The following is a 55,360-nucleotide window of genomic DNA, read 5'->3' on the forward strand; positions in this document are numbered from 1 at the left end:
CCGTCCACCGGGGGGGGGGGGATCCACCCCCGGTTTTTTTGGGGGGGGGGGGGGGGGCCCCGGGGGGGGGGGGGGCGCGGCCCCCCCCCCCCGGGGGGGGGGGGGCCCCCCCCGCCGCCGTGTGGAGGTCAGTCCGCGAGCGCCGGGTAGTCGAGGTAGCCGGTGTCGTCGCCGCCGTAGAAACTCGCCCGGTCGGGGGTGTTGAAGGGGCCGCCGAGGGCGAGCCGGCGGGGCAGGTCGGGGTTGGCGAGGAACAGCGCGCCGTAGGCGAGCAGATCGGCCCCGCCCTCCTCGATCAGGCCGAGCTCCTCGGGGCCGGTGGGCCGGCCGTCGGTGGCCGGGTTGAGCAGGAACGTGCCGCCGAAGCGCTTGCGCAGCCGGGCCAGCAGGTCCAGGTCGCGGACGTCGCAGGTGTGCAGATAGACCAGGCCCAGCGGGGCGATCGCCTCGATCAGCGTGGTGTAGGTGGTCTCGGGGGCGGGCTCGGCGATGTCGTTGAAGGGGTTGCCGGGCGAGATCCGCAGTCCGGTGCGGTGTGCGCCTATGGCGCCTGCGACGGCCCGGACGACCTCGATGGCGAAGCGGGCCCGGGCCTCGTCGGAGCCGCCCCACCCGTCGGTGCGGAGGTTGGCGTTGGGCGCCAGGAACTGGTGGATCAGATAGCCGTTGGCGCCGTGGATCTCCACGCCGTCGAAGCCGGCCTCGACGGCGTTGCGGGCCGCCGCGGCGAATCCGGCGATCGTCGCATCGATCTCCTCGCCGGTCAGCTCGCGCGGGGTGACGAAGTCCGTCGGGCCCTCCTGGGTGAAGCCCTGGCCGGCCGCGGCGACCGCGGAGGGCCCCACCGGCACCAGGCCGTCGGGCAGCAGCACCGGGTGGCCGACGCGGCCGCCGTGCCACAGCTGGGCGAAGATCCTGCCGCCGGCGGCGTGCACGGAGTCGGTGACCGCGCGCCATCCGGCGACCTGCTCGGGGGTGTGCAGGCCGGGGGTCAACGGGTAGCCGCGGCCGACCGGTTCGGTCTGGGCGGCCTCGGTGATGATGAGGCCGGCCGAGGCCCGCTGGGTGTAGTAGCGGACCATCGACGGGGTGGGGACGCCCTCCTCGGTGGCGCGGTTCCGCGTCATGGGCGCCATCACGATGCGGTTGGCGAGCGGAATGCCGGCGAGCTCGAAGGGCTCGAATGCGGTGGTCACTGAGGGCCTCTCAACTACGGTGCGGAAGCAGGGCCGTTGACCATGACGGTCGACACCTTCCCACTGACGGTTCGACACTTCCAACGTCCCGGGCCCGCCGCGCATTCCCGTCACCGGCCGGCTATTTCAGCAGCTCCAGCAGCCGTTCCACGTCGGCCGTTCCGTTGTAGAGGTGGAAGGCCGCGCGCAGCAGGCCGCCGCGCACCGAGATCCGTACGCCGGCCTCGGCCAGCCGCTCCTGGGCGTCGGCCGGTCCGGGGGCGGAGACGATCGCCGAGCCGGGCGCGCCGCGCGGGGTCAGGCCGCGTTCGGCCAGTCCGGCGCGGTACTGGTCGGCGAGCGCGGTGTTGTGCGCGTGGACGGCGGCCACGCCCAGCTCCTCGATGAGGCCGAGGGACGCCGCGGCGCCGATGTACGCGAAGTGGGCGTGCGGTTCGTCGTAGCGGCGGGCAGTGGCGGCCGGCCGGATCAGGCCGTAGTTGGACTCGCCGATGTCCTCCCCGGCCACCCAGCCGGCGTGCGGCGCCGGCCAGTCGGGTGCGGTGCCGGGTCCGCCGCGGTCGCCGCCGAAGGCCATGAACGTCGTACCGCGCGGACAGAGCAGCCATTTGAACGCGCCGCAGACCAGGAAGTCGTAGTCGGCGGCGCGCAGCGGCAGCCAGCCGGCGGCCTGGGTGGCGTCGAGGTAGGTGAGCGCGCCGTGGGCCGCCGCAGCCTCGCGCACCGCCGCGAGGTCGGCGATCCGGCCGTCGAGCGACTGCACGGCGCTGAAGGCGACCAGGGCCGTGCCGGGGCGCACCTCGTCGGCCAGGGCCTCCAGCGGCACGGTGCGCAGGGTGAGGTTCGGGTGGGTGCCGAGCGGGTTGACCAGGGAGCTGAAGTCGCCCTCGGGGGCGAGGACTTCGCTGCCGGGCGGGAGCGAGGCGGCCACGACCGCGGACTGCACCGCGACCGAGCTGCCGATGGCGACCCGCTCGGCGGGGATGTCCAGCAGCCGGGCGAAGGCGGCCCGGGCGGCGGCGGGCGCGGCGAAGTAGTCGCGGCCCATCGTGCCGTAGGAGGTGGCCTCCTCGACGGCCGCGCGCAGGGCGTCGGCGCTGCGCCGGGGGAGCAGTCCGCTGGAGGCGGAGTTCAGATAGGTCGTCTCGGGCGCGAATTCGGCCCCGCCGAGTGGCTCATGTCGCTGCATGCCCCCACTGTGCTCGGCGGGGCACGCTCCGTCCACGGTGTTCCGGTCCGTGGTCGTGCCCGGTCGGCCGCCGGCCGGCGGTCAGTTTGCGGGCACCGCGCAGCCGTCCGGCCCGCAGACCTCCGCGTCACCGGCCGGCACGATCTCCACCACGCCGTCGGCGTGGGCCCGCTCCAGGGCCTGCCGGAAGACCTCGGCGGGCTGGCCGCCCGAGATGCCGTAGCGGCGGTCGATGACGAAGAACGGGACGCCGGTGGCGCCCAGCTCGGCCGCCGCGCGCTCGTCGGCGCGCACCTCCTGGGCGTACGCGTCGGGGTCGGCGAGCACCCGGGCGACCTCGTCGGCGGGCAGCCCGGCGCCGGTGGCGAGCCCGGCGAGGACGGCGGGGTCGCCGAGCGGCCGGGCCTCGGCGAAGTTGGCGCGGTAGAAGGCGTCGAGCAGCGCCTCCTGGCGGCCGTGCGCGTCGGCCAGGTGCAGCAGGCGGTGCAGGTCGAAGGTGTTGCCGTGGATGCGGTCGGACCGGTAGTCCAGGCCCTCCTGGGCGGCCGCGGCGGCGACCCGGGCCTCCATCTGCTCGGCCTGGGAGCGGCTGACGCCGTACTTGGCGGCGAGCATGTCGAGCACCGGGACGTCGGAGGCCGGCGGCGCCTTCGGGTCCAGCTCGAAGGAGCGGTGCACCACCTCGACCTGGTCGCGGTGCGCGAACGCGGCGAGCCCGGCCTCGAAGCGGGCCTTGCCGATGTAGCACCAGGGGCAGGCGATGTCGGACCAGATTTCGACGCGCATGTGCTGACTTTCCTCGTGGGGACGGGTGGGGACGTGTGGGGACGTGTTCGTGTGGGCAACCGCGCGGGGCGCCGGGCTATTCCGCGGGTACCGTCCGGACATGACCTCGCCACAGGGATTCCTCGGTTTCTGGGAGACGACCGGCTCCGCGAAGACCTTCACCCACCCGCTCGATCCGGGTCTGCTGGCCGCCCACGTGCCGCGGGAGGCGCGGGTGCTGGACTACGGCTGCGGCTACGGGCGGCTGACCGCCGAGCTGGCGGGGCTGGGGTACCGCGGGGTGTGCGGGGTGGACGTCTCGGCGGCGCTGATCGCGCGGGGGCGGCGGGAGCATCCGGAGCTGGACCTGCGGCACCACCCGGGACTTCCGCTGCCGTTCGGGGCGGGGTCCTTCGACGCGGCGCTGCTGTTCGCGGTGCTCACCTGCGTGCCCCGGGACGTGGACCAGGAGGCGATCGCCGGGGAGCTGGGGCGGCTGGTACGGCCGGGCGGGGTGCTGTACGTGAGCGACGTGCCGCTGCAGGACGATGCGTTCAACCAGGAGCGGTACCGGCGGTTCGCGGACCGGTACGGGACGTTCGGGGTGTTCGAGACGCCCGACGGCGGGGTCTTCCGGCACCACACCCCACAGCGGCTGCGGGAGCTGGTGCGGGCGGCGGGCTTCTCGGTGGTGGCGGAGCGGTCCGGGTCGGTGGGGACGCTGGACGGGCGGCGGGCCGAGCGGCTGCAGCTCATCGGCCGGAGGACGGCGGCTCCGGCGGCTCCGGCGGCTCCGGCGGCTCCGGCGGCGGAGCGTCCGGAGCCGGGCCGGTCAGGTCCAGCGCCAGAGTGAGGTGGGTGGCGTCGGGGGCGGGGCGGCGGTCCGGGTCGGGGCGCCAGCCGAGCCGGTCGTAGAAGGCGCGGGCGCGGTGGTTGTGCCAGAGGACGTCGAGGACGGCGCGGGAGAACCCGGCCGTGTGCCAGGCGCGCAGACAGGCGGTGTGCAGGGCGCGGCCGACGCCGGTGCCCCAGTGGGCGGGCGCGACGTGCAGCTGGTCGAGCGCGACGGTGGGGCGGGCGGTGCCGGTGCGATCGGGTTCCCCGCGCGCCGTCGAGGCGTGCGGGAGGTAGGAGGCGGCGCCGACGACCGTGCCGTGCCGTTCGGCGCAGAGCGCGGGGGCGTCGGCGCGGTCCAGGACCCGGGCCCAGGCGTCGTGCCAGCGGGCCTGTTCGCCCGGGATGTCGAAGGGCGCGCCGGGGTGGCGGGCACGGTGGTACGCGGCGCGGGCGCCGGCGTGCAGGGCGGCGATCGCCGGCAGGTCCCCGCGGGTCGCGCCGCGGACCCGGAGGACGGCCGTGGCCGTGTCCGGGGCGGGGCGCACGCCGGGCCTCACCCGCCCTCGGGGCGGCCGTCGATCCGGCGCGGCAGCCCGAGGGGATTGCCGTCGCGGAGTGCGGGCGGCAGCAGGGCGGGCGGGGTGTCCTGGTAGGCGACCGGCCGCAGCCAGCGTTCCACAGCGGTGCCGCCGACGGAGGTGGCGGTCGAGGTGGTGGCCGGGTAGGGGCCGCCGTGGTGCTGGGCGGGCGCGACCGCGACGCCGGTGGGCCAGCCGTTGACGACCACCCGGCCGGCGAGCGGGGTGACCCGGGCGAGCAGCCGGGCACCGAGGCCGTCGCCGTCGGTGCCGTCCCCGTCGGTGCCGGTGGTCTCCGCGTCGCTCAGGTGGAGGGTCGCGGAGAGGTTGCCGGGCAGCCGGGCGAGGACGGCACCGATCTCGGCCTCGTCGGTGTAGCGGGCGACGACGGTGACCGGGCCGAAGCACTCCTCCAGCAGCAGGTCGTGCGGGCCCTCGGCGGTGAGGCGGGCGGCGGGCACGGTGAGGAAGCCGGCGCTGACGGTGTGCTCACCGCCGGCCCCCGGGGTCACCGGGGCCTCGACGTCGGGCAGTTCGGCGCGGCCGCGGATGCCGCCGAGGAACGCCTCGCGCATCCGCCGGTCGAGCATCACCCCGGCCTCGGTGTCGCTGACCGCGTCGGTCAGCGAGGCCAGCAGCCGGTCCCCGGCCGGCCCGGCGGGCGCCAGCACCAGGCCCGGCTTGACGCAGAACTGGCCGGTGCCCAGGGTCATCGAGCCGGCCAGCCCGGCGCCGATCTGCTCGGCGCGTTCGGCGGCCGCGGCCTCGGTGATCACGACCGGGTTGAGGCTGCCCAGCTCGCCGTGGAAGGGGATCGGGTGCGGGCGGGCCGCGGCCGCGTCGTACAGGGCGCGGCCGCCGCGGACCGAGCCGGTGAAGCCGGCCGCGGCCACCAGCGGGTGGCGGACCAGGTCGATCCCGGCCTGGAAGCCGTGGACGAGGTGCAGTACGCCGGCCGGCAGCCCGGTCTCGTCGGCGGCGCGGCGCAGCAGCGCGGCGCACAGTTCGGAGGTGGCGGGGTGGTCCGGGTGCGCCTTGACGACGACCGGGCAGCCGGCCGCGAGGGCGCTGGCGGTGTCGCCGCCGGGAACGGAGAAGGCCAGCGGGAAGTTGCTGGCGGAGTAGACCGCGACCACGCCCAGCGGGATCTTGTAGCGGCGCAGGTCGGGCCGGGGCGGGGTGAGGGCGGGGTCGGCGTGGTCGATCCGTACGTCGAGGAAGGCGCCCTCCTCGACGAGGTCCGCGAAGGACCGCAACTGGTAGGTGGTGCGGGCGAGTTCGCCGGTGAGGCGGCCGGGGCCGAGCGCGGTCTCGGCGTCGGCGGCCTCGATGACCGCCTCGCCCGCCTCGTCGAGCAGGCCGGCGGCGCGGCGCAGCAGCGCGGCCCGCACCGCACGGTCGGCCAGCGCGTCCCGGGCGGCGTGCGCGGCGCGGACCGCGCTGTCCACCTCGGCCTCTGTGGCCTCCACCGCAACCTGCTCCCGCCGCTTCCCGGTTCGGGGGTCGACACTCCAGACTGGTGCTGCCGCTGCCACCGTGCATTCCTCCTGGTGATGCCGTGCCGAGGTCGTACTGCGTCGTGCCGCATCGTGCTGCGTGGTGCGGCCCGTCGCCGTGCCGGTCCGGAACGTCCGTTCCCGGGCGTGCTGCCCGGCTTCCGGAGCCGTCCGGCCCTTGCAGCGGACCGGACACCGTTCGATATGGTGAACGTCGTCCCAGATCTTGAACAAACGGGACTCTATGGCTGTCCGAACAGAGGGGTCAAGGGCGATGTCAGCTGCCGATTCCGGAGGATCGCAGGTCAAGTCCGCGGTGCGGACGGTGGAACTCCTGGAGTACTTCGCGGGCAGCCCCGGTATGCATTCCCTCGCCTCCGTCCAGGAAGCCGTCGGCTACCCGAAGTCCAGCCTCTACATGCTGCTGCGCACCCTGGTCGACCTCGGCTGGGTGGAGACCGACGCGACCGGCACCCGGTACGGCATCGGCGTCCGCGCGCTGCTGGTCGGCACGTCGTACATCGACGGCGACGAGGTGGTGGCGGTGGCCAGGCCGGCGCTGGACCGGCTCTCCGACGACACCACCGAGACCATCCACCTCGCCCGCCTCGACGGCACCAACGTGGTCTACCTCGCCACCCGGCAGTCGCAGCACTACCTGCGCCCGTTCACCCGGGTCGGCCGGCGGCTGCCCGCCCACTCCACCTCGCTGGGCAAGGCGCTGCTCGCCACGTACACCGACGACCAGGTGCGGGCGATGCTGCCGCCGGGCCTCGCGCAGCTGACCGAGCACACGATCACCGACCGCGAGCAGCTCATCGAGGAGCTGCACGCGGTGCGCGAGCAGGGCTACGCGGTCGACCGCGAGGAGAACACCCTGGGCCTGCGCTGCTTCGGTGTGGCGATCCCCTACCGCACCCCGGCCCGGGACGCGATCAGCTGCTCGGTGCCGGTGGCCCGGCTGACCCCGGCCCATGAGCAGATGATCAAGGACACCCTGTTCGACGCCCGCGACCGGCTGGCCCTGGCGACCCGGCGGCTGTGAGGCGCCCCCCGGGCCGGGTGGCCCTCCCCCGTACGGCGGAGGCGGATCGTCGGCGGGACCGAGGCGCGCGGTCCGGCCGGGCGGAAGGCTGGCGGGCATGAAAGGACACGTCCGGCTGCGGCTGAGGGGCGGCCGCTGGGTCCATCTGATCCTGGGCGGCGCGCTCCTGATGCCGTTCTACCTGCTGGCCTCGGTCGTCCTCCCGCTGTTCTGGCCCGGCGCCGACCCGCTGCGTCAAGTGCCCGTGCAGTTCACCGCGTTCGGCTGCGCGCTGCCGCTCGCCGCGGTGGCCGGGCTGCTCTTCCCGCTGCTGCGCCCGCTGGAGGTGGCCGCCGTACGGTCCCTGTGCGGGGTGCCCGGGGAGCGGCTGGCCGACGGGCCGGCGCTCACGTGGGCGGCCCGCCGGCGCAGCGCGCTGTGGTTCGTGGCGCATCTGACGACCGGCGGCATCGTCAGCGGTATGACCCTGTCCGCCCCGCCCGCCGCGATGGTGCTGCTGGTACTGCCGTTCTCCGCGCCGCTACGGGACTCCGTACCCGCCTGGACGCGGGAGCTGCCCGGCGTCCTCGGCCCGCTCGCCGGGCTCGGGTTGCTGGGCCTGGTCCTTTGCACCACCTGGGCGGCCGGGACCCTGCTGGCCCGCTGCGCCCCGCCGCTGCTGGGGCCCACCCCCGCCGACCGGCTGGCCGCCGCCGAACGCCGCGCCGCCGACCTGGCGTCCCGCAACCGGCTGGCCCGCGAACTGCACGACTCCGTCGGCCACGCGCTGAGCGCGGTCACCCTCCAGGCGAGCGCGGCCCGCCGGGTCCTGGACGCGGACCCCGAGTTCGCCCGCCGGGCGCTGGCCGCCATCGAGGACACCACCCGCGCCGCGGTCGCCGAACTGGACACCGTCCTGGGCCTGTTGCGCGAGGAGGACGGCTCCGACCCGGCGCTGCCCGCCCCCACCCTGGACGCCCTGGAAGCACTGCTGGAGCGGACCCGGGCGGCGGGCGTACCGGTCGAGGCGACCGTGCGGGGCCGCTGCACCGGACTGCCGCCGGTGGTCTCCCGGGAGGCGTACCGCATCGTGCAGGAGGGCCTCGGCAACGTCCTGCGGCACGCCGGCCCGGTCCCGGTCCGGCTCCAACTCTGCGCAATAAACGGCGAGTTGACGCTTCGGATGGAGAACCCGCTTTCCGGAGCGGCGCCGGAGGGAGCGCCCCGGGCCGGCGGCGGCCGCGGTCTGCGGGGCATCGCGGAGCGCGCCCGGCTGCTCGGCGGGGAGGCGGCCGCCGGGCCGCAGGACGGCACCTGGCGGCTGACCGCCCGGCTGCCGCTGGCGGGGCAGACGCACGACACGACCGATCACACGGGGAACGGGACGCCGGGCCGACGACGGGCCGGGCCGGAGGGGGACGCACCATGACGCAGGAACCGGCCACGGAGCCGTCGGCCGAGCAGGGCGGGCCGCCGCACTCCCCGCTCCCACTCCGCATCGTGCTCGCCGACGACGAGCGGATGGTGCGCACCGCGCTGCGCGCCATCCTGGGCGCCGAGCCCGATCTGGAGGTCGTCGGCGAAGCGTCCACCGGAGCCGAGGCGGTGCCGCTGATCCGGTCGCTGCGCCCGGACGTGGTGCTGATGGACGTGCGGATGCCGGAGATCGACGGGATCCGGGCGACCGAGCAGGTGCTCGCCACCATGCCCGAGCCGCCGCGGATCATCGTCGTGACCACTTTCGAGAACGACGCCTACGTCTACGACGCGCTGCGGGCCGGCGCCAGCGGCTTCCTGCTCAAGCGGTCCGGTGCGGACGAACTGGTGCAGGCGGTACGGCTGGTGGCACGCAGCGACTCGCTGCTCTTCCCGGCCGCGGTGCGCCGGCTGGCCGCCCGGCACGCCGGGCAGCGGGCCGCGGAGGACACCGCGCGGCTGCTCCGGGCCCGGCTGTCCGACCGGGAGCGGGCGGTGCTGCGGCTGATGACCGCGGGCCTCACCAACGCCGAGATCGCCGACCGGCTGGGCGTGGGCCCCGCCACGGTGAAGACCCATGTGGCGGGCGTGCTGGCCAAACTCGGCGTGCGGGACCGCACCCAGGCCGTCATCACGGCGTACGAGTGCGGGTTCGTCCGCCCTACGGCCGCTCCCCCGCTCCGTCCCTGAGCCGGGCCAGCGCCTCCCGGACGGCGGCCAGGTCGTCGTTGCCGGCCAGGCCCGCGTGGTACAGGTGCAGTTCGCCGGCGCCCAGGCGGGCCGCGTGGGCGGCGTCGGCGGCGAGGGTGCGGGGGCTGCCGCCCAGGCCGGAGACGATGGTGAGGTTGGCGGCGACCGTCGCGGCGGCGGGGCGGGGCCCGGCGAACGGGCCGAGTGCCGCGGCGCGGGCCGCCGCGCCGCCGGTGCAGGGCAGGACCACACCGTCCGCGTCGGCCAGCGCCTCGGCCGGGTCCACACCGGGGTGCGCGCCGCAGCGGTGGGTGGCGGGATCGGCGTGCAGCAGCACCCGGAAGCCGCCCGGCGCGGCCGCCCGTACGGCGCCCACCACCGCGCGCCGCAGCCTCCGGGCGGCGCGGTCCCGCCAGGTGCGCAGCACAGCCGCCGGCTCCGCGCCGAGCAGCGCCTCGACGGCGGCCCACTCGCCCTCCCGGTCCACCGGAGGGGCGGACGGGCCGGACGGCCCGGACGGCGCCTCCGCCGACCAGAGCGGTTCCAGGGCGCTCACCACCGCCGCCCTCAACTCGCGGGCTGATATGCCGAGTTCGCGGTAACCCTCGGCGCACACCGTGCAGAAGCAGACCGACATCAGGTACTGCGCGGCGGCGGACAGCGGCACTCCGGCGATCTTGTCGTGGGCGTGCAGATGGGCCAGCCCGTACCAACCGCAGGACTCCAGTTCCGTACCGCGGGCGCCCGGGCGGACCGCGGCCTCGGCGGCGAGGTCGACGAGGTAGCCGCGCACCTCGGGCCGGGCGATGCACGGCGCCCACGGGTAGGCGTCCCCGTAGGCGTTGCGGACGACGAGGGACGGATGCTCGGCGCCCAGGCGGGAGTTGTGCGCCAGAACGACCCAGGTGTGCACCTCCAGGCCCGCGTCGGCCAGCGCCCGGGCGGCCGCGCCGAAGGGGTCGGGGCCGGCCACCCAGTCCTGGGCGTAGGGGCGGAGCTCCCGGCCGGACCAGCGGGCGGGGTCCGGCGGGTAGAGGACGGCGGAGTGCCGGGCGGTGACGATGCGGTGGCGCGGGTGGCGCGGGGTGAGGGCGCGGGTGGAGTGGTAGGCGGCGGCCAGGGACACCTGGTCGATGCCCAGGCCGGCGAGGCGGGCCGGGGCGTCCGGGTCGCCGATGACGTCCCAGGGGTAGAGGAAGGCGGCGGCGCGCATCAGGCGCCGGTCCCGGGTACCGCCGCGGCCAGCTCCAGGCCGTGGTGGAGCAGTGCGGCCAGCTGCTTCCGGTGCGCCGGGGCCGGTTCGGACAGCGGGGGCCGGACCTCGCCGACGTCCAGGCCGCGCAGCCGGACACCCGCCTTGACCAGCGAGACGGCGTAACCGCGGCCCTGGTTGCGGAGTTCGGCCAGCGGCCGGTAGAAGCCGTCCAGCAGCCGCTGCACGGTGTCGTGGTCGCCGGTGGCGAGCGCCCGGTGGAAGGCGAGGGCGATCTCGGGGGCGAAGGCGAAGACGGCGGAGGAGTAGAGGTGCACACCCAGGCCCCGGTAGGCGGGGCCGGTGAGTTCGGCGGTGGGCAGGCCGTTGAAGTAGAGGAAGTCCTCGCCCGGGGCTTCGGTGCGGACCGCGCTGATGATGCGCTGCAGCAGATCGAGGTCGCCCAGCCCGTCCTTGAGGCCGATGATGCCGGGGGTGCGGGCCAGGGCGACGACGGTGGACGGGGCGAAGACGGCGTTGTCGCGCTGGTAGACGATGACCGGCAGCTCGGTGGCGGCGGCGAGGGCGGTGTAGTGCCGCAGCAGGCCGTCCTGCCCGGCCACGACGAGGTAGGGCGGCAGGGCGAGCAGTCCGTCGGCGCCCGCCCGGTGGGCGAGGCGGGCGAAGTGGACGGCGAGCGCGGTGCCGTAGCCGGTGCCGGCGATCACCGGCACCCGGCCGGCGGTCTCCTCGACCGCGGCCGCGACGCAGTCGGCGAACTCCTCGGGGTCGAGCGCGGGGAACTCGCCGGTGCCGCAGCAGGCGAAGACCGCGGCCGCGCCCGCGTCGATGCCGCTCCGTACGTGGGCGCGGAAGGCCGTCAGGTCCAGGCTGCCGTCGGGGCCGTACGCGGTCACGGGGAAGAACAGCGGTCCGTCGAGGCGGTCGGCGAGCCGGGGGCCGGCTGCGGCGGGAGGAGGGGGTGCGGTCACTGGGCTCTCCCTGACATGCCCGCACATCGCAGTACGTGCATGTTTCTGATCGACGTCCATAACCCTGAACCGCGTTCACGCTAGAGCAGCCGACCTCCACGGTCAAGGATGCCCAACTCCCCTGACATCAGCGGGATTACAAGCCGATTTACCCGATCCGTCACATGTCTTGACCGGCCATGGCGCCCTCCTTAGCGTGTGGCGTCCACGGACATGAATCCGCATGGACATGAATCCGCCATCGAACGCCGCCCTCGAATGCGCCCTTCCGTGCCGCACGGGAGCCGTCCGCCCCACCGCCCGAGGAGTCCACCGCCCCATGACCGCACCCCGCACCGTCCTGCTCACCGGCGCCGCCGGCGGGCTCGGCACCCTGATGCGCGAGCTGCTGCCGCCCTACGGGTACCGGCTGCGCCTGTTCGACCAGCGAACCATCGAGAACATCGAGAACCTCGAGGACATCCGGCACATCGAGGACGCGGCGGGCGGACCGGAGGTCATCACCGCCGAGTTGGCCGACAAGGAGGCGCTGCGCGAGGCGGTGCGCGGGGTCGACGCGATCGTCCACTTCGCCGGGATCTCACTGGAGGCGCCGTTCGAGAAGATCCTGCGCGCCAACATCGAGGGCACCTACCACCTCTACGAGGCGGCGCGCGAGGCGGGCGTCCGCCGGATCGTCTTCGCCTCCTCCAACCACGCGGTGGGCTTCACCCCTCGCCCGGCGGACGGTTCCGGCGCGATCGGGGTGGACACCCCCCGCCGCCCGGACACCTACTACGGCCTCTCCAAGGGGTTCGGCGAGGACCTCGCCTCGCTCTACTGGGACCTGCACGGCATCGAGACCGTGTCCGTCCGGATCGGCTCCTGCTGCCCGGAACCGACCACGGTGCGGATGCTGTCGACCTGGCTGAGCCCGGCCGACGCGGCCCGTCTGCTGCACGCCGCGCTCACCGCGCCGGACGTCGGCCACACCGTCGTCCACGGCTCCTCCGCCAACACCCGCCTGTGGTGGGACCTGTCGTCCGCCCGCGCCCTCGGGTACGAGCCGAGGGACGACGCCGAGCTGTACGCCGCCGAACTCCTCGCCGCCCAGGGCGAACTGGACGCCGACAATCCGGAACACGCCCATCTCGGCGGCTCCTTCTGCACCGATCCGCCCCAGTGGCCCCACTGAGCGCCGGCCGCCGGCCCGGGCGGTGCGCACGTGGTACGGACCACGGCACGGAACCCGCGCCGCCCGGCCGGCGTCCTCGTCTGTGCACCGGCACCCCGCCGGGCACGCACACACGCGCAGGAACGAGGAACGCATCATGGGCATCGTCAGCTGGCTCGTACTGGGGCTGATCGCGGGCATCATCGCCAAGGTCCTGCTGCCGGGGCGCGACCCGGGCGGGATCGTCGGCACGACCCTGATCGGCATCGTGGGGTCCTTCATCGGCGGCTGGCTGTCCACCAAGTTCCTGCACCGCCCGATACCGAAGGACTTCGGCGAACCGTCCATGTGGATCGCCTCGGTCGCCGGTGCGCTGGTCCTGCTGATCGCCTACCGGCTGCTGTTCGGCAACTCCCGCGAACGACGGTGAGGACGACGGTGCGGCGGCCCGGCGGCCGGCCGGCCGCGGGTAATGGAACCGCAAAGGCGAACCGATCGTTGGTCCCGGCATGACCGCTATGACTCCTGGCTCGAACCTCCCGCTCACCGCCGTACGGGTCGCGGTGGACGTCACCGCCCCCGTACGGCTGGACGTCTCGGGCCTGCTGCTCGGCCCCGACGGCAAGGTGCGCTCCGACGACGACTTCGTGTTCTACAACCAGCCCACGGGCCCCGGTGTGACGTACTCCGCGGCGGCCGGCGGCGACACCATCACGGTGGACACCGCCGCGGTGCCCGACGCCATCGAGAAGATCGTGGTCACCGCGAGCCCGGACGCCCCCGGCGCGACGTTCGCGGGCACCGAGCCGACCGGCACCGTCCGCAACGCCGACGACGGCAGCCTGATCGCCACCTTCACCCCGCCGCGGCTGGGCGCGGAGACCGCACTGGTGGTCGTCGAGATCTACCGCCGGGCCGGGGCCTGGAAGGTCCGCGCGGTCGGCCAGGGCTACGCCGACGGCCTGGCCGGGATCGCCACCGACTTCGGCGTGAGCGTCGAGGAGCCGGCCGCCCCGGCCGCCGCCCCCGCCACCCCGGCGGCCCCGTTCACGCCTGCCGCCCCGCCGGCACCGGCCACTCCCCCGGCCCCGGCCGGCCAGTGGGGCCCGCCCGCCGGCGCCCCGGCCCCGGTGGCACCCCCGCCGGCCGCCGCGCCCGCGCCCGCCCCGGCGCCCGGCTCCGGGAAGGTCAACCTCGACAAGGGCCGGGTCAGCCTGCAGAAGAACCAGACCGTCTCGCTGGTCAAGGGCGGCCGCCCGCTCCTCGGCTCGGTGCGGATGGGCCTCGGCTGGGAGCCCGCCTTCCGCGGCAAGAACATCGACCTGGACGCCTCGGTCATCGCCTACGGCCCGGACCGCAAGAAGATCGACAACTGCTTCTTCGGCAAGCTGATGATCCTCGGTGGTGCGGTCCAGCACTCCGGCGACAACCTCACCGGCGAGGGCGCCGGCGACGACGAGGCGATCACCGTCCACCTCGGCGGGGTGCCCCCGGAGGTGACCGGCCTGGTCTTCGTCGTGAACTCCTTCTCCGGCCAGAAGTTCTCCGACGTCGCCAAGGCGTACTGCCGCCTGCTGGACGCCCAGACCGGCGAGGAACTGGTCCGCTTCGACCTCACCCACGGCGAACCGCGCACCGGCGTGATGATGGCCAAGCTGATCCGCCAGTTCTCCGGCGAGTGGGAGATGACCGCCATGGGCGAGTTCGTCGACGCCCGCACGGTCCGCGGGATGGTCAAACCCGCCGGTCAGGCACTGTGAGCCCGGCGACCCGCGCCAGCCGCTCGTACGACTCGGTCAGCGCCGCGCGGTCGTAGGTGCTGGTGGTGACCAGCACCTCGTCCGCGCCGCTGCGGTCGATCAGCGTGCCGAGGGCGTCGGCAACCTGCTCCTCCGTGCCGTGCACGTGCCCGCGCAGGGCGTCCTCGTAGAAGCCGCGCTCACGGTCGGACATGCCGGCCGTGGCCGCCGGGCCGTCCTCGGCGGGCCGCAGCGGCGGGAAGACGCCGTGGGTGCGGGAGTGGGCGAGCGCGCGGGCCTCCGGCAGCAGCAGCCGGCGCGCCGCCGCCTCGGTGTCCGCGACCGCCACCGTCCCGGAGACGACCACGTACGGGCGCTCCCACAGCGGCGAGGGCCGGAAGTCCTGGCGGTAGCCGTCGATGGCGTCCAGCATCTGCTGCCGGCCGCGGACGTCGCCGATGACCAGCGCCAGCCCGGCCGCCGCGGCGATCCGCGCGCCGGCCCCGGTCGCCAGGACGAACGCCGGGACCTGCAGCCCCTCCGCGGGCCGCGCGTGGACCTCGGGATGGGCGGTCTGCTCGCCCGTGAAGTAGCCGATCAGCTCGGCGAGTTGGGCCCCGAAGTCGTCGGTGGCGTCCTTGTCCGTGCCCAGGGCGCGGCGGATCCCGCCGGTGAAGCCGACCGACCGGCCGAGCCCCATGTCGATCCGGCCGGGGAAGAGCGACTCCAGCACCCCGAACTGCTCGGCGACCACCAGCGGCCGGTGGTTGGGCAGCATCACCCCGCCGGTGCCGACCCGGATCCGGGACGTCGCGGCGGCCACCGCGGCGGCGAGCACGGTCGGCGCGGAGCCGGCCACGCCGGGCACGCTGTGGTGCTCGGAGACCCAGAAGCGGTGGTAGCCGAGCTCCTCGACGCGGCGGGCCAGCGCCACCGTGTCCCGCAGGGCGGCCGCCGCCGGGTGCCCTTCCCTGGTGCGGGAGCGGTCCAGGACCGAAAATTGTGTCGTCCGTGTCGTCGAGTTCACCACCCCTGCTTCAACGTCCCGCCGCCCCCAGGATTCCCGTCCCGCCCGCCGGCCGCGGAAGGAGCCTCCCCCATGGCGCAGCAGCAGCCGGAGACCGGCCCGGCCGGGGCCGCCGGCCACCCGGACGGCCCAGCGGCCACGCCGGACCTCCCGCCGCGGGTCGCGAGGGTCTACGGCGAATGGGACCTGGCCACCGTGCCCGCCTTCGCCGGCGGGTTCATCAACTTCGGCTACTGGGCGGGACTGGGCGATCTGACCGGCCGGGTGCTGACCGAGGCGGACCGGGTGCGCAGCGAGCAGGACCTCTACCGCCTGGTGCTCGGCACGTTCGGCGAGGCGCGCGGCCGCAGTGCCCTGGAGGCCGGCTGCGGGCGCGGGCTGGGCTGTGTGCTGGCGTTGCGGGAGTTCGGGCTGGATCCGGTCATCGGTCTGGACGCGCACCCCGACCAGATCGCCCGGGCCCGGGCGGCGCACGCCGAGCTGCTCGCCGGTGGCGCGGGCGGCGCCGGGCGGCTGACGTTCGTGCTGGGGGCCGCCCAGCGGATGCCGCTGCCCGCGGATGCCGTCGACTGCCTGTACTCCGTCGAGGCCGTGCAGCACTTCCGTTTCCCGGCCGCCTTCGCCCGGGAGGCGGCGCGGGTGCTGCGGCCCGGTGGCCGGCTGGCGCTGACCACGTTCTTCGCCCGTACCCCGGGGGCCGCCCGGGAGCTGCCGGGGCTGCTGCCGCCGTACGCCGACGGGCTGGACGTACCGCATGTGATCGACGAGTTCGCCGGGACGCTGGCCGGGGCGGGGCTGCGGGACGTCGTGGTACGGCCGATCGGCGACGCGGTGTGGGAGGGGTACGACCGGTACATGGCCCAGCAGCCCGAGCTCTCCGGCGGGTGGCCACGCCGCTATCTGACGGCGTACGAGACCCGGCTGCTGGACTACTACCTGCTGACGGCGGCGGGCTAGGCCCGGCGGCCGTGCCGCTTCCAGGGGCCGGTGATGGCCAGCATGATGCCGGGCTCCTGGATGTTGGCGAAGAGGGTGCGGCCGTCCGGGGAGAAGACCGGGCCGGTGAACTCGCTGTACTCGGGCTCCTCGGCGGTGCCGATGTTGAGTTCGTTGCGGGCCAGCGGGTAGGTGCGGCCGTCCTCGGTGGCGCCGAAGAGGTGCTGGACGCCCTCGCCGTCCTCGGCGATGATCAGGCCGCCGTAGGGCGAGACGGTGATGTTGTCCGGGCCGTCGAACGCGCCGTCCTTGCCGGGGTCGGGGTTGACGCCGAGCAGCACCTTCAGGGTCAGGGTCCGCCGCCGCGGGTCGTAGAACCAGACCTGCCCGTCGTGCTGGACCGGGCTCTCCTCGCGGGCGTAGGAGGACACCACGTAGGCGCCGCCGTCCCCCCACCACAGGCCCTCCAGCTTGCGGGCGCGGGTGATCTCGGTGTCCTTGAACTGCTTGCGGACGGAGGTGGTCCGGGCGTCGCGGTCGGGGACGTCTATCCAGTCGACGCCGTAGACCGTGCCGGGCCGGGTGGCGCGGGAGAGGTCGTCGACGAACCGGCCGCCGGAGTCGAAGCACTTGAAGGCCTGGAGCACACCGGCGTCGTCGGCGAGGGTGCGCAGTCGGCCGCGGCCGTGGTGGAAGCCCTGCGGCGGGGTCCAGCGGTAGAAGAGGCCGTTGGGGCCGGCGGCGTCCTCGGTGAGGTAGGCGTGGCCGCGCCGGGGGTCGATGACGACGGCCTCGTGGGCGTAACGGCCCAGCGCCTTGACGGGCTTCGGGTCCTGGCCAGCCCGCCGGTCGTGCGGGTCGACCTCGAAGACGTAGCCGTGGTCCTTGGTCATGCCGTGCTGGCCGGCCTTGTCCTCGGTCTCCTCGCAGGTGAGCCAGGTGCCCCAAGGCGTGGTGCCGCCCGCGCAGTTGGTGGACGTGCCGGCGATGCCGACCCACTCGCCGACCGGGGTGCCGTCCTTGGCGACCTCGACGACGGTGCAGCCGCCGGCCGCGGCCGGGTCGTAGACCAGTCCGGCGGCGAGCGGGACCGGGTGCGGCCAGTCGCCGCGCGGGCCCTTCAGCTCGTGGTTGTTGACCAGGAGGGTGGTGCCGCGGTGGCCGGCGAAGGTGCCGGTGCCGTCGTGGTTGGACGGTGTGGACTCGCCGCTGTCCAGCTTGGTGACGCCGGAGTGGGTGACGATCTTGTACGAGAACCCGGCGGGGAGGGCGAGGATGCCGTCCGGGTCGGGCAGGAGCGGGCCGTAGCCGGCCGGGTGGCCGGGGCCGTCCGCCGTGCCGTCCGCGGCCGGTGCCGCGTCCGCGGCGAGCGCGCCGGGCGCGGTGGCCAGTACGCCGGCGCTGCCGGCCAGCGCGACCCCCGCGCCGGCGAGGGCGGAACGCTTGGCGAAGTCTCTCCGGGTGAGCGGCATTGTCATCTCCAAGATGGCCGGTTCTACTCCCCTGTGCCTGCGCCGCACACGCTCCCGTGCGTCGTCGAACTCCAGTTGAACGCGGCGCGACATCCAGGAAGCAGTTGGGGCCGGCCCGGGCGGTGTTTCCCGCCTGTGGACCGGCCCCGACGGAAGACCGCTCAGTTCGACTGCCGGGAGCGCGCCTTGAACGCGGCCTTGCGGGCCTCCTTGGCGGCCTTCTTGTCCGGGTGCAGCCGGCCCATGGCCTCCAGGACGTCGGCGGTGGCCGGGTGGTCCACCCGCCAGGCGGCGTCGAAGAAGCCGCTGTGCTGCTCGGTCAGGCCCTGGACCAGGTCGCGCAGCTCGGCCTCGGTGCCCTCGTCCGCGCCGGCCAGCTGGGCGGCGATGGTGTCGACCGTCAGCCAGAAGATCATGTCCTGGGACGGCTCGGGGATGCCGGGCAGCCCGCGCTCGGCCAGCCAGACCCTGGCCAGACCGCCCAGCTGCCGGTCGTCGAGCACCTCGCGCAGCGCGGCCTCGGCGTCCGGGGCGACCAGCGAGAGGGTCTGCTGGGCGGCGAGCCGGCGGCGCGGGGCGCCCTCGTCGTCGCCGCGGGCGGCGCCGAGCAGCTCGCGGGCGGCGTCGAGCGGGGCGCGGGCGGCGAGCCACTGCTCGGACTCGGCCTGGGCGTGCGCCTCGGGGTAGTCGGGCAGCGCGTCGAGGAGGACGTCGGCGCCCTTGCCGGTGAGGTCGCCGACCGCCGGGGCGTCGGCGCCCGCGTCCAGCAGCCGGGCGCGGACCGCGTAGACGCCGAGCGGGGTGAGGCGGACCAGGCCGTAGCGGGAGACGTCCTCGTCGGTGAGGGGCTCGGCCGCCCTGACCGTCTCGCCCTCCTCGTCCAGTTCCTCGATGAGCGCCTCGTCGACCGGCCGGTACGCGACCAGGCCGATCGGCTCCAGCACCCGGAACTGGTCGTCGAGCCGCATCATCGCCTCGGAGACCTCTTCGAGGACGTCGTCGGTGGGCTCGTCCATGTCGTCCGGGACGATCATGGAGGCGGCCAGCGCGGGCAGCGGGACGCTCTGGTCGGGGCCCTCGGCCAGGGCCGTGAGGAGGTAGAGGTTGCCGAGGATGCCGTCGAGCAGCTCGGCCTCCTCCTCCGGGTTCCAGTCGAGGGCGTCCAGGTCCAGCTCACCGCCCTCGGCGAGCTGGTCGGCGAGATCGGCGAGGTCGGGCGCGGCCGCGTCGGCGAGCACCGTCTCCATACCGGACAGCCAGATGTCGAGGACGTCCTGCGGGCCTCCGGAGGTGAGCAGGGCGAGCTCCTCGCCGGGGGTGGCGGTGCCGACCGCGGCGTCGTCGTCGGGCCCGGCCCCGTCCCCGGCCGTCGTCCCGTCGGCCTCCGGGGTCTCCTCGATCTCGACCAGGCCGGTGTCCACCGCCAGCTGCCACGCCTCGGCGGTGCAGGCCGGGCCGTCCTCGTCGGCGGTCAGACCGAGGTGCTCGGTGGCGGCGGCCAGCGCGTCATGGAGGATCTCGCCACCGGCACCGACCGGGACGCCCCGCTCGGCCCAGCGGGCGAGCCGGACGGCCCGGGACATCAGGGGGGCGCTGAGCGCGTCCCGGGCCAGTTCCGCCTCGGAGAGCAGCCGCACCGGCGGCAGGGTGGGACGGTCTGCGGACATCGGGTGCTCAGCTCCTCGGAACGGACTACGGCTGGGGGTACCTCCCAGCGGTAGCTCCGGGGAGGGCGCCGCCCCAGCGTAGACGGAATTCTCCGTATCTCGGGCGGTTCACCCCCGCGCCGCCCGCCGGTCACCGGCGAAACCTTGACAACTCCCTTGCCCGCACAAGAGATTGACGCGCGTAGCGTGACGCCGTTCCGGCTCCGCACGCACTCTTTCCACCCCCCTCTTCCCTCGGAGGCATGCATGCCGTCCCGTCGTCCGCTCCGCAGACCGGCCGCCATCGGCGCGGTCGTGGCGGCCGCCCTCGCCGGTGGACTGCTGACCGCCACCCAGTCCGCTTCGGCGGCCGGCGCCCGGATCCACGACATCCAGGGCAGCACCCGAATATCCCCGCTGGCCGGTAAGCAGGTCAGCGACGTGCCCGGTACGGTCACCGCCGTCCGGGCGTTCGGCTCCTCGCGCGGCTTCTGGGTGCAGGACCCGCACCCGGACGACGACCCGGCCACCAGCGAGGCGGTCTTCGTCTTCACCGGCAAGGAGACCCCGAAGGTCTCGGTCGGTGACGCGATCACGTTCTCCGGCACGGTCAGCGAGTACTACCCGGGCGGCAAGGACGCCGGCCTGCAGTCCGTCACCGAGATCACCAAGGCGACCTGGAAGACCGACTCGTCGGGCAACCCGCTGCCGGCCGCGTTCACGCTCAACTCCGCCTCGGTGCCGAACCGTTACGCCCCCGACGCGGGCGGCAAGAGCATCGAGTCGCTGAAGCTGCGCCCCGGCTCCTACGCGCTGGACCGCTACGAGTCGCTGGAGGGCATGCGGGTCGCGGTCGGCGGCGCCCGGGTCGTCGGCCCGACGAACCAGTACCACGAGCTGTGGGTGACCGCCGAGCCCGGCCACAACCGCACCCCGCGCGGCGGCACCCTCTACCGTTCGTACGCGGACCCCAACGGCGGCCGGGTGAAGGTGGCGTCGCTGATCCCCTTCTCCGAGCGGCCGTTCCCGGTGGCCGACGTCGGCGACACGCTGGCCGGCACCACGGCCGGGCCGCTGGACTACGACAACTTCGGCGGCTACACCCTCCAGGCCACCGAGCTGGGCAAGCTCACCGGCAACGGCCCGAAGCCGGAGACCACCCGCAAGCAGAAGTCCGGCGAGCTGGCGGTGGCCACGTACAACGTCGAGAACCTCGCGCCGGACAACCCGCAGGCGAAGTTCGACCGGCTGGCCAAGGCGCTGGTGCACAACCTGGCGGCCCCGGACGTCGTCGCCCTGGAGGAGGTCCAGGACGACAGCGGCGCCAAGGACGACGGCACGGTCACCGCCGGCTCCACCCTGAAGAAGCTCACCGACGCGATCAAGGCGGCCGGCGGCCCGGCGTACGACTGGCGGGCGATCGACCCGGTCAACGACCAGGACGGCGGTCAGCCGGGCGGCAACATCCGGGTGGCGTTCCTGTTCAACCCGGCGCGGGTGTCGTTCACGGACGTCAAGGGCGGCGACGCCACCACCCCGGTCACGGTGGTCGGTGACCACGGCCGGGCCGCGCTGTCCGCCTCCCCGGGCCGGATCGCGCCGGCCGACCCGGCGTGGAAGACCAGCCGCAAGCCGCTGGCCGGGCAGTTCTCGCTCAAGAGCCGCCCGGGCAGCCGGATCTTCGTGATCGCCAACCACTTCAACTCCAAGGGCGGCGACCAGGGCCTGGACAGCCGTTTCCAGCCGCCGGTCCGCTCCTCGGAGACCCAGCGCACCGCGCAGGCGAAGCTGGTGAACGCCTTCGTGAAGGACCTGCTGGCCAAGGACCCCAAGGCGGACGTGGTGGTGGCCGGTGACCTCAACGACTACCAGTTCTCGCCGGCCCTGAAGGACCTCACCGCCGGTGGCGTCCTGACGGACCTGGTGAAGGGGCTGCCGGCGGCGGAACGCTACGGCTACGTCTACAGCGGCAACTCGCAGGTGCTCGACCACATGCTCACCAGCCGCCACCTGACCAGGCCGGACTACGACATCGTGCACATCAACGCCGAGTACGCCGACCAGGCCAGCGACCACGATCCGCAGGTGCTGCGGATCAAGCCGTGAGGCCCGCACTCCCCCTCTTCCGTCACCCCGAGTGACCTGTCCGTCACTCCACCGGCCCACGTCCGGGAGCCGATCCCGGCCGGGGGTGCGGTACTGGGCAGGTAAGCAACATTCGGCGAGACATAGGGAGTCATCATGCCGAAGGCGCAGAACCGTAAGTCGGGCAACAAGGACCGTGCCGCGGAGCGGCGCGCCGACCAGCGGAAGCCGAAGTCGTCGGAGGAGTCCGCGTCCGAGCGGACCCAGGACCTGAAGCGTTCGCGGAATGGCCTGACTGACGCGTGATGGGCCTCAGCAGCCCGGCGGCCGTCGCACCGACAGGTGCGGCGGCCGCCCCGCGTTTGCGGGGCGCGGAGCCACCGGCAGCGCGGCACGGACCATCAAGCCATCAACTACATGGCATCACTTAAGAATCGCGCAAGAACAACTAAGTGGACGTGAAAGATGATGGGCCTTCACACTTCCGGCATGGAGAACCCCACCCCCTTCGGCCGTACCGCGGTCGCCATGATCACCCCGTTCACCGCGGACGGGGAGCTGGACCCGGACGGCGCCCAGCGGCTCGCCACCCGGCTCGTCGACGAGGGCGGCTGTGACGCGCTCGTCCTCAGCGGCACCACCGGCGAGTCCCCCACCACCTCGGACGCCGAGAAGGAGACCCTGCTGCGGGCCGTCGCCGAGGCGGTCGGCGACCGGGCCTGGATCACCGCCGGGGTCGGCACCAGCGACACCCGGCACACCGTCGAACTGGCCCGCAGCGCCGAACGGGCGGGCGCGCACGGCCTGTTGGCGGTCACGCCGTACTACTCGCGGCCCCCGCAGGAGGCTGTCGCGCACCATCTGCGCACGGTCGCGGACGCCACCGGGCTGCCGGTGATGCTCTACGACATCCCCGGCCGCACCGGCACCGCGCTGACCGCGGACACCCTGCTGCGACTGGCCGGCCACCCGCGGATCGCGGCGGTCAAGGACTGCGGCTACGACCTGCTGAAGTCGGCGAAGGTCCTGGCCGCGACGGATCTCGCGTACTACGCGGGCTGCGACGAGCAGATCCTGCCGCTGCGCGCGCTGGGCGGCGCCGGCTGCGTCAGCACGGCCGGCAATGTGGCGCCGCGGGCGGTGCGGGCGGTCCTCGATGCCTACGACGCGGGCGACACCGCCGGCGCGGCCCGCCGCCAGCTCGCCCTGATCCCGCTCATCGAGGCGGTGACCGGGTCCGGGACGCCCGGCACGGTCGCCGTGAAGGCCCTGCTGACGCACCTCGGGCTGCCGGCCGGGCCGGTCCGCGGGCCCCTGCTGGACGCGGACGCCGCGCTCACCAGCCGGCTGGTGGACGCCCTGCGGACGGCCCTGGACCGGACTGCGGACGCGGAGGCGGTGGAAAGTGCGGTGCCGGCGGGGGTACCGGGCTAGCCGGGAGGGGGCCGACGCCGGCCGGGGCCGCACCCTCGACGCGGCCCGCGGCCCCGTCCGCGCCCCGGTCGCCGCCCTCGTCCCCGTTCCCGTTCTCCTCCGGCAGCAGGTCCCGCACCAGCAGCGTCGCGCCGGCCACCGCACCCGGCATCAGGACGACCGCGACGAACGGGATCAGGAAGAGCAGCACGAGCGGGGTGCCGAAGCCGACCGCGAGCGCCTTGCGACCGCGCAGGTGCCGCAGCCGGGCGCGCACCGGGACGTCCCGGCGCTGCATCGCCACCGCGGTCAGCTCGACGGTGAGGAAGAACCCGGAGACACAGAAGCCGATCGCGGGCACCACGGTCTGGCCGAGGAAGGGCACGAAGCCGAGGACGAACAGCAGCACGCCGAAGCCGGCCGCGCGCAGCAGCACATGGACGCTGTCCCGCAGCGCGAGCGCGATCTCCCGCCACAGCGGCCGGTCGGGGCCGGGCGGGCAGGACCCCTCGCTCTGCTCGACCTGCTCCGAGAGCGACTCGTAGAACGGGTCGCCGATCAGCAGGGTGACCGCCGTGAAGGTCAGCACCGACAACGTCAGTCCGCCGGCCAGCAGCAGCGCCACGAACACCCCGCGCAGCAGCTGCTGCCAGGGCGAGCCCCAGTCGTCGGCGAACGGCGTCGCCCAGGCGGCGAGATCACCGGACCAGATGGCCAGCGCGGTGAGCACCCCGGCGTAGAGCACCAGCGCGATCAGCGCCGGGATCAGCCCGAACCCCCACCACCGGCCGTGCCGGGCGACCCAGCGCTGCCCCTCGCCCAGATACCGCATCCCCGCTACAAGATCACGCATGACGCCCAGCCTAGAGGGTGCCTGCGACGGTGTGGACGGGGCGGTCACCACGCAAAGGGCGGTCCGGCGGAAAGGTTTCCGCCGGACCGCCCTCCGCTTCACCGAAGGTGCGCCACCGCCCCGTCGAGGGCCGGCCCGTCAGGGGGGATCGGACCGTCAGTTGTGGCTGTGCAGGATCTCGTTCAGGCCGCCCCAGACCGCCTTGTTCGGGCGGGCCTCGACGGCGCCGGTGGTGGAGTTGCGGCGGAAGAGGATGTTGTCCGCGCCGGACAGCTCCAGGGCCTTGACGATCTGGCCGTCGGGCAGGGTGACCCGGGTGCCCGCGGTGACGTACAGACCGGCCTCGACGACGCACTCGTCGCCCAGGGCGATGCCGATGCCGGACTCGGCGCCGAGCAGGCAGCGTTCGCCGACCGAGATGATCTGCTTGCCGCCGCCCGAGAGGGTGCCCATGGTGGAGGCGCCGCCACCGACGTCGGAGCCGTCACCGATGACCACGCCGGCGCTGATCCGGCCCTCGATCATGGAGGTGCCGAGCGTCCCGGCGTTGAAGTTGACGAAGCCCTCGTGCATGACGGTGGTGCCGGCGGCGAGGTGGGCGCCGAGGCGGACCCGGTCGGCGTCGGCGATCCGCACGCCGGCGGGCGCGACGTAGTCGGTCATCCGCGGGAACTTGTCGACGCTGGTGACCTGGAGGTGGAGGCCCTCGGCGCGGGCGTTCAGCCGCACCGTCTCCAGCCGGTCGACCGGCACCGGGCCCAGCGAGGTCCAGGCGACGTTCGCCAGCGCGCCGAAGATGCCTTCGAGGTTCTGCCCGTGCGGCTTGACCAGGCGGTGGCTGAGGAGGTGCAGACGCAGGTAGGCGTCGTGCGCGTCCAGCGGCTTGTCGTCGAGCGAGGCGATGACTGTACGGACGGCCACGACCTCGACCTCGCGGACCGGGTCGGGACCGATCGCCTTGAGGACGTTGGCGCCCAGCAGGTCGGTGGCGCGCTCGTCGTCCAGGCGCTCGGTGCCGGCCGGGCCGGGGCCCTCGGCGGTCACGGTCACCAGCTCGGGGGCCGGGAACCAGGTGTCGAGAACGGTGCCGTCGGAGGTGACGGTGGCGAGCCCGGCGGCGACGGCGCCGGTCGTGCGTGAAGCGGAGGTAGCAGCATCGGTCATGCGGGAAACCTAACCGGAGGGCGCCCGTCGAGGCGAACCGGTCTCAGTGCTCGGGCCCGGCCCGTACGGTCGCACAACCCGCTTCGTAGGGCCGCACGAGTCCGCCGCCGGCCGTGCCGCCGAGGTCGTCAGTGCGCCCCGTCCAGGTTCAGCACCACGACCCCGGCGATCACCAGCAGCACCCCGAGGACCTTCGGTGCGCTGGCGCTCTCCCCCAGGAACACCATGCCGATGGCCGCGATCAGCGCGGTCCCGACGCCGGCCCAGATGGCGTACGCGGTGCCCATGCTCATCGACTTGAGGGCCTGGGCGAGCAGCGCGAAGGCGATCACGTACCCCACCGCGGTGCCCAGCGACGGCCACAGCCGGCTGAAGCCGTCGCTGTACTTCATCGAGGTGGTCGCGAGGATCTCGGACAGGATCGCGCCGGCGAGCATCACATAAGCCATGCGGACGACCGTACCGAGCGCGGGAAACGCGGTCAGCGGCCCGGTCAGTGGGCCTTCGGGGCCCAGCGGGCCAGGGCGGCACTCAGTGCCTCCGTGCGGGGCCGGTGGCGGGTGTTGTGGAAGGCCCGGATCCGCCAGTCGCCGTCCGGCTCGCGGACCAGGACGTACGTCTGGACGGAGAGCGCGCGGCGGCCCGGCCGGGCGCGGCGGCCCTTGAGGACGGCGCCGCGGGCGTGGACCAGCGCCACGTCCGGGGCGAGGAACGCGAGGCCGGTGATCTCGGCCCAGAGGCGGGAGCCCGCAAGGACGCCGGCGAACAGCCCCCGGTGGCCCTCGACGACCCCCTCGCGGCCGGTGAGCCGGCCGCCGTAGAAGGTGATGTAGTCGGCGTCCTCGGTGAACGAGCGGCCGTAGGCGTCGGCGTCGCCCCAGGCGAGCCGGTGCGCCGCGAAACGCTCGCGTACGGCGGCCGCGGCGTCCTGGGTGGTCCCTGCCGGTGATGCGTTCATGACTCCCCCTGCGGAAACTGGTGACTGCAGCATATTTGCATGCACGCATGCAATATATGCAGGCATGCAAGGATGTGGCAAGGGGCCGGCCGTAAGGGCGCGGGCCCCGCGAGCGAGTCACGGTTCCGTCCGGAAGGTGAGCGAGATGTCCGACCAGCAGCGCGACGCCCTGCTGCAGCAGCACGCCGACAGCTATCGCGGCTATGTCACGGCCACCGTGCTGCACGGCCAGGCCGCCGCGGAGGTGCTCGGCCAGCACCCCACCGACCTCTACGCGCTGCACACCCTGGAGCTCACCGGGCCGCTCACCACCGGCGCCCTCGCCGAGCGCATCGGGCTCTCCCAGAGCGCCACCACCCGGCTCGTCGACCGGCTGGTACGGGCCGGCCGGGCCCGCCGGGCCGCCGACCCCGAGGACCGGCGGCGGGTGGTCGTCGAGCCGCTGCCGCTGCCGCACGAGGAGGACGAGGCGGCCTTCGGGCCGGCGCGGCGGCGGATGGCCGAGGTCTTCCGGACCTTCAGCGCGGACGAACTGCGCGTGCTCTTCCGCTACTTCGCCGCGGCGGCGCCGGCACTGCGGGCCGCCACCACGGAGACCAAGGGCCTGCCCGGCGACTGACCGCACGGGCCCGGAAACGCGAAACGGCCGTGCCCGCCAGCGGTGACTGGCGGGCACGGCCGTGACGTTTGCCGCGGACCCGCGGGGTCCGGCGGACGTCGATCAGACGTTGAAGCCCAGCGCGCGGAGCTGCTCGCGGCCGTCGTCGGTGATCTTGTCCGGGCCCCACGGGGGCATCCAGACCCAGTTGATCTTCAGCTCGTTGACGATCCCGTCCGTGGCGGACTTCGCCTGGTCCTCGATGACGTCGGTCAGCGGGCAGGCCGCGGAGGTCAGCGTCATGTCGATGGTGGCGATGTTGGCGTCGTCGATGTGGATGCCGTAGATCAGCCCGAGGTTGACGACGTCGATGCCCAGCTCGGGGTCGACGACGTCGTACAGCGCCTCGCGGACCTCTTCCTCCGAGGCCGGCTTGGTGGTGGTCGGGGTGTCGGTCATGCGGTCTTCGCCTCCTCGGAGAGGGCCTTGGCCGTGGCGTCCTTCCAGGCCATCCAGCTCAGCAGGGCGCACTTCACGCGCGCCGGGTACTTGGAGACGCCGGCGAACGCCACCGCGTCCTCCAGCACCTCCTCCATCGCGTCGTCCGGCTCCACCTGGCCCTTGGACTGCATCAGCTCCAGGAACGTCTCCTGGATCTTCTGCGCCTCACCGAGCTCCTTGCCTACCAGGAGGTCGTTGAGCACCGACGCACTGGCCTGGCTGATCGAGCAGCCCTGCCCCTCGTAGGACACATCTTCGATCGTCGCGCCGTCGAGGCGGACCCGCAGCGTGATCTCGTCGCCGCAGGTCGGGTTGACGTGGTGCACCTCGGCGTCGCCGTCCCGAAGACCGCGCCCATGAGGGTGCTTGTAGTGGTCCAGGATGACGTCCTGGTACATGGAATCCAGCTTCACGGCTCAGTCAGTCCTCGTCCTCGTCCGCTGTGCGTGGTCATCCGAAAAAGTTCCGCACGTGCTCCAGGCCCTCGACCAGGGCGTCGACCTCGGCCGGGGTGGAGTACAGATAGAACGACGCTCGCGTGGTCGCAGGAATTCCGTAGCGCAGGCACACCGGCCGTGCGCAGTGGTGGCCCACGCGGACCGCGATCCCCTGCTCGTCGAGGACCTGGCCGACGTCGTGCGGGTGGATGTCGCCGAGCGTGAAGGAGATCGTCGCCCCGCGGTCCTCGGCCGAGCTCGGGCCGATGATCCGCAGGTCGGGGACCTCCAGCAGCCGCTTGACGGCGTACTCGGTGATCACGTGCTCATGGGCGGCGATCTTGTCCATGCCGATCGAGGAGAGGTAGTCCACGGCCGCGCCGAGGCCGACGGCCTGAGCGATCGGGGGCGTACCGGCCTCGAACTTGTGCGGCGCCGGCGCGTAGGTCGAGGAGTGCATGGACACCGTCTCGATCATTTCGCCGCCGCCCAGGAACGGGGGCAGGTCCTCCAGCAGCTCCTGGCGGCCCCACAGGACGCCGATGCCGGTCGGGCCGCACATCTTGTGGCCGGTGAAGGCCACGAAGTCGGCCTGCAGCGCCTGCACGTCCAGCACCATGTGCGGGGCGGCCTGCGAGGCGTCGATGCAGACCAGCGCGCCGACCTCCTGGGCCCGCCGGATGATCGTCTCGACCGGGTTGAAGGTGCCCAGCAGGTTGGAGACCAGCGTGAACGAGACGATCTTCGTCCGCTCGGTGATGACCTCTTCGATGTTCGAAAGGTCCAGGCGGCCGTCGTCGGTCAGGCCGAACCACTTCAGCTGCGCACCCGTGCGCTGCGAGAGCAGCTGCCACGGAACGATGTTGGAGTGGTGCTCCATCTCCGTGATGACGATCTCGGTCTCACGGTCCACGCGGTAGGGCTCGTCGGCCCAGCCGAGCATGTTCGCGACGAGGTTGAGCGACTCCGAGGCGTTCTTGGTGAAGATCACCTCGTCGCGGCTCGGCGCGTTGATGAAGGCGGCGACCTTGTCACGGGCGCCTTCGTACAGCGCCGTGGCCTCCTCGGCGAGCACATGCACGCCGCGGTGGACGTTGGCGTTGTGACGTTCGTAGTAGGCGTTCAGGGCGTCGAGGACCTGGCGCGGCTTCTGCGAGGTCGCCGCATTGTCCAGGTACACGATCTTCCGGCCGTCGTGGACCTGGCGGTCCAGGAGGGGGAAGTCCTTACGGATCGCCTCTGTGTCGAGGAGGCCCGGCAGCTGTGTCACGCGGTCGTACCACCCTTCACGTATGCCTCGTAGCCCTCGGCCTCCAGCTTGTCCGCCAGCTCCGGGCCGCCGGACTCGGCGATCCGCCCGTTGGCGAAGACGTGGACGTGGTCGGGCTTGATGTAGCGCAGGATGCGCGTGTAGTGAGTGATCAGCAGGGTGCCGACCTGGCCGGTCTCGCGGACGCGGTTGACGCCCTCGGAGACGATGCGCAGCGCGTCGACGTCCAGACCGGAGTCGGTCTCGTCGAGGATCGCGATGGCCGGCTTGAGCAGCTCCAGCTGGAGGATCTCGTGGCGCTTCTTCTCACCGCCGGAGAAGCCCTCGTTGACGTTGCGCTCGGCGAAGGCGGGGTCCATGTTCAGGCGCTCCATGGCCTCCTTGACCTCCTTGACCCACAGCCGCAGCTTGGGGGCCTCGCCGCGGATCGCGGTGGCGGAGGTGCGCAGGAAGTTGGAGACGGAGACGCCGGGGACCTCGACCGGGTACTGCATGGCGAGGAAGACACCGGCGCGGGCGCGCTCGTCGACGGACATCGCGAGGACGTCCTCGCCGTCGAGGGTGACGGTGCCGCCGGTGATCGTGTACTTCGGGTGACCGGCGAGGGAGTAGGCGAGGGTCGACTTGCCGGAGCCGTTGGGGCCCATGATGGCGTGCGTCTCGCCCTGCTTCACGGTCAGGTCGACGCCCTTCAGGATCTCGCGCTGGCCGTTCTCGGCCTCGACGGAGACGTGCAGGTCGTGGATCTCAAGCGTTGCCATGGGTGACTCAGGACTCCTGGGTGACGGAGACGAGCACGTCGTCCCCTTCGATCTTTACGGGGTAAACGGGGACGGGGCGCGTCGCGGGGAGGCCGGACGGCTTGCCGGTGCGCAGGTCGAAGCTCGAACCGTGCAGCCAGCACTCGATCGAGCAGTCCTCGACCTCGCCCTCGGAGAGGGAGACGTTCGCGTGCGAGCAGATGTCGTTGATCGCGAACACCTCGCCCTCGGTGCGGACCAGGGAGATGGGCGTGCCGTCGATCTCCACCCTCTTGGGGGTGTCCTCCTCCAGCTCGCTCAGCGCCGCTGCGCGTACGTAGCTCATACCGCGGACGCTTCCAGCTCGGCCTCGATCTTGCTCATCAGGCGCTCCTCGACGTCCGGGAGGCCGATCTGCTGGACCAGCTCGGCGAAGAAGCCACGGACGACGAGCCGGCGGGCCTCCTCGGCGGGGATGCCGCGGGCCATCAGGTAGAAGAGCTGCTCGTCGTCGAAGCGGCCGGTCGCCGAGGCGTGGCCGGCGCCGACGATCTCGCCGGTCTCGATCTCCAGGTTGGGCACCGAGTCGACCCGCGCGCCGTCGGTGAGGACGAGGTTGCGGTTGAGCTCGTAGGTGTCCGTGCCGGTGGCCGAGGCGCGGATGAGGACGTCGCCGATCCAGACGGCGTGTGCGTCCTCGCCCTGCAGCGCGCCCTTGTAGGTCACGTGCGAGCGGCAGTTGGACGCCTCGTGGTCGACGAAGAGGCGGTGCTCGTGGTGCTGGCCCTGCTCGGTGAAGTACAGGCCGTAGAACTCGGCCTCGCCGCCGGGGCCGGCGTACGTGACGCGCGGGTGCAGGCGGACGAGGTCGCCGCCGAAGGTGACGACCACGGACTTGAAGGTGGCGTCCCGGCCGACCAGGGCGTTGTGCTGGCCGGTGTGGACGGCCGACTCGTCCCAGTCCTGGACGGAGACGACGGTCAGCTTGGCGCCGTCACCGAGGAGGTAGTCGACGTTGGCGGCGAGCACCGCGTCACCGGTGTGGTCGATGACCACGACCGCCTCGGCGAACGCGCCGAGCTCGATGACCTGGTGGCCGAAGGCGGTGCCGCCCTCGCCGTGCACCGAGATCCGGATGGGCTCGCTGAGCACGGTCTCCTTGGGGACCGTGACCACCGAGGCCTTCTCGAACGAGCTGTACGCCTGGGCGGCGACCCGGTCGACGGGCTTGCCGGCCTTGCCGACCCGCGGGTCGGCGCGGTCGACCAGCTCGTGGGTGACGCCCTCGGGCGCGGTGATGTCGATCTTCAGGTCGGGACCGCCGGCCGCGGCGGAGCCGTCGTGCAGGCCCTTCAGGCGCGCGAGGGGGGTGAACCGCCACTCCTCCTCGCGGCCGTGCGGCACCGGGAAGTCCGCCACGTCGTAGGACGGCGGGGCGCTCATCCGGGTGGCGACGGTGGACTCCGCGGCCACCGCGATGGAGCCGGTGGTCGTGGAACCCGCCGGGATGTTCTGAGCCTCAGCCATGGCTGTCGTAGTGCTCGCTTTCTGCGTCAAGAAGGGTGCTGCGGGCGGGGACGGGCGGCCGGGTCAGCCGACCGCGCCCTCCATCTGCAGCTCGATCAGCCGGTTCAGCTCCAGGGCGTACTCCATCGGCAGCTCACGGGCGATCGGCTCGACGAAGCCGCGCACGATCATCGCCATGGCCTCGTCCTCCGACAGACCGCGGGCCATCAGGTAGAACAGCTGGTCCTCGCTGACCTTGGAGACGGTCGCCTCGTGGCCCATGGAGACGTCGTCCTCGCGGACGTCGACGTAGGGGTAGGTGTCCGAGCGGGAGATGGTGTCCACCAGCAGGGCGTCACACAGCACGTTGGACTTGGAGCCCGCGGCACCCTCGCCGATCTCGACCAGACCGCGGTAGGAGGTCCGGCCGCCACCGCGCGCCACCGACTTGGAGACGATGTTGGACGAGGTGTTCGGCGCCATGTGGACCATCTTGGAGCCGGCGTCCTGGTGCTGGCCCTCGCCGGCGAAGGCGATGGACAGGGTCTCGCCCTTGGCGTGCTCGCCCATGAGGTAGACCGCCGGGTACTTCATCGTCACCTTGGAGCCGAGGTTGCCGTCGACCCACTCCATGGTCGCGCCCTCGTAGGCGACGGCGCGCTTGGTGACCAGGTTGTAGACGTTGTTCGACCAGTTCTGGATGGTCGTGTAGCGGCAGCGGCCGCCCTTCTTGACGATGATCTCGACCACCGCGGAGTGCAGCGAGTCCGACTTGTAGATCGGCGCGGTGCAGCCCTCGACGTAGTGGACGTAGGCGTCCTCGTCGACGATGATCAGCGTCCGCTCGAACTGGCCCATGTTCTCGGTGTTGATCCGGAAGTAGGCCTGCAACGGGATGTCGACGTGGACACCCTTGGGGACGTAGATGAACGAGCCGCCGGACCAGACCGCGGTGTTCAGCGAGGCGAACTTGTTGTCACCGACCGGGATGACCGTGCCGAAGTACTCCTGGAAGAGCTCCGGGTGCTCCTTCAGCGCGGTGTCGGTGTCCAGGAAGATGACGCCCTGCGCCTCCAGGTCCTCACGGATCTGGTGGTAGACGACCTCGGACTCGTACTGCGCGGCGACACCGGCGACCAGGCGCTGCTTCTCCGCCTCGGGGATGCCGAGCTTGTCGTAGGTGTTCTTGATGTCCTCGGGCAGGTCCTCCCAGGAGGCGGCCTGCTGCTCGGTGGAGCGGACGAAGTACTTGATGTTGTCGAAGTCGATGCCCGACAGGTCCGAGCCCCAGTTGGGCATGGGCTTCTTGTCGAACAGCCGCAGGCCCTTGAGGCGCAGCTTGAGCATCCACTCCGGCTCGTTCTTCTTCGCCGAGATGTCGCGGACGACGTCCTCGGAGAGACCGCGCTTCGCCGAAGCGCCGGCCACGTCGGAGTCGGCCCAGCCGTATTCGTAGTTGCCCAGACCCTCGAGTTCGGGGTGAGCAGTCTCCGTGGGGAGCGTCATGCGGGGTTCCTCCCGGCCGTGCTTGCAGATGATGTCGTGGTCTGGTGGGGGCGCTCACCGGCTCGGTGAGCTGCCTTGCCGACGCCGGCCTTCGGGACGAAGGTCGTGCACACCCCGTCGCCGTGGGCGATGGTGGCAAGGCGCTGTACGTGGGTCCCGAGCAATCGGGAGAAGACCTCGGTCTCCGCCTCGCACAGCTGCGGGTACTGCTCGGCGACGTGTGCGACCGGGCAGTGGTGCTGGCAGAGCTGTTCACCGAGCTGGGGGTTGGGGGCGCTGCGCGCCGTAGCAGCGTACCCGTCCGCGGTCAACGCCCTCGCCAGGGCCTGGGTGCGGGCCTCCGGGTCGGCGCTGTCGACCGCCTCGCGGTAGACCTCGGCCTGGGCGGCCAGCCGGGCCCGGGCGAAAGCGGCGACTGCCGCCTCGCCCTGCTCGCCGCCACCCGCGCTCTGCGCGATCCAGCGCAGCGCGTCGGAGGCGAGCTGGTCGTAGGCCTGGTCGAAGGCGTCCCGCCCACAGTCGGTGAGGGCGAAGGCCTTGGCCGGGCGGCCGCGGCCGCGGCTGCCGTAGACCCGCTGCTCGCGGGGCTCGACGACGCCCTCGGCGACCAGCGCGTCCAGGTGCCGGCGGACGGCGGCCTGGGTCAGCTCCAGACGGAGGGCGAGCTCGGCGGCGGTGGACGGACCGTGGTCGAGGATGGAACGGGCGACCCTGTTGCGGGTGCCCTGCTGTTCGTCGTGTGACACGGGGGCGGCCTGCGGGGCCGGCGTCGCCCGGGCATCCGGTCCGGGCGCGGAGGCGGCCGGCCCGGCGGTCGTGCCGACCCCGGGCTCTCGCTGATCCTCGCTCGCGTATTTCACAACGCCATTGTTGCGTAATTCGTCAAAGCGATTCAAGCGCGGTCCGGATGGCGGGATGGTGGCCTCTATCACTTAGGTTCACCTCATTTCAACCCCGCCCCTTGGCCCGCGATCCGGTCGCGGACCTGCGAGGACGCGCACTGATACGGGGCGAGCCCCCACTGACGGCGGTGCGGCCGTTCTTCGTAGACTGCGCGGCATGCGCAGCACCTCCCCGGGGAGCACTCCCCGGCCCCCCGGACGGGCGCCGGCCGTCGAGGTCACCGGCCTGGTCAAGCGGTACGGGACGAAGACCGCGGTGGACGGGCTCGACCTGAGTGTCGCCCACGGCACGGTGACCGCCGTGCTCGGGCCCAACGGCGCCGGCAAGACCACCACCGTCGAGACCTGCGAGGGCTACCGCCGCCCGGACGCCGGCACGGTCCGCGTCCTGGGCCTGGACCCGGTCGCCGACGCGGCCGCGCTGCGCCCCCGGATCGGCGTGATGCTCCAGTCGGGTGGCGTCTACGCGGGCGCCCGCGCCGAGGAGATGCTGCGGCACACCGCCACCCTGCACGCCCACCCGCTCGACGTCGGCATGCTCATCGACCGGCTGGGCCTGGGCTCCTGCGGCCGGACGCCCTACCGGCGGCTCTCCGGCGGCCAGCAGCAGCGGCTGGCGCTGGCCATGGCCGTGGTCGGCCGCCCGGAGCTGGTCTTCCTCGACGAGCCGACGGCCGGCCTGGACCCGCAGGCCCGCCGCGCCACCTGGGACCTCGTACGGGAACTCCGCGCCGACGGCGTGAGCTGCGTGCTCACCACCCACTTCATGGACGAGGCCGAACAGCTCGCCGACGACGTCGCGATCATCGACGGCGGCCGGGTGATCGCCCAGGGCAGCCCCGACGAGCTGTGCCGCGGCGGCGCCGAGAACAGCCTGCGCTTCACCGGCCGGCCCGGCCTCGACCTCGCCTCCCTCCTCAAGGCACTGCCCGCGGACAGCGCCGCCTCGGAGCCCGCCTCCGGCATCTACCGCGTCCACGGCAAGATCGACCCGCAGCTGCTGGCCACGGTCGCCTCGTGGTGCGCGCAGAACGGCGTGATGCCGGACGCGATAGCCGTCGAGCGGCACACCCTGGAGGACGTCTTCCTGGAGCTGACCGGCAAGGAGCTGCGCGCATGAGAGGGACCCACGCGTCTTTCGGCCGGGGGTCCGGGGGTTGTCCCCCGGGAAGGCACAGCCTGGAGCTGACCGGTAAGGAGCTGCGCGCATGACCGCCACCGAGGCCGGGACCGCCACCGGAACGGGCGCGTTCGCCCCGCGGCCCGGCGCCGCGCCGCTGCCCCGGATGATCCGGGCCCAGGCGGCCCTGGAGACCCGGATGCTGCTGCGCAACGGCGAGCAGCTGCTGCTCACCGTGATCATTCCGACGCTGCTGCTGGTGCTCTTCTCCGCCGTCGACATCGTCGACACCGGAGCGGGCCGGGCGGTGGACTTCCTGGCGCCGGGCATCCTCGCGCTGGCCGTGATGTCCACCGCGTTCACCGGCCAGGCCATCGCCACCGGCTTCGAGCGCCGCTACGGCGTCCTCAAGCGGCTCGCCGTCTCGCCGCTGCCGCGCTGGGGGCTGATGACCGCGAAGACCTGTGCGGTGCTGGTCACCGAGGTCCTGCAGATCGTGCTGCTGACGGCGGTGGCCCTCGCGCTGGGCTGGTCCCCGCACGGCAGCCCGCTCACCGTGCTGCTGCTCCTGATGCTGGGCACGGCCGCTTTCTCGGGGCTGGGACTGCTGATGGCCGGGACCCTGAAGGCCGAAGCGACCCTGGCCGCGGCCAACCTCGTCTTCCTGCTGCTCCTGGTCGGCGGCGGGGTGATCGTCCCGCTCACCAAGTTCCCGGCGGCCGCCCAGGCGGTGCTGCACCTGCTGCCGATCTCGGCCCTCTCGGACGGGCTGCGCGAGGTGCTCCGGCACGGCGCGGCGGTGCCGTGGTCCGACCTGGGCATCCTCGCCGTGTGGGCCGTCCTGGGGCTGGGCGCGGCGGCGAAGTTCTTCCGCTGGGAGTAGTCCCGGGGTGGGCCGATCGGGTTTCGGACCCCGGGCTGCCGACCCCCGGGACCCCCTCGTGAAAACTTGCACAAGCCGCCGCATACCATGGCTCCCGTGCCGAATTCGCTGAATCCCCTTGAGCTGATCGCCCGCCGCTGGCAGCCGTCCGCGGCCTTCGTGCGGCGGGCCGCGCTGGCGACCGTCGTGATGGCCGTGATCATCGTCGTGACCGGCGGCGCGGTCCGGCTCACCCAGTCCGGACTGGGCTGCTCGACCTGGCCGAAGTGCACGCCGGAGAGCCTCACGCCGACCCACGCGATGGGCATCAACGGCCTCATCGAGTTCGGCAACCGCATGCTGACGTACGTGCTGTGCGCGTTCGTCGGGCTGTTCATCATCGCCGCCCGCGCCCGGCACCCCCGGCGCCGCTCGCTCACCCGCCTCGGCTGGGCGCAGTTCTGGATCGTGATGGGCAATGCGGTCTGGGGCGGCATCGTCGTGCTGACCGGCCTGAACCCGTACCTCGTCGCCGCGCACTTCCTGCTGTCCACGGCCCTGCTCACGGTCGCCGTGCTGAGCTGGAAGCGGGCCGGCGAGGGCGACGACGAGCCGCGGGACGTGACCGCCCGCCCGGTCCGGCAGCTGGCCTGGCTGCTGGTGGCGGTGACCGGCGCGCTGACCGTCATCGGCACGGTCGTCACCGGCGCCGGCCCGCACGCCGGCGATGCGCACAAGGTCCACCGCATCCCGCTGAACTGGCAGGAGATCACCCAGCTCCACGTCGACTTCGTCTACGTCGTGGTCGGCCTGAGCGTGGCCCTGTGGTTCGCGCTGCGCGCCGTCAAGGCACCGGCCGCCGCCCGCCGGACCGTGCTGGAACTGTTCGCCTGCCTCGCGCTGCAGGGCGTCATCGGCTACGTCCAGTACTTCCTGGGGCTGCCCGAGATCGTCATCGGGCTGCACATGCTGGGGTCGACGCTGGTGTGGATCGCCGTGCTGCGGGTGGCGCTGTCGCTGCGCGACCGCGGGCCGCTCCAGGAGGACGAGCCCGAGGCCGGCGACGCGCCGGCCGCCGCGGACGAGGCGCCCGCGGAGCCTCAGGTGGCCTCCGCGCCGAGCCGGTAGATCCGGCGGGCCGTCCCGGACGCGATCATCCCGGTGATCCGCCGCCCGTCCTCCGCCCCGCACAGCCCCTCGGTGGTCCACTCCCCGACGAGGCGGTCCATGGCGCGCAGGAAGGACCGGGCGGCGGTCACGTAGAGCTCGGGCAGCCCGCGGGCGCCGGAGGAGAACAGCAGCTTGCCGAACGGCGCGTGCGGCAGGGTCTCGGCGGGGCAGGGCCCGGTGTCGGCGTACACATGGGCGTGCGCGGCGGCGAGCTGGGCGGCCCGGCGGTGGTGCGGGGCCGCGGGCAGCAGGACCAGGTCCGCGCCGATCCCGGTGGTGGCCCGCAGGAAGCCGGCCAGCGGCCGCGGATCGGGGCAGTGCAGCTGTACGGGTAGGCCGGTGGCGACCGCGCTCCACAGCAGGTGCCGTACGAGGGCCGGCTCGGTGAGCCGGTCGCCGGGGCGGCGGGCGCGCAGCCAGCGGTCCGCGGCGCGCCGCACCTCGCCGGCCTCGGGAGCGTGTCCGTCGCAGTAGGTGGCGCCGGAGGCGAAGGCGGTGGCGTGCTGGGCCGCCGCGTAGAGGGCCTCGGCGGTGTAGCCGAGGAAGGATTCGACGCTGCCGGAGGTGTCGGCGACCTGCTCGGCGAGCGGTTCGAGCCGTACGACCTCGTGGGCGCGGGCCTCGGCGGCGGTGGCGATCTCGGCGGCCGAGGTCAGTTCGCTGGGGGCGCCGGCCTCCAGCAGGAAGGTGCCGATGCCGGAGCCGCGGAGCAGCATCCGGCCGGCCGCGTAGGCGCCCACCTCGCGTCTGCGGGCCAGATAGCGGGCCGGCGGACAGTGCGGCTCCAGGCCGAGCAACGGCGGGCACCAGCGGCGTATCGCGAGCCCGGTGAGGCTGTCGAAATAGCTGGTGCCGGCGGGGGCCGGGCCGTGGGCGCCGACCGCGGCGGCCAGATGCGTCTCGAAGGAGCCGAGGCCGAGTTCGCCGTGCACGGCGCCGTGGCTGTACTGATCGATGAGCGGTGGCTGATCCGCCGGGAAGGGAAGGCCGTCCATCCGCTCCTCCTCCCCAGAGCCCGCCGGGCGTGGCCGGAACGCCGCGCCCGGTGGGCTTAACGGAGGAGGGGGTGGTGAGGTAGCGGGCTCCGCTTCCGGCGCGCGCCCCGGCGCGCCGCCGCACCGTCCTCAGGCGTTGGCCGGGCCGCCCAGCTGGAGGCCCGCCATCCGCGACCACTCGTAGCGGCCGGTGCGGACCTTGGCGGCGAGTTCGCCGTCGAAGTCGTCGTGGAGGGTGAGACCGGCCCGGGTCGCGGCGTCCTTGGCCTCGTCGTACGTACGGGCGACGAGGTTGCCCCACTCGCCGTTGGCCCCGACGAGGGCGATCCGGACGCTGCCGCGGGCGATGTGCGCGAGCTGGCCCTCGGCGCTGCCGCCGTGGGAGTCGGCGAAGGCGCGGATCTGCCGGGCGAGCCGCGCCGCGCGCTTGCCGGCCCGCTTCTCGTCCTTGGTGGCGGCCGCCGCGCCGACCGCCGTCTGCTCGTCCGCCTGCTGGGTGTCTGCCATGGACAGCATGCTACCCACGAGTAATCACCGAAGGAAGGGATCCACGGCGACGGCGACGAACAGCAGGGACACATAGGTGATGGACCAGTGGAACAGCCGCATCTCCTTGAGCTTGGCGCCGGTGACCTCGGCCTTGGCGCGGTTCTGCAGCCCGTGCGCCTCCCACAGCCAGAAGCCGCCGGCGAGCAGCGCCACCGCGGTGTAGAACCAGCCGGTGTAGCCGAGCGGCGTCAGCAGCAGGGACACCCCGACCATCACCCAGCTGTAGACGACGATCTGCCGCGCGACCACCTTGTTGGAGGCGATGACCGGAAGCATCGGCACGCCCACCCGCGCGTAGTCGTCCTTCACCTTCATGGACAGCGGCCAGTAGTGCGGCGGCGTCCAGAAGAACATGACCAGGAAGAGGATGACCGGCGCCCACGACATGGAGTCGGTGACCGACGACCAGCCGATGAGGACGGGCAGGCAGCCCGCGATACCACCCCACACGATGTTCTGCGACGTCCGCCGCTTGAGGATCATCGTGTAGACGACGACGTAGAAGAGCAGCGCGCCCAGGGACAGCCAGGCCGACAGCCAGTTGACCGCGAAGCCGAACAGGAGCGTGGAGACCACCGCGAGGGAGATGCCGAAGACCAGGCACTCGTTCGGGCTCACCATGCCGGTGACCAGCGGACGCTGCGAGGTGCGCTCCATCAGGGCGTCGATGTCGCGGTCGTACCACATGTTCAGGGCGTTGGCGCCGCCCGCGGAGAGGTAGCCGCCGACGCAGGTGACGAGCACCAGCCACAGGTCGGGCACACCCTGCTGAGCGAGGAACATCACCGGAACCGTGGTGATCAGCAGCAGCTCGATGATCCGCGGCTTGGTCAGCGCCACGAACGCCTTGACGCGGGCCCCGAACGGACGGCGACCTGGACCACCCGGGCTCTCGGAGAGCACCCCCGCAGGACGGGATTCGACGGCCGTCACGCACACCCCTGGAAGTAACATCAGCGGCTCCCGCCGCGGATGGAAATAAGGCTCGCAAGCCCTTACGACTCCGTGAACCGGGTAAAAGCTTGCGCGTACCACGCCACTTTAGACGTTGGCCATACGGCGGTCTTCGCGGGGGTGGGGTCGTGTTGGGGCCCGTGCGGCGGGGTGGCGGCGGCAGCTTTCCCCGGGCGTTCGCCCGCTGTTCAGGAGGCGGGCGGGACCGCCGCCCGGCAGTCTGGTCGTATGGCCGTGGCCGCCGGGCCGGGAATGTCCGGCCCGGTGATCCGGTTGCCCGGAGCGACGAACCCCGTGACGGCCACGCAGCGACTGAGCACCGAAAACACCGAATGAGCGTCGAAAAGACGCCCGCACTTACGGGGGTAGGCTCGACACCGCCTGGCGGACATACGTCCGTGGCATTCGACATGTGGAGAGGAGCCCTGACTCAGGGTGAGCACCAAGCCGACCACCACAGAATTCGAGTGGACCGAACTGGACCAGCGGGCGGTGGACACCGTCCGGGTCCTGGCCATGGACTCCGTGCAGAAGGTCGGTAACGGCCATCCGGGTACGGCCATGAGTCTGGCGCCCGCCGCCTATGTGCTGTTCCAGAAGCTCATGCGGCACGACCCCGCGGACGCCGACTGGACCGGCCGTGACCGGTTCGTCCTCTCCGCGGGCCACTCCAGCCTGACGCTCTACATCCAGCTCTTCCTGGCCGGCTACGGCCTGGAGCTGGACGACCTCAAGGCCTTCCGCACCTGGGGCTCGAAGACCCCCGGCCACCCGGAGTACGGCCACACCACCGGCGTGGAGACCACCACCGGCCCGCTGGGCCAGGGCGTCGCCAACGCGGTCGGTATGGCCATGGCGGCCCGCTACGAGCGCGGCCTGTTCGACCCGGACGCGGCCCAGGGCTCCTCGCCGTTCGACCACTACATCTACGCGATCGCCGGCGACGGCTGCCTCCAGGAGGGCATCTCCGCCGAGGCGTCCTCGCTGGCCGGCCACCAGAAGCTCGGCAACCTCATCATGCTGTGGGACGACAACCACATCTCGATCGAGGGCGACACCGAGACCGCCATCTCCGAAGACACCGTGAAGCGGTACGAGGCCTACGGCTGGCACGTACAGCGCGTGGCGCCCAAGGAGAACGGCGACCTCGACGCCGAGGCGCTGTTCCGCGCCATCGAGGCCGCGAAGGCGGTGACCGACAAGCCGTCGTTCATCGCGATGCGCTCGATCATCGCCTGGCCGGCCCCCCACGCCCAGAACACCGAGGCCGCGCACGGCTCGGCGCTGGGCGAGGAGGAGGTCGCGGCCACCAAGCGCGTCCTGGGCTTCGACCCGGAGAAGCACTTCGAGGTCACCGACGAGGTGCTCGCGCACACCCGCGGCGCCCTCGACCGCGGCCGGGACGCCAAGAAGGAGTGGGAGAAGTCCTTCGCCGCCTGGCGCACCGCCAGCCCGGAGCGCGCCGCGGAGTTCGACCGGATCGCCGCCACCGAGCTGCCCGAGGGCTGGGAGGACCACCTCCCCGTCTTCGAGACCGGCAAGCCGGTCGCCACCCGCGCCGCGTCCGGCAAGGTGCTGCACGCGCTGGGCGCGGTCATCCCCGAGCTGTGGGGCGGCTCCGCGGACCTCGCGGGCTCGAACAACACCACCATCGACAAGACGTCGTCGTTCCTGCCCGAGGGCAACCCGCTGCCGGAGGCCGACCCGTACGGCCGCACCATCCACTTCGGCATCCGCGAGCACTCCATGGCCGCGGAGATGAACGGCATCGCGCTGCACGGCAACACCCGCATCTACGGCGGCACCTTCCTGGTGTTCTCCGACTACATGCGCAACGCCGTCCGGCTGTCGGCCCTGATGCACCTGCCGGTGACGTACGTGTGGACGCACGACTCCATCGGTCTGGGCGAGGACGGCCCGACCCACCAGCCGGTCGAGCACCTGGCCTCGCTGCGCGCCATCCCGGGCCTGAACATCGTGCGCCCGGCCGACGCCAACGAGACCGCCCTCGCCTGGCGCGAGATCCTCAAGCGCTACACGAAGAAGTTCGGCGTGGGTGCCCCGCACGGCCTCGCGCTGACCCGCCAGGGCGTCCCGACGTACCCGGCCAACGAGGACACCGCCAAGGGTGGTTACGTCCTCTTCGACGCCGAGGGCGGCGAGCCCCAGGTCGTGCTGATCGGCACCGGCTCCGAGGTGCAGCTGGCCGTCGAGGCGCGCGAGCAGCTGCAGGCCGCGGGCGTTCCGACCCGCGTGGTGTCGATGCCGTGCGTCGAGTGGTTCGAGCAGCAGGACCAGGAGTACCGCGACAGCGTGCTGCCGCCGTCGGTCAAGGCGCGGGTCGCCGTCGAGGCGGGCATCGGCCTGACCTGGCACCGCTTCGTGGGCGACGCCGGACGCATCGTGTCGCTGGAGCACTTCGGCGCCTCGGCCGACGGCAAGGTCCTCTTCCGCGAGTTCGGCTTCACCGCCGACGCGGTCGCCGCCGCCGCCCGGGAATCGCTCGAAGCCGCCGCGCGCTGACGCACGTACACGACGAGTAGGAGATGCAGAACCCATGACAGACGCACTCAAGCGCCTCTCCGACGAAGGCGTCGCGATCTGGCTGGACGACCTGTCGCGCAAGCGCATCACGTCCGGCAACCTCGCCGAGCTGATCGACCAGCAGCACGTCGTCGGCGTCACGACCAACCCGTCGATCTTCCAGAAGGCGATCTCCTCGGGCGACGGCTACCAGCAGCAGGTCGCCGACCTCGCCGCCCGTAAGGTCACCGTCGAGGAAGCCATCCGCATGATCACGACGGCGGACGTCCGGGACGCCGCCGACGTCCTGCGGCCGGTCTTCGACGCCACCGGCGGGCAGGACGGCCGGGTCTCCATCGAGGTGGACCCGCGCCTGGCCCACCACACCGCGGCGACCATCGCCGAGGCCAAGCAGCTGGCGTGGCTGGTGGACCGCCCGAACACGCTGATCAAGATCCCGGCCACGAAGGCGGGCCTGCCGGCGATCACCGAGGTCATCGGCCTGGGCATCAGCGTCAACGTCACGCTGATCTTCTCGCTGGAGCGCTACCGCGAGGTGATGGACGCCTACCTCGCGGGCCTGGAGAAGGCCAAGGCCGCGGGCCTGGACCTGTCCCTGATCCGTTCGGTGGCCTCGTTCTTCGTGTCCCGCGTGGACACCGAGATCGACAAGCGCCTGGACAAGAACGGCACCGACGAGGCCAAGGCCCTCAAGGGCAAGGCCGCGCTGGCCAACGCCCGGCTGGCCTACCAGGCGTACGAGGAGGTCTTCTCCTCCGACCGCTGGGCCGCCCTGGACAAGGCCGGCGCCAACAAGCAGCGTCCGCTGTGGGCCTCGACCGGCGTCAAGGACCCGGCCTACAAGGACACGCTGTACGTGGACGAGCTGGTCGCCCCGGGCACGGTCAACACCATGCCGGAGGCCACCCTGGAGGCCACCGCGGCGCGCGGCGAGATCACCGGCAACACCATCGCCGGCACCTACGAGGCGGCGCAGGCCGATCTCGACGCGATCGGCGCGCTCGGCATCTCGTACGACGATGTCGTCCAGCTCCTGGAGGACGAGGGCGTGGAGAAGTTCGAGGCCGCCTGGAACGACCTGCTCAAGTCGACCGAGGCGGAGCTCAAGCGCCTCGCTCCCTCGGAGGGCTGATCCCCTTGACCGCTGTTCATGGAGCGAACCCGCTTCGTGACGCCGCGGACCGACGGCTCCCGCGCATCGCGGGGCCGTCGGGCCTGGTCATCTTCGGCGTCACGGGCGATTTGTCCCGGAAAAAGCTGATGCCCGCCGTCTATGACCTGGCGAACCGCGGCCTGCTTCCGCCCGGCTTCTCCCTCGTCGGATTCGCCCGCAGGGAGTGGGAGAACGAGGACTTCGCGCAGGAGGTGTACCAGGCGGTCAAGGAACACGCCCGTACGCCGTTCCGCGAGGAGGTCTGGCAGCAGCTGGTGCAGGGCTGCCGCTTCGTCCAGGGCAACTTCGACGACGACGAGGCGTTCGAGACCCTCAAGGACACCATCAACGAGCTCGACAAGGCCCAGGGCACCGGCGGCAACTTCGCCTTCTACCTGTCCGTGCCGCCGAAGTTCTTCCCCAAGGTCGTCCAGCAGCTCAAGAAGCACGGACTGGCCGACCAGAAGGAGGACTCCTGGCGCCGCGCGGTCATCGAGAAGCCGTTCGGGCACAACCTCGAAAGCGCCCAGGAGCTCAACCGGATCGTCCACGAGGTCTTCCCGCCCAACGAGGTCTTCCGGATCGACCACTACCTGGGCAAGGAGACCGTCCAGAACATCCTGGCGCTGCGCTTCGCCAACACGATGTTCGAGCCGCTGTGGAACCGCAGCTACGTCGACCACGTCCAGATCACGATGGCCGAGGACATCGGCATCGGCGGCCGGGCCGGCTACTACGACGGCATCGGCGCGGCCCGTGACGTCATCCAGAACCACCTCCTCCAGCTGCTCGCACTGACCGCCATGGAGGAGCCCGCCTCCTTCGAGGCCGACGCCCTGGTCGCGGAGAAGACCAAGGTGCTCGGCGCGGTCCGGCTGCCCAAGGACCTGGGCAAGGAGACGGTGCGCGCGCAGTACGCGGCCGGCTGGCAGGGCGGCGAGAAGGCCGTCGGCTACCTGCAGGAAGACGGCATCGACCCGAAGTCGAAGACCGACACCTACGCCGCGATAAAGCTGTCGATCGACAACCGCCGCTGGGCGGGCGTCCCCTTCTACCTGCGCACCGGCAAGCGGCTGGGCCGCCGGGTCACCGAGATCGCGGTGGTCTTCCAGCGCGCCCCGCACTCCCCCTTCGACCACACCGCCACCGAGGAACTCGGCCAGAACGCCCTGGTCATCCGCGTCCAGCCGGACGAGGGCGTGACCGTGCGGTTCGGCTCCAAGGTGCCCGGCACGTCGATGGAGGTCCGCGACGTCTCGATGGACTTCGCCTACGGCGAGTCCTTCACCGAGTCCAGCCCCGAGGCGTACGAGCGCCTGATCCTCGACGTCCTCCTGGGCGACGCCAACCTCTTCCCGCGACTGGAGGAGGTCGAGCAGTCCTGGCGCATCCTCGACCCGATCGAGGAGTACTGGGACCGGCACGGCAAGCCCGCGCAGTACCCGGCGGGCACCTGGGGCCCGGCCGAGGCGGACGAAATGCTCGCACGAGACGGACGGAGCTGGCGTCGGCCATGAAGATCGATCTGACGGAAACCACGGCCAGCAAGATCAACAAGGCGCTGGTGGAGGGCCGTCGCGCCGTCGGCACCCCCGCCATCGGCATGGTGCTCACGCTCGTCATCGTCACCGACGAGGAGAACGCCTACGACGCCCTCAAGGCCGCCAACGAGGCGTCCCGGGAGCACCCCTCGCGCACCCTCGTAGTCATCAAGCGGGTCAGCCGGTCGCCCCGCGACCGCGCCAAGGCCCGCCTGGACGCGGAAGTGCGGGTCGGCACCGAGGCCGGCACCGGCGAGACGGTCGTCCTGCGGCTCTACGGCGAGGCCATCGACCATGCCCAGTCCGTGGTGCTGCCGCTGCTGCTGCCGGACGCCCCGGTAGTGGTGTGGTGGGCGGTCAACGCCCCGCTGGACCCGGCCAAGGATCCGCTGGGCGCGCTCGCCCAGCGCCGGGTGACCGACGCCTACGCCTGTGAGCGCCCGGTGCAGGAGCTCTCCGCGCGCGCGGAAACGTACACGCCGGGCGACACCGACCTGGCCTGGACCCGGATCACGCCCTGGCGCTCCATGCTGGCGGCGGCGCTCGACCAGGGCCCGTGCACGGTCACCTCCGCCGAGGTCGAGGGCGAGGAGTTCAACCCCAGCTGCGAGCTGCTCGCCATGTGGCTCGCCAGCCGGCTGAACGTCCCGGTCTCCCGCAAGGTCTCCGGCGGCCCGGGCCTCACGGCGGTACGCATGCAGTCCAGCGGCGGCCCCATCGTGCTCGACCGCCCCGAGGCCTCGCTGGCCACGCTCTCCATGCCCGGCCAGCCCGACCGCTCGGTGGCGCTCAAGCGCCGGGAGACCGCGGAACTGCTCGCCGAGGAGCTCCGCCGGCTCGACCCGGACGACATCTACGCCGCCGCCCTGAAGTTCGGCGTGGAACGCCTCGGCGACGGCAGCGGCGACGGGGCCCCGGCGAACGCCAAGGGCACCACGGCCGAGGGCGAGTCGTCGGCGTCCGCCGACGGCAACCCGGCCAAGGCCGCGTCCGCGGGGAAGAAGGCGCCCGCCAAGAAGGCGGCCACCAAGTGAGTGCTCCCGAAGTCGTCGTCCACCGCGACAAGGAGCTGATGGCGAAGGCGGCGGCGGCCCGGCTGATCACGAAGATCGTGGACGCCCAGGCCGCCCGCGGCTCCGCCGCCATCGTGCTGACCGGCGGGCGCAACGGCAACGGGCTGCTCGCGGCCCTCGCCGAGGCGCCCGCCCGGGACGCCGTGGACTGGTCCCGGCTCGACCTGTGGTGGGGCGACGAGCGCTTCCTGCCCGCGGGCGACCCGGAGCGCAACGACACCCAGGCCCGCGCGGCGCTGCTCGACAGCGTCCCGCTCGACCCGGCCCGGGTGCACCCGATGCCCGCCTCGGACGGCCCGTACGGCAACGACCCCGACGCCGCCGCCGAGGCGTACGCCGCCGAACTCGCCGCCGCAGCAGGCCCGGAGGACCACGGCCCGGTCCCGTCCTTCGACGTCCTGCTGCTCGGCGTCGGCCCGGACACCCACGTCGCGTCGCTCTTCCCCGAGCTCCCCGGCGTACGGGAGACCGAGCGCACGGTGGTCGGGGTGCACGGCGCGCCCAAGCCGCCGCCCACCCGGATCTCACTGACCCTGCCCGCGATCCGCGCGGCACGGCAGGTCTGGCTGCTGGCGGCCGGCGAGGACAAGGCCAACGCGGCGGCCATCGCGCTCTCCGGCGCGGGCGAGGTCCAGGCCCCGGCGGCCGGCGCACGCGGCCGCAGCCGCACGCTCTGGCTCCTCGACGAGCCCGCCGCGGCCCAACTGCCGCGCGGCCTCTACCCCCCGGCGTCGGCCTGAGCCGGCGGCCTTCGCGGCCGGCCGTTCCATGGCGCCCTGCGGGCCCCGTCCTCCTTGAGGGCGGGGCCCGTGGCGTGTCTGCGGAAGGCACCGGCGTGCGCAGCCGCGAGGGGCCGCGACGAGTGTGTCGTCGCGGCCCCTCGGTTCCGGCTTCGGCCGGGGTGGTGGGGTGCCGGGGGGTCAGCGGCCGCGGAGGGCGCGGTACTTGGCGACCAGGGCGGTGGTCGAGGGGTCGAGGCCGGGTACGTCGGCGCCTTCGGTGAGGGCCGGCTCGACGCGCTTGGCGAGGACCTTGCCGAGTTCGACGCCCCACTGGTCGAAGGAGTCGATGTTCCAGACCGCGCCCTGGACGAAGACCTTGTGCTCGTACAGCGCGATCAACTGGCCGAGTACGGACGGGCTGAGTTCCTTGGCGAGGATCGTGGTGGTGGGGCGGTTGCCCTGGAAGGTCTTGTGCGTGACCAGTTCCTCGGCCACGCCCTCGGCGCGCACCTCGTCGGGCGTCTTGCCGAAGGCCAGCGCCTGGCCCTGGGCGAAGAGATTGGCCATCAGCAGGTCGTGCTGGGCCACCAGGCCGGGCTGCAGGTCGGCGACAGGTTCGGCGAAGCCGATGAGGTCGGCCGGGATCATCTTCGTGCCCTGGTGGAGCAGCTGGTAGTAGGCGTGCTGGCCGTTCGTGCCGGGCGTGCCCCAGACGACCGGTCCGGTCTGCCAGTTGACCCGGTGGCCCTCGCGGTCCACGGACTTGCCGTTGGACTCCATGTCCAGCTGCTGGAGGTAGGCGGTGAACTTGGAGAGGTAGTGGCTGTACGGCAGTACCGCGTGCGACTGGGCGTCCCAGAAGTTGCCGTACCAGATGCCGAGGAGACCCAGCAGGAACGCGGCGTTCTCCTGCGGCGGGGCACAGCGGAAGTGCTCGTCGACGAGGTGGAAGCCGGCCAGCATCTCGCGGAAGTGTTCCTTGCCGATGGCGATCATCAGCGAGAGGCCGATCGCGGAATCGTAGGAGTAGCGGCCGCCGACCCAGTCCCAGAACTCGAACATGTTGTCCGGGTTGATCCCGAACTCGGTCACCTTCTCGGTATTCGTGGAGAGGGCGACGAAGTGCTTGGCGACGGCTGACTCGTCGGCCCGGAGGCCGGTCAGCAGCCAGTTGCGGGCCGAGGTGGCGTTGGTGATCGTCTCGATGGTGGTGAAGGTCTTCGAGGCGATGATGAAAAGCGTCTCGGCCGGGTCGAGGTCGCGGACGGCCTCGTGCAGGTCCGCGCCGTCCACGTTGGAGACGAAGCGGAACTGCATGTCCCGGTGGGTGTAGGCGCGCAGCGCCTCGTAGGCCATGGCGGGGCCGAGATCCGAGCCGCCGATGCCGATGTTGACGACGGTCTTGATGCGCTTGCCGGTGTGGCCCTTCCAGTCGCCGGAGCGGACCCGGTCGGAGAAGGTGCCCATCTTCGTCAGGACGTGCTGGACGGCGGGGACGACGTCGGTGCCGTCGCTCTTGATGACCGCGGAGCCGGGTGCGCGCAGCGCGGTGTGGAGCACGGACCGCTGCTCGGTGACGTTGATCTTGTCGCCGCGGAGCATCGCGTCGCGCAGTTCGGCCACGCCGGTCGCCGCGGCCAGGTCGCCGAGCAGCCGCAGCGTTTCGTCGGTGACCAGGTGCTTGGAGTAGTCCAGGTACAGGTCGCCGACCTGGAGGGTGTAGCGGTCGGCGCGCGCGGGGTCGCGCTCGAACAGTTCGCGGAGGTGCACCTCCCCCAGCTGTTCGCGGTGCTTGCTCAGCGCGGTCCACTCAGGCATCTGGTCGAGCCTGCTGCGGCCTTGTGGGTTCATCTCGGACATCAGCCTTCTTCATCTCGTACCGGCCCCGCCGTCTCCCAACCTAATTGATCAGCGCGCGGTGGGGGCACCTCCCACTCGAGCGAAGCCGAGAGTGGGGGAAGGTATCTGTCCGCTGTCGGTCGGTGCGCTGTCCGGCATCTGACGAACCGGTGGACGGGCGGGGAGGAGAGCCAGGGCGGCGAGGCCCAGCAGGCCGGCGGCGAGGAGGGCGGGACTGCGGGAGCCGTACGCCGTGGCGGCTGCGCCGCCGAGCAGTCCGCCGAGGGGTGCGGTGCCGATGGACATCGTCCGGAACGCGGCACTGATGCGGCCGAGGAGGGCGGCCGGGGCGCGCTGTTGGACGACAGTGGCCTCAAGGACGGTGGCCACCGTGCCGGCGAAGCCGAACAGGCCCAGGAGCACCGCCGCGGCGCCGGTCGCGGACACCGTGCCGAACCCCACCAGGAGCAGGGTCTGCAGCACTCCGGTGAGGAGCGCGGCACGGAACGGACTGCCGGCCACGGCGATGATGCGGGCCGCGCAGAGGCCACCCAGCACCGTTCCGATGCCGTATCCGGTCGTGATGACGGCGTAGCCGGTGTTCCCGGCGCCCAGACCGTCCTTGACGACCACCACCAGGGTGGCGATGAGCGCCCCCATGCCGGTGTTGGCCAGCGCCACCGACAGGCAGAACGCCCGCAGGACCCGGTCGCGCCACAACTCCCGTATGCCCTCGGTGAGGTCGCAGCGCAGGGTGTGTCCGGTGGCGGCCGGCGGGCGGGCCGGTGGCGGGGTGCGCAGGGAGGCGACGAGGCCGGCCGCGAGGAGGTACGTCAGGGCGTCGGTCAGGAAGGGGAGCGCGGCGCCGAGCGCGATGAGCGCCGGGGCGAGCGGGCCGCCGAGGAACCGGTGGGCGACCTCCTGGCCGGTCAGCAGGCGGGCGTTGGCGGTGGTCAGTGACTCCTGGGGCACGAGCGCGGGCAGCAGGGCCGTGGCGGCGTTGTCGAACAGCGTCTGGAGGGTGGTGAGCGCGAAGGCCAGCGCGAGCAGCAGTCCGATACCCGCCCGGCCGGATGCCACGGCCAGCGCGAAGCCGGCCATCAGCAGTCCGCGGGCCACGTCGACCGTCCACATGGCCCGGCGCTGGTCCATGCGGTCCGCGACCGCGCCGCCGGGCAGCCCGAAGAGCAGCCAGGGCAGGAAGCCGCAGACGGTGACCAGGGAGATCAGCAGCGGGGAGTCGGTGAGGGAGTACGCCAGCAGCGGCAGGGCCGTGCCGCGCAGGGCGTCGCCGAAGCGGGAGACGGCGGCCGCGGTCCACAGCCGGCCGAAGCCCCCGCGCCAGGTGAGCGGGCCGGCCGCGCCCGTCGCCCGGTCCGCCGTCCGCGGCGCCCTGTCCGTATGCGTCATGTCGCCCCCCGTGCTGTTGCCCGTTGTCCCCCGTGGCCGCGCGTACGCGGACACGGACCATCCCCGCGGCACGCTCCGCAGTTGCACGACTACGGAACGTCCGCACAAGGAAACAGTACGGCCGACCACTGACAACGGGCCTCGGGCAACTTCCCCATCCGCTGCCTCAGACGGCGGCGGGCCCCGCACACGCGGCCGGCCCGGCCGGAGGGCATTCCCTCCGGCCGGGCCGGCCGTATGTCTGTTCCGTCAGATCTCGCCGCGGAGCTTGGCGAGCGCCTCCGCGAGGATCGCCTCGCCGTCGGCGTCACTGCGGCGCTCACGGACGTAGGCGAGGTGGGTCTTGTAGGGCTCGGTGCGCGGCGGGTCCGGCGGGCTGTCCCGGTCCTTGCCGGCCGGGAAACCACAGCGCGGGCAGTCCCAAGTGTCCGGAACCTGCGCATCGCCGGCGAAGCTGGGCTGCGTCTCGTGCCCGTTGGAGCACCAGAAGGAGATGCGGATGCGCGGCGCGGACTCGCCGCGCTCGGCCTCCCCCATCGGCCCCGCCCCGACCCGACTTCCTCGGATCGCGTTGCCACTTGCCACGGTCGTTACTCCCTGCGTAATGGTGCTGCAAAGCCTTCACATCAGCTGCGCTGCGGAACGCCACAGTCTACGTAAGGCCCAACGCGCGTCCAGTGAGCGGAGTTACCGTCCCGGGACGCCGCCCTCATGATAGGCCGCGCCCCCGACGGTATGTCAGCTGCCGAGCTTCATGAGGACGCCGAGGACGACAATGCAGGCGAACCACAGCAGACCGATCACGATGGTGATGCGGTCCAGGTTGCGCTCGGCGACCGAGGAGCCACCGACCGAGGACTGCATGCCGCCGCCGAACATGTCGGACAGACCGCCGCCCTTCCCCTTGTGCATGAGCACCAGCATCATCAGCAGCAGGCTGAAGACGATGAGGGCGATCGAGAATCCGATGACCACGGCTGGACCAACTCTCTAGGACTGACGGACGGACGTAGGGATCACGATACGTGGAACATATGGTGCGGGGCCGGGGCGGCGCTGGTGCACCGGTCCCGGCCCCGACAGGGTACGACGAGGGCTCGCCCTCGTCATAGCTGCTGGTGTTGCGCGGCTGCTACTGGTCGCGGAAGCGGACGATCTTGACGAATTCGTCGGCGTCCAGTGCCGCGCCGCCGACCAGGGCACCGTCGACGTCCGGCTGCGCCATGATCGCGGCGACGTTGCCGGACTTGACCGAGCCGCCGTACTGGATGCGGACCTTGTCGGCCAGCTCCTGGCTGTAGAGCTCGGCCAGGCGGCCGCGGATCGCCGCGCAGACCTCCTGGGCGTCCTCGGGGGTCGCGACCTCGCCGGTGCCGATGGCCCACACCGGCTCGTAGGCGATCACGATCGTCTCGGCCTGTTCGGCCGGGATGTCCGCGAGGCCGCCGTCGACCTGGGCGAGGGTGTGGGCGACGTGATTGCCGGCCTTGCGGACGTCCAGGCCCTCGCCGACGCAGAGGATCGGCGTGATCCCGTGCTTGAAGGCGGCCTTGACCTTGGCGTTGCAGATCTCTTCGTTCTCGCCGTGGTACTGGCGGCGCTCGCTGTGGCCGACGGCCACGTACGCGCACTTGAGCTTGGCGAGCATCGCGCCGGAGATCTCACCGGTGTACGCGCCGGAGTCGTGCGCGGAGAGGTCCTGCGCGCCGTACTTGATCTTGAGCTTGTCGCCGTCGACCAGCGTCTGCACCGAGCGGAGGTCGGTGAAGGGCGGCAGGACGGCGACCTCTACGGCGTCGAAGTCCTTGTCGGTGAGGGCGAAGGCGAGCTTCTGGACGTGGGCGATGGCCTCGAGGTGGTTGAGGTTCATCTTCCAGTTGCCCGCCATCAGCGGGGTGCGGTCACTCACGGTTTTTCAGTCCTCCAGAGCGGCGAGGCCGGGGAGCGTCTTGCCTTCGAGGTATTCGAGGCTGGCGCCGCCACCGGTCGAGATGTGGCCGAATGCCTTCTCGTCGAAGCCCAGCAGGCGGACCGCGGCGGCGCTGTCGCCACCGCCGACCACGGTGAAGGCATCGCTGTCGACGAGCGACTGGGCGATGGCACGGGTGCCACCGGCGTAGTCCGGGTGCTCGAAGACACCGAGCGGACCGTTCCAGAAGACGGTCGCGGCGTCGGCCAGCTTGGAAGCGTACAGCTCGCGGGTCTTCGGGCCGATGTCCAGGCCCTCCTTGTCGGAGGGGATCTTGTCGGCGTCGAGGGTGTCGAAGTCGGCGGGGGCCTTCGTCTTCAGGTCCGGGAAGTCGGTGGAGGCGAGCACGTCGACCGGCAGGACCAGCTCGACGCCGTTCTTCTCGGCGCGCTCCATGTATTCCGTGACGGCCGGGATCTGGTCCTCCTGGAGGAGGGAGATGCCGACCTCGTAGCCCTTGGCCTTGAGGAAGGTGTACGCCATGCCGCCGCCGATCAGGAGGCGGTCGGCCTTGCCGAGGAGCTCGTCGATGACGGCGAGCTTGTCGGAGACCTTGGCGCCGCCGAGCACGACGACGTAGGGGCGCTTGACGTCCTGGGTGAGCTTCTTCAGGACGCCGACCTCGGTGGCGATGAGGTCGCCGGCGGCGTGCGGCAGGCGCTGCGGCAGGTCGTAGACGGAGGCGTGCTTGCGGTGCACGGCGCCGAAGCCGTCGCCGACGTAGAGGTCGGCGAGGGCGGCGAGCTGGTCGGCGAAGGCGCCGCGCTCGGCGTCGTCCTTGCTGGTCTCGCCGGGGTTGAAGCGGAGGTTCTCCAGCACGGCCACCTGGCCGTCGGCGAGGCCCGCGGTGACGGCGGCGGCGGATTCGCCGACGGTGTCGGTCGCGAACGCCACGCTCCGGCCGAGGAGTTCACCGAGCCGCTGGGCGGCGGGGCCCAGGGAGAAGGCCGGGTCCGGGGCGCCCTTGGGGCGGCCCAGGTGGGAGGCGACGATCACCTTGGCGCCGCGCTCGGCGAGCTTGGCGATCGTCGGGGCGACGGCGCGGATCCGGCCGTCGTCGGTGATGGTGGTGCCGTCCAGCGGGACATTCAGGTCGGCGCGGACAAAGACCCGCTGTCCCGCTACCTGGAGGTCGTCGATCGTCTTCATGGGAAGTGCTCCGTCGCTTGATTCGGTCGCAGCACGGGGCTCGTACGACGCTTCGTCGCGCCGTACGAGCCCCGTCCTTCACACCTCGGTGCCTGGGGTATCAGGCAGAGATATCAGAGCTGGCCGCCGACGAAGGTGGTCAGGTCCACCAGGCGGTTGGAGTAGCCCCACTCGTTGTCGTACCAGCCGACGACCTTGACCTGCTTGCCCTGCGCCATCGTCAGGGAGGAGTCGAAGGTGCAGGAGGCCGGGAAGTTGACGATGTCCGAGGAGACGATCGGGTCCTCGGTGTACTCCAGGATGCCCTTGAGCTGGCCCTCGGCGGCCTTCTGGAACGCGGAGTTGATCTCGTCCTTGCTGACCTCGCGGTCGAGCTCCAGGACGAGGTCGGTGACCGAGCCGGTGGGGACCGGGACGCGCATGGCGATGCCGTCCAGCTTGCCCTTGAGCTGCGGGAGGACCAGCGCGGTGGCCTTGGCGGCACCCGTGGAGGTCGGGATGATGTTCTCCGCGGCGGCACGGGCGCGGCGCAGGTCCTTGTGCGGGAAGTCCAGGATGCGCTGGTCGTTGGTGTACGCGTGGACCGTGGTCATCAGGCCTTTGACGATGCCGAAGTTCTCGTCGAGGACCTTCGCCATCGGCGCCACACAGTTGGTGGTGCACGAGGCGTTGGAGATGACGTGGTGGTTGGCCGCGTCGTACTTGTCGTTGTTGACGCCCATCACGATCGTGATGTCCTCGTCCTTGGCGGGCGCGGAGATCAGGACCTTCTTGGCGCCGGCGGCGAGGTGCTTCGCGGCGTCCTCGCGCTTGGTGAAGATGCCGGTCGACTCGACGACGATGTCGGCGCCGAGCTCGGCCCAGGGGAGGTTCGCCGGGTCGCGCTCCGCCATCGTCTTGAAGGTCTGGTTGCCGACCGTGATGGTGTCGTCGGTGTGGCTGACGTCCTGCTTGAGGCGACCCAGGATGGTGTCGTACTTGAGCAGGTGGACCAGGGTGGCGTTGTCGGTCAGGTCGTTGACACCGACGATCTCGATGTCCGCACCCTGCTCCAGGAGCGCGCGGAAGTAGTTGCGACCAATGCGGCCGAATCCGTTGATGCCTACGCGGATCGTCACGAACCGATCTCCTCGTTGGTACGCCGGCAAGACACCGGCGAGCTGTATGGGCTGTCCCCGACCGCCTCCGACCCTACCCCCTATACGAGACGTACGTGACATTGACAAAACGCGCTCGATGCTTCTCAGATGAGCGTTTTTCGTCGGAGGCCGCACATGCGCGACCGCCCCCGGTGCGCTCGTGGCACCGGGGGCGGATGTGACGGATGAGGAAGGTGGGGAGGGTGGGGAGGGTCGGGTCAGCCGACCATGCCCTCGGCGAGTTCCTCGGTGAGGTTGGATTCGGTGCCGGGGATGCCGAGGTCCTGGGCCCGCTTGTCGGCCATCGCCAGCAGGCGGCGGATCCGGCCGGCGACCGCGTCCTTGGTGAGCGGCGGGTCGGCGAGGGCGCCGAGCTCCTCCAGGGACGCCTGCTTGTGTTCCATGCGCAGCCGGCCGGCCGCGGCGAGGTGCTCGGGGACCTCCTCGCCGAGGATCTCCAGTGCGCGCTGCACCCGGGCGCCGGCGGCGACCGCGGCCCGCGCCGAGCGGCGGAGGTTGGCGTCGTCGAAGTTGGCGAGGCGGTTGGCGGTGGCCCTGACCTCGCGGCGCATCCGCCGCTCCTCCCAGGCGAGCACCGACTCGTGGGCACCGAGCCGGGTCAGCAGCGCGCCGATCGCGTCACCGTCACGGACGACGACGCGGTCCACGCCGCGGACCTCGCGGGCCTTGGCGCCGATGCCGAGGCGGCGGGCCGCGCCGACCAGGGCGAGCGCCGCCTCGGGGCCGGGGCAGGTGACCTCCAGGGAGGAGGAGCGGCCGGGTTCGGTGAGCGAGCCGTGGGCGAGGAAGGCGCCGCGCCAGGCGGCCTCGGCGTCGCAGGTGGCGCCGGAGACGACCTGCGGGGGCAGCCCGCGGATGGGGCGGCCGCGGCCGTCGACCAGGCCGGTCTGGCGGGCCAGCTGGTCGCCGCCGGCCACCACGCGTACGACGTAGCGGCTGCCGCGCCGCAGTCCGCCGGGGGCCATCACCACCAGGTCGGAGCTGTGCCCGAAGATCTCCAGGATGTCCTTGCGGAGCCGGCGGGCGGCGATGCCCGTGTCCAGCTCTGCCTCGATCACAATGCGTCCGCTGACCAGGTGCAGACCTCCCGCGAACCGCAGGATCGACGAGACCTCCGACTTCCGGCAGCAGGTCCGGGTGACGGGGAGCCGGGAGATCTCATCCTTCACCGCAGCCGTCATCGCCATGGGCCGATCCTTCCATGCATCCGAAAAATACGGTCGTACGCGGCGGCCAGCAGCTCCGGGTCGTGCCGGTCGGGGGCTCCCCCGGCGGTCGACCGGGCGTCGTCTCCTTGCGCCGCAACCGCCGCCAGCTCGACCTCGCTGCCGACGAGCTGCTTGGCGGCAACCGTCAGACCATCGATGTCGGGCACGGCGGCCTTGTCGGCCAGCACCACGTCGAAGGCGAGTTTAGGGGCGTGTCGGGCCAAAACCTCCAAATGACGCTGCGGGGAGAAGCCATCGGTTTCGCCCGGCTGCGGTGCGAGGTTGAGGGAGAGCACCTTGCGGGCCTTGGTCTCCTCCAGGGCCTGGCGCAGCTCCGGCACCAGCAGATGGGGGATCACGGAGGAGAACCAGGATCCGGGGCCGAGAACCACCCAGTCGGCGTCACGCACCGCGGCGACCGCCTCGGGGACGGCCGGCGGATCCTCGGGGACGACGTGGACGGACTGCACCTCGCCGCGGGTGAGGGCGACGGTGGCCTGGCCGCGGACCGTGGAGAGGTCGTCGGGGTGGTCCGGGTCGTGGCCCCTGACCTGGGCCTGGAGCTCCAGGGGGACGGCCGACATGGGCAGGACCCGGCCGT

54 protein-coding genes (1 of these 54 cut by a window edge) are annotated in these 55,360 nt (G+C 72.4%); 20 read left to right on the top strand and 34 right to left on the bottom strand.

Annotated features, from left to right (window positions below; genetic code table 11):
* Window positions 1-128 precede the first annotated feature (128 nt).
* The 3 genes from ACGF4C_RS05480 to ACGF4C_RS05490 form a co-directional block, all read right to left on the bottom strand.
* The gene (locus tag ACGF4C_RS05480; RefSeq protein ID WP_393563502.1) at window positions 129-1,196 is read right to left on the bottom strand and encodes an alkene reductase; all 1,068 of its coding nucleotides are present in this window, start codon (window positions 1,194-1,196) and stop codon (window positions 129-131) included.
* A 121-nt stretch (window positions 1,197-1,317) separates the two neighbouring features.
* Window positions 1,318-2,385 carry an aminotransferase class V-fold PLP-dependent enzyme gene (locus ACGF4C_RS05485; RefSeq protein ID WP_393563504.1) on the bottom strand — a complete coding sequence of 356 codons (1,068 nt, stop codon included), beginning with the start codon at window positions 2,383-2,385 and terminating at the stop codon, window positions 1,318-1,320.
* Window positions 2,386-2,466: 81 nt separating this feature from the next.
* A complete protein-coding gene (locus ACGF4C_RS05490; RefSeq protein WP_393563506.1) occupies window positions 2,467-3,171 on the bottom strand; it encodes a DsbA family oxidoreductase in 705 nt (234 codons plus the stop codon).
* Between the two features lie 100 nt (window positions 3,172-3,271).
* Between ACGF4C_RS05490 and ACGF4C_RS05495 the strand changes: the two genes are divergently transcribed.
* Complete coding sequence (locus ACGF4C_RS05495; protein WP_393563507.1) at window positions 3,272-4,003, top strand: class I SAM-dependent methyltransferase; 732 nt, start codon at window positions 3,272-3,274, stop codon at window positions 4,001-4,003.
* On the opposite strand, the gene ACGF4C_RS05500 is transcribed toward ACGF4C_RS05495, so the two are convergent.
* Window positions 3,903-4,532: a GNAT family N-acetyltransferase gene (locus ACGF4C_RS05500; RefSeq protein WP_393563508.1), complete on the bottom strand. Its 630-nt coding sequence runs from the start codon at window positions 4,530-4,532 to the stop codon at window positions 3,903-3,905. The genes ACGF4C_RS05495 and ACGF4C_RS05500 overlap by 101 nt on opposite strands.
* Before the next feature lie 8 nt (window positions 4,533-4,540).
* Window positions 4,541-6,100, bottom strand: coding sequence for an aldehyde dehydrogenase (NADP(+)) (locus tag ACGF4C_RS05505; protein WP_393563510.1), 1,560 nt, complete (start codon window positions 6,098-6,100; stop codon window positions 4,541-4,543).
* Window positions 6,101-6,335: 235 nt separating this feature from the next.
* On the opposite strand from ACGF4C_RS05505, the gene ACGF4C_RS05510 reads away from it, so the two are divergent.
* From ACGF4C_RS05510 to ACGF4C_RS05520, 3 genes are all read left to right on the top strand, one after another.
* Window positions 6,336-7,106, top strand: a complete 771-nt coding sequence (locus ACGF4C_RS05510; protein WP_393563512.1) for an IclR family transcriptional regulator — start codon at window positions 6,336-6,338, stop codon at window positions 7,104-7,106.
* A 97-nt stretch (window positions 7,107-7,203) separates the two neighbouring features.
* Window positions 7,204-8,514, top strand: coding sequence for a sensor histidine kinase (locus tag ACGF4C_RS05515; RefSeq protein WP_393563514.1), 1,311 nt, complete (start codon window positions 7,204-7,206; stop codon window positions 8,512-8,514).
* On the top strand, window positions 8,511-9,251 hold the full coding sequence (locus ACGF4C_RS05520) for a response regulator (protein ID WP_388961690.1): 741 nt from the start codon (window positions 8,511-8,513) through the stop codon (window positions 9,249-9,251). The genes ACGF4C_RS05515 and ACGF4C_RS05520 overlap by 4 nt, the downstream gene beginning before the upstream one ends.
* On the opposite strand, the gene ACGF4C_RS05525 is transcribed toward ACGF4C_RS05520, so the two are convergent.
* Both ACGF4C_RS05525 and ACGF4C_RS05530 read right to left on the bottom strand, forming a co-directional pair.
* On the bottom strand, window positions 9,223-10,464 hold the full coding sequence (locus tag ACGF4C_RS05525; RefSeq protein WP_393563517.1) for a hypothetical protein: 1,242 nt from the start codon (window positions 10,462-10,464) through the stop codon (window positions 9,223-9,225). The two genes, ACGF4C_RS05520 and ACGF4C_RS05525, sit on opposite strands and share 29 nt — an antisense overlap.
* Entirely contained in the window at window positions 10,464-11,462 is a 999-nt protein-coding gene (locus ACGF4C_RS05530) for a 5-dehydro-4-deoxyglucarate dehydratase (protein WP_393563518.1), read from the bottom strand. Before ACGF4C_RS05530 ends, ACGF4C_RS05525 begins: the two co-directional genes overlap by 1 nt.
* A gap of 292 nt (window positions 11,463-11,754) precedes the next feature.
* On the opposite strand from ACGF4C_RS05530, the gene ACGF4C_RS05535 reads away from it, so the two are divergent.
* The 3 genes from ACGF4C_RS05535 (at window position 11,755) to ACGF4C_RS05545 (ending at window position 14,348) form a co-directional block, all read left to right on the top strand.
* Window positions 11,755-12,609, top strand: a complete 855-nt coding sequence (locus tag ACGF4C_RS05535; protein ID WP_393563520.1) for an NAD-dependent epimerase/dehydratase family protein — start codon at window positions 11,755-11,757, stop codon at window positions 12,607-12,609.
* A gap of 136 nt (window positions 12,610-12,745) precedes the next feature.
* Complete coding sequence (locus ACGF4C_RS05540; protein WP_030411749.1) at window positions 12,746-13,018, top strand: GlsB/YeaQ/YmgE family stress response membrane protein; 273 nt, start codon at window positions 12,746-12,748, stop codon at window positions 13,016-13,018.
* An 88-nt stretch (window positions 13,019-13,106) separates the two neighbouring features.
* Window positions 13,107-14,348 (top strand): TerD family protein, encoded by a 1,242-nt coding sequence (locus ACGF4C_RS05545; RefSeq protein WP_393563928.1) that lies wholly within the window; start codon window positions 13,107-13,109, stop codon window positions 14,346-14,348.
* On the opposite strand, the gene ACGF4C_RS05550 is transcribed toward ACGF4C_RS05545, so the two are convergent.
* Window positions 14,323-15,354 carry an MsnO8 family LLM class oxidoreductase gene (locus ACGF4C_RS05550; RefSeq protein WP_393563522.1) on the bottom strand — a complete coding sequence of 344 codons (1,032 nt, stop codon included), beginning with the start codon at window positions 15,352-15,354 and terminating at the stop codon, window positions 14,323-14,325. The genes ACGF4C_RS05545 and ACGF4C_RS05550 overlap by 26 nt on opposite strands.
* Before the next feature lie 72 nt (window positions 15,355-15,426).
* Between ACGF4C_RS05550 and ACGF4C_RS05555 the strand changes: the two genes are divergently transcribed.
* The gene (locus ACGF4C_RS05555; protein ID WP_393563524.1) at window positions 15,427-16,311 is read left to right on the top strand and encodes a class I SAM-dependent methyltransferase; all 885 of its coding nucleotides are present in this window, start codon (window positions 15,427-15,429) and stop codon (window positions 16,309-16,311) included.
* Here the strand turns inward: ACGF4C_RS05555 and ACGF4C_RS05560 are convergent.
* Together ACGF4C_RS05560 and ACGF4C_RS05565 are read right to left on the bottom strand one after the other, a co-directional pair.
* On the bottom strand, window positions 16,308-17,762 hold the full coding sequence (locus ACGF4C_RS05560; RefSeq protein ID WP_393563526.1) for an alkaline phosphatase PhoX: 1,455 nt from the start codon (window positions 17,760-17,762) through the stop codon (window positions 16,308-16,310). The two genes, ACGF4C_RS05555 and ACGF4C_RS05560, sit on opposite strands and share 4 nt — an antisense overlap.
* A 161-nt stretch (window positions 17,763-17,923) precedes the next feature.
* Complete coding sequence (locus tag ACGF4C_RS05565; RefSeq protein ID WP_393563528.1) at window positions 17,924-19,429, bottom strand: hypothetical protein; 1,506 nt, start codon at window positions 19,427-19,429, stop codon at window positions 17,924-17,926.
* Window positions 19,430-19,675: 246 nt separating this feature from the next.
* Between ACGF4C_RS05565 and ACGF4C_RS05570 the strand changes: the two genes are divergently transcribed.
* The 3 genes from ACGF4C_RS05570 (at window position 19,676) to dapA (ending at window position 22,927) form a co-directional block, all read left to right on the top strand.
* Complete coding sequence (locus ACGF4C_RS05570; RefSeq protein WP_393563529.1) at window positions 19,676-21,514, top strand: endonuclease/exonuclease/phosphatase family protein; 1,839 nt, start codon at window positions 19,676-19,678, stop codon at window positions 21,512-21,514.
* Between the two features lie 135 nt (window positions 21,515-21,649).
* Entirely contained in the window at window positions 21,650-21,799 is a 150-nt protein-coding gene (locus ACGF4C_RS05575) for a hypothetical protein (RefSeq protein WP_199812430.1), read from the top strand.
* Window positions 21,800-21,982: 183 nt separating this feature from the next.
* Entirely contained in the window at window positions 21,983-22,927 is a 945-nt protein-coding gene (gene dapA, locus ACGF4C_RS05580; protein ID WP_393563531.1) for a 4-hydroxy-tetrahydrodipicolinate synthase, read from the top strand.
* Here the strand turns inward: dapA and ACGF4C_RS05585 are convergent.
* From ACGF4C_RS05585 to ACGF4C_RS05600, 4 genes are all read right to left on the bottom strand, one after another.
* The gene (locus ACGF4C_RS05585; protein WP_393563533.1) at window positions 22,830-23,759 is read right to left on the bottom strand and encodes an EI24 domain-containing protein; all 930 of its coding nucleotides are present in this window, start codon (window positions 23,757-23,759) and stop codon (window positions 22,830-22,832) included. The genes dapA and ACGF4C_RS05585 overlap by 98 nt on opposite strands.
* Window positions 23,760-23,915: 156 nt before the next feature.
* Complete coding sequence (gene dapD, locus ACGF4C_RS05590; protein WP_393563534.1) at window positions 23,916-24,923, bottom strand: 2,3,4,5-tetrahydropyridine-2,6-dicarboxylate N-succinyltransferase; 1,008 nt, start codon at window positions 24,921-24,923, stop codon at window positions 23,916-23,918.
* 128 nt (window positions 24,924-25,051) lie between these two features.
* Entirely contained in the window at window positions 25,052-25,372 is a 321-nt protein-coding gene (locus ACGF4C_RS05595; RefSeq protein ID WP_393563535.1) for a DMT family transporter, read from the bottom strand.
* A gap of 44 nt (window positions 25,373-25,416) precedes the next feature.
* A complete protein-coding gene (locus ACGF4C_RS05600; protein WP_393563537.1) occupies window positions 25,417-25,881 on the bottom strand; it encodes an SgcJ/EcaC family oxidoreductase in 465 nt (154 codons plus the stop codon).
* A 145-nt stretch (window positions 25,882-26,026) separates the two neighbouring features.
* On the opposite strand from ACGF4C_RS05600, the gene ACGF4C_RS05605 reads away from it, so the two are divergent.
* Window positions 26,027-26,500: a MarR family winged helix-turn-helix transcriptional regulator gene (locus ACGF4C_RS05605; RefSeq protein ID WP_393563539.1), complete on the top strand. Its 474-nt coding sequence runs from the start codon at window positions 26,027-26,029 to the stop codon at window positions 26,498-26,500.
* 102 nt (window positions 26,501-26,602) lie between these two features.
* Here the strand turns inward: ACGF4C_RS05605 and ACGF4C_RS05610 are convergent, their stop codons facing one another.
* The 8 genes from ACGF4C_RS05610 to ACGF4C_RS05645 form a co-directional block, all read right to left on the bottom strand.
* Complete coding sequence (locus tag ACGF4C_RS05610) at window positions 26,603-26,938, bottom strand: metal-sulfur cluster assembly factor (RefSeq protein ID WP_033270552.1); 336 nt, start codon at window positions 26,936-26,938, stop codon at window positions 26,603-26,605.
* On the bottom strand, window positions 26,935-27,393 hold the full coding sequence (gene sufU, locus ACGF4C_RS05615) for a Fe-S cluster assembly sulfur transfer protein SufU (protein WP_030411905.1): 459 nt from the start codon (window positions 27,391-27,393) through the stop codon (window positions 26,935-26,937). The genes ACGF4C_RS05610 and sufU overlap by 4 nt, the downstream gene beginning before the upstream one ends.
* Before the next feature lie 37 nt (window positions 27,394-27,430).
* A complete protein-coding gene (locus ACGF4C_RS05620; protein WP_362141360.1) occupies window positions 27,431-28,687 on the bottom strand; it encodes a cysteine desulfurase in 1,257 nt (418 codons plus the stop codon).
* Complete coding sequence (sufC, locus tag ACGF4C_RS05625) at window positions 28,684-29,448, bottom strand: Fe-S cluster assembly ATPase SufC (RefSeq protein WP_030411903.1); 765 nt, start codon at window positions 29,446-29,448, stop codon at window positions 28,684-28,686. The genes ACGF4C_RS05620 and sufC overlap by 4 nt, the downstream gene beginning before the upstream one ends.
* A gap of 7 nt (window positions 29,449-29,455) precedes the next feature.
* Complete coding sequence (locus ACGF4C_RS05630; RefSeq protein WP_030411902.1) at window positions 29,456-29,773, bottom strand: non-heme iron oxygenase ferredoxin subunit; 318 nt, start codon at window positions 29,771-29,773, stop codon at window positions 29,456-29,458.
* Window positions 29,770-30,954 (bottom strand): Fe-S cluster assembly protein SufD, encoded by a 1,185-nt coding sequence (gene sufD, locus ACGF4C_RS05635; protein WP_030411901.1) that lies wholly within the window; start codon window positions 30,952-30,954, stop codon window positions 29,770-29,772. Before sufD ends, ACGF4C_RS05630 begins: the two co-directional genes overlap by 4 nt.
* A 63-nt stretch (window positions 30,955-31,017) precedes the next feature.
* Window positions 31,018-32,439, bottom strand: a complete 1,422-nt coding sequence (gene sufB / locus ACGF4C_RS05640; protein ID WP_265363213.1) for a Fe-S cluster assembly protein SufB — start codon at window positions 32,437-32,439, stop codon at window positions 31,018-31,020.
* Window positions 32,436-33,299, bottom strand: a complete 864-nt coding sequence (locus ACGF4C_RS05645; RefSeq protein ID WP_393563542.1) for a helix-turn-helix transcriptional regulator — start codon at window positions 33,297-33,299, stop codon at window positions 32,436-32,438. The genes sufB and ACGF4C_RS05645 overlap by 4 nt, the downstream gene beginning before the upstream one ends.
* Window positions 33,300-33,498: 199 nt before the next feature.
* Between ACGF4C_RS05645 and ACGF4C_RS05650 the strand changes: the two genes are divergently transcribed.
* From ACGF4C_RS05650 to ACGF4C_RS05660, 3 genes are all read left to right on the top strand, one after another.
* Window positions 33,499-34,461 carry an ABC transporter ATP-binding protein gene (locus tag ACGF4C_RS05650; protein ID WP_393563544.1) on the top strand — a complete coding sequence of 321 codons (963 nt, stop codon included), beginning with the start codon at window positions 33,499-33,501 and terminating at the stop codon, window positions 34,459-34,461.
* An 88-nt stretch (window positions 34,462-34,549) separates the two neighbouring features.
* Window positions 34,550-35,344, top strand: a complete 795-nt coding sequence (locus ACGF4C_RS05655) for an ABC transporter permease (protein ID WP_393563546.1) — start codon at window positions 34,550-34,552, stop codon at window positions 35,342-35,344.
* A gap of 96 nt (window positions 35,345-35,440) precedes the next feature.
* Entirely contained in the window at window positions 35,441-36,451 is a 1,011-nt protein-coding gene (locus ACGF4C_RS05660; protein ID WP_393563548.1) for a heme A synthase, read from the top strand.
* On the opposite strand, the gene ACGF4C_RS05665 is transcribed toward ACGF4C_RS05660, so the two are convergent.
* The 3 genes from ACGF4C_RS05665 to ACGF4C_RS05675 form a co-directional block, all read right to left on the bottom strand.
* Window positions 36,424-37,488 carry an amidohydrolase gene (locus ACGF4C_RS05665; protein WP_393563549.1) on the bottom strand — a complete coding sequence of 355 codons (1,065 nt, stop codon included), beginning with the start codon at window positions 37,486-37,488 and terminating at the stop codon, window positions 36,424-36,426. The two genes, ACGF4C_RS05660 and ACGF4C_RS05665, sit on opposite strands and share 28 nt — an antisense overlap.
* Window positions 37,489-37,617: 129 nt before the next feature.
* Complete coding sequence (locus ACGF4C_RS05670; RefSeq protein ID WP_201802090.1) at window positions 37,618-38,004, bottom strand: hypothetical protein; 387 nt, start codon at window positions 38,002-38,004, stop codon at window positions 37,618-37,620.
* Between the two features lie 15 nt (window positions 38,005-38,019).
* A complete protein-coding gene (locus ACGF4C_RS05675) occupies window positions 38,020-38,991 on the bottom strand; it encodes a heme o synthase (RefSeq protein ID WP_351534391.1) in 972 nt (323 codons plus the stop codon).
* 435 nt (window positions 38,992-39,426) lie between these two features.
* Between ACGF4C_RS05675 and tkt the strand changes: the two genes are divergently transcribed.
* From tkt to pgl, 5 genes are read left to right on the top strand one after another with little or no spacing between them, the layout of a single operon-like run.
* Window positions 39,427-41,514, top strand: coding sequence for a transketolase (gene tkt / locus ACGF4C_RS05680; protein ID WP_393563552.1), 2,088 nt, complete (start codon window positions 39,427-39,429; stop codon window positions 41,512-41,514).
* A gap of 34 nt (window positions 41,515-41,548) precedes the next feature.
* Entirely contained in the window at window positions 41,549-42,667 is a 1,119-nt protein-coding gene (tal, locus tag ACGF4C_RS05685) for a transaldolase (protein WP_393563554.1), read from the top strand.
* A gap of 5 nt (window positions 42,668-42,672) precedes the next feature.
* Window positions 42,673-44,205, top strand: a complete 1,533-nt coding sequence (gene zwf, locus ACGF4C_RS05690; RefSeq protein WP_030411890.1) for a glucose-6-phosphate dehydrogenase — start codon at window positions 42,673-42,675, stop codon at window positions 44,203-44,205.
* A complete protein-coding gene (opcA, locus tag ACGF4C_RS05695; RefSeq protein WP_393563556.1) occupies window positions 44,202-45,263 on the top strand; it encodes a glucose-6-phosphate dehydrogenase assembly protein OpcA in 1,062 nt (353 codons plus the stop codon). Before zwf ends, opcA begins: the two co-directional genes overlap by 4 nt.
* On the top strand, window positions 45,260-46,042 hold the full coding sequence (gene pgl / locus ACGF4C_RS05700; RefSeq protein ID WP_393563557.1) for a 6-phosphogluconolactonase: 783 nt from the start codon (window positions 45,260-45,262) through the stop codon (window positions 46,040-46,042). The genes opcA and pgl overlap by 4 nt, the downstream gene beginning before the upstream one ends.
* A gap of 180 nt (window positions 46,043-46,222) precedes the next feature.
* Here the strand turns inward: pgl and pgi are convergent, their stop codons facing one another.
* The 9 genes from pgi to yvcK all read right to left on the bottom strand — a co-directional run.
* On the bottom strand, window positions 46,223-47,875 hold the full coding sequence (gene pgi, locus ACGF4C_RS05705; protein WP_393563929.1) for a glucose-6-phosphate isomerase: 1,653 nt from the start codon (window positions 47,873-47,875) through the stop codon (window positions 46,223-46,225).
* A 57-nt stretch (window positions 47,876-47,932) separates the two neighbouring features.
* On the bottom strand, window positions 47,933-49,273 hold the full coding sequence (locus ACGF4C_RS05710; RefSeq protein WP_393563559.1) for an MFS transporter: 1,341 nt from the start codon (window positions 49,271-49,273) through the stop codon (window positions 47,933-47,935).
* A 249-nt stretch (window positions 49,274-49,522) separates the two neighbouring features.
* Window positions 49,523-49,858: an RNA polymerase-binding protein RbpA gene (locus ACGF4C_RS05715; protein WP_016578660.1), complete on the bottom strand. Its 336-nt coding sequence runs from the start codon at window positions 49,856-49,858 to the stop codon at window positions 49,523-49,525.
* Window positions 49,859-50,011: 153 nt separating this feature from the next.
* A complete protein-coding gene (gene secG, locus ACGF4C_RS05720; protein ID WP_030411885.1) occupies window positions 50,012-50,248 on the bottom strand; it encodes a preprotein translocase subunit SecG in 237 nt (78 codons plus the stop codon).
* A gap of 157 nt (window positions 50,249-50,405) precedes the next feature.
* A complete protein-coding gene (gene tpiA, locus ACGF4C_RS05725; RefSeq protein WP_030411884.1) occupies window positions 50,406-51,182 on the bottom strand; it encodes a triose-phosphate isomerase in 777 nt (258 codons plus the stop codon).
* A gap of 6 nt (window positions 51,183-51,188) precedes the next feature.
* Complete coding sequence (locus ACGF4C_RS05730) at window positions 51,189-52,391, bottom strand: phosphoglycerate kinase (RefSeq protein WP_393563563.1); 1,203 nt, start codon at window positions 52,389-52,391, stop codon at window positions 51,189-51,191.
* A gap of 113 nt (window positions 52,392-52,504) precedes the next feature.
* A complete protein-coding gene (gene gap / locus ACGF4C_RS05735; RefSeq protein WP_362141389.1) occupies window positions 52,505-53,509 on the bottom strand; it encodes a type I glyceraldehyde-3-phosphate dehydrogenase in 1,005 nt (334 codons plus the stop codon).
* Window positions 53,510-53,748: 239 nt separating this feature from the next.
* Window positions 53,749-54,738 (bottom strand): DNA-binding protein WhiA, encoded by a 990-nt coding sequence (gene whiA, locus ACGF4C_RS05740; RefSeq protein ID WP_018091880.1) that lies wholly within the window; start codon window positions 54,736-54,738, stop codon window positions 53,749-53,751.
* A protein-coding gene (gene yvcK / locus ACGF4C_RS05745; RefSeq protein WP_030411881.1) for a uridine diphosphate-N-acetylglucosamine-binding protein YvcK crosses the window boundary here: on the bottom strand, window positions 54,729-55,360 show its 3' portion. The gene runs 430 nt beyond the window's last position; 632 of the gene's 1,062 nt are visible here — the last part of the coding sequence; the start codon falls outside the window, past its right edge; the stop codon is at window positions 54,729-54,731. Before yvcK ends, whiA begins: the two co-directional genes overlap by 10 nt.

The organism is Streptomyces sp. NPDC048197, from assembly GCF_043202395.1.
Taxonomy (GTDB): domain Bacteria; phylum Actinomycetota; class Actinomycetes; order Streptomycetales; family Streptomycetaceae; genus Streptomyces; species Streptomyces siderophoricus.

Bases quoted from the DNA above. Each gene is read 5' to 3' on its own strand.
- ACGF4C_RS05485 (WP_393563504.1), bottom strand. From the start codon at position 2,385: ATGCAGCGACATGAGCCACTCGGCGGGGCCGAATTCGCGCCCGAGACG.
- ACGF4C_RS05490 (WP_393563506.1), bottom strand. From the start codon at position 3,171: ATGCGCGTCGAAATCTGGTCCGACATCGCCTGCCCCTGGTGCTACATC.
- ACGF4C_RS05495 (WP_393563507.1), top strand. From the start codon at position 3,272: ATGACCTCGCCACAGGGATTCCTCGGTTTCTGGGAGACGACCGGCTCC.
- ACGF4C_RS05510 (WP_393563512.1), top strand. From the start codon at position 6,336: ATGTCAGCTGCCGATTCCGGAGGATCGCAGGTCAAGTCCGCGGTGCGG.
- ACGF4C_RS05515 (WP_393563514.1), top strand. From the start codon at position 7,204: ATGAAAGGACACGTCCGGCTGCGGCTGAGGGGCGGCCGCTGGGTCCAT.
- ACGF4C_RS05520 (WP_388961690.1), top strand. From the start codon at position 8,511: ATGACGCAGGAACCGGCCACGGAGCCGTCGGCCGAGCAGGGCGGGCCG.
- ACGF4C_RS05525 (WP_393563517.1), bottom strand. From the start codon at position 10,464: ATGCGCGCCGCCGCCTTCCTCTACCCCTGGGACGTCATCGGCGACCCG.
- ACGF4C_RS05530 (WP_393563518.1), bottom strand. From the start codon at position 11,462: ATGTGCGGGCATGTCAGGGAGAGCCCAGTGACCGCACCCCCTCCTCCC.
- ACGF4C_RS05535 (WP_393563520.1), top strand. From the start codon at position 11,755: ATGACCGCACCCCGCACCGTCCTGCTCACCGGCGCCGCCGGCGGGCTC.
- ACGF4C_RS05540 (WP_030411749.1), top strand. From the start codon at position 12,746: ATGGGCATCGTCAGCTGGCTCGTACTGGGGCTGATCGCGGGCATCATC.
- ACGF4C_RS05545 (WP_393563928.1), top strand. From the start codon at position 13,107: ATGACTCCTGGCTCGAACCTCCCGCTCACCGCCGTACGGGTCGCGGTG.
- ACGF4C_RS05555 (WP_393563524.1), top strand. From the start codon at position 15,427: ATGGCGCAGCAGCAGCCGGAGACCGGCCCGGCCGGGGCCGCCGGCCAC.
- ACGF4C_RS05560 (WP_393563526.1), bottom strand. From the start codon at position 17,762: ATGCCGCTCACCCGGAGAGACTTCGCCAAGCGTTCCGCCCTCGCCGGC.
- ACGF4C_RS05565 (WP_393563528.1), bottom strand. From the start codon at position 19,429: ATGTCCGCAGACCGTCCCACCCTGCCGCCGGTGCGGCTGCTCTCCGAG.
- ACGF4C_RS05570 (WP_393563529.1), top strand. From the start codon at position 19,676: ATGCCGTCCCGTCGTCCGCTCCGCAGACCGGCCGCCATCGGCGCGGTC.
- ACGF4C_RS05575 (WP_199812430.1), top strand. From the start codon at position 21,650: ATGCCGAAGGCGCAGAACCGTAAGTCGGGCAACAAGGACCGTGCCGCG.
- dapA (WP_393563531.1), top strand. From the start codon at position 21,983: ATGGAGAACCCCACCCCCTTCGGCCGTACCGCGGTCGCCATGATCACC.
- ACGF4C_RS05585 (WP_393563533.1), bottom strand. From the start codon at position 23,759: ATGCGTGATCTTGTAGCGGGGATGCGGTATCTGGGCGAGGGGCAGCGC.
- dapD (WP_393563534.1), bottom strand. From the start codon at position 24,923: ATGACCGATGCTGCTACCTCCGCTTCACGCACGACCGGCGCCGTCGCC.
- ACGF4C_RS05595 (WP_393563535.1), bottom strand. From the start codon at position 25,372: ATGGCTTATGTGATGCTCGCCGGCGCGATCCTGTCCGAGATCCTCGCG.
- ACGF4C_RS05600 (WP_393563537.1), bottom strand. From the start codon at position 25,881: ATGAACGCATCACCGGCAGGGACCACCCAGGACGCCGCGGCCGCCGTA.
- ACGF4C_RS05605 (WP_393563539.1), top strand. From the start codon at position 26,027: ATGTCCGACCAGCAGCGCGACGCCCTGCTGCAGCAGCACGCCGACAGC.
- ACGF4C_RS05610 (WP_033270552.1), bottom strand. From the start codon at position 26,938: ATGACCGACACCCCGACCACCACCAAGCCGGCCTCGGAGGAAGAGGTC.
- sufC (WP_030411903.1), bottom strand. From the start codon at position 29,448: ATGGCAACGCTTGAGATCCACGACCTGCACGTCTCCGTCGAGGCCGAG.
- ACGF4C_RS05630 (WP_030411902.1), bottom strand. From the start codon at position 29,773: ATGAGCTACGTACGCGCAGCGGCGCTGAGCGAGCTGGAGGAGGACACC.
- sufD (WP_030411901.1), bottom strand. From the start codon at position 30,954: ATGGCTGAGGCTCAGAACATCCCGGCGGGTTCCACGACCACCGGCTCC.
- sufB (WP_265363213.1), bottom strand. From the start codon at position 32,439: ATGACGCTCCCCACGGAGACTGCTCACCCCGAACTCGAGGGTCTGGGC.
- ACGF4C_RS05650 (WP_393563544.1), top strand. From the start codon at position 33,499: ATGCGCAGCACCTCCCCGGGGAGCACTCCCCGGCCCCCCGGACGGGCG.
- ACGF4C_RS05655 (WP_393563546.1), top strand. From the start codon at position 34,550: ATGACCGCCACCGAGGCCGGGACCGCCACCGGAACGGGCGCGTTCGCC.
- ACGF4C_RS05665 (WP_393563549.1), bottom strand. From the start codon at position 37,488: ATGGACGGCCTTCCCTTCCCGGCGGATCAGCCACCGCTCATCGATCAG.
- ACGF4C_RS05670 (WP_201802090.1), bottom strand. From the start codon at position 38,004: ATGCTGTCCATGGCAGACACCCAGCAGGCGGACGAGCAGACGGCGGTC.
- ACGF4C_RS05675 (WP_351534391.1), bottom strand. From the start codon at position 38,991: ATGTTACTTCCAGGGGTGTGCGTGACGGCCGTCGAATCCCGTCCTGCG.
- tal (WP_393563554.1), top strand. From the start codon at position 41,549: ATGACAGACGCACTCAAGCGCCTCTCCGACGAAGGCGTCGCGATCTGG.
- opcA (WP_393563556.1), top strand. From the start codon at position 44,202: ATGAAGATCGATCTGACGGAAACCACGGCCAGCAAGATCAACAAGGCG.
- pgi (WP_393563929.1), bottom strand. From the start codon at position 47,875: ATGAACCCACAAGGCCGCAGCAGGCTCGACCAGATGCCTGAGTGGACC.
- ACGF4C_RS05710 (WP_393563559.1), bottom strand. From the start codon at position 49,273: ATGACGCATACGGACAGGGCGCCGCGGACGGCGGACCGGGCGACGGGC.
- ACGF4C_RS05730 (WP_393563563.1), bottom strand. From the start codon at position 52,391: ATGAAGACGATCGACGACCTCCAGGTAGCGGGACAGCGGGTCTTTGTC.
- whiA (WP_018091880.1), bottom strand. From the start codon at position 54,738: ATGGCGATGACGGCTGCGGTGAAGGATGAGATCTCCCGGCTCCCCGTC.